Consider the following 57,671-nt stretch of genomic DNA (forward strand, 5'->3'; position numbering starts at 1 on the left):
AGCACGCAGACAACATAAAAAACAAAGAAAATTTTCATGGCGCCCACGGGTGATCCGGTCATCGCCAGTGACGTGCCGAAGGCTTTTGGAATGAAGAAACCGCCAATTGCGCCAATGGCGGAAATAAAGCCCAGTGCGGCGGCGGTGTCGGTGACCGCCTCATGCTGCGCTTGCTCATCGCTGCCACCGCGTTTTTTAACGCTTTCGATGGTGATTTGGCGGAAGATCACCGCAATCATCTGGAAGGTTGAACCGCTGCCCAGCCCGGCGGTGAGGAACAGCCCCATAAACACAGCGTAGAAGGCGATGAAACTGCCGGAGCCGCTGCCAGGTAAGGTCAGGAACAACAGGCCGGTAAACAGCGCCATCAGGATAAAGTTCACCAGCGTGACTTTGACGCCGCCTAAACGGTCAGAGATAACGCCGCCGAACGAGCGGGCCAGCGCGCCGATAAACGGCCCGAAGAAGGCCAGCTTGAGGATGTTAACGTCAGGGAACTGGGTTTTTGCCAGCATCGCAAAGCCTGCCGAGAAGCCGATAAACGACCCGAAGGTCGCGAGATACAGCACGCTCAACAGCCACATATGCGGGCGCTTGAGCACCGGTAACTGGTCACGAATCGAGGCCTTTGAGCTGGCGATGTCGTTCATGCCAAACCAGGCGGCGAGGGTCGCCACCACTAACAGAGGAACCCAGATAATGGCGGCGTTGCTTAATGCCAGCGTAGAACCATCGTCCTGCATGACGCCGTGAACGCCCAGAAAGGTGAACATCGGCAGGAAAATAACCGCCGGAGCCACCATTTGCATCACGCTGACGCCCAGATTACCGAGGCCGCCGTTAACGCCCAGCGCACTGCCTTGCTTTGCTTTAGGGAAGAAGAAACTGATATTGCCCATGCTGGAGGCAAAGTTCGCACCGGCAAAGCCACACAACAGCGCAATGGTGATAAACACCCAGAATGGGGTGGCGGTGTTTTGAATGGCAATCCCGAGCCAGATACAGGGAATGACCAGGATTATCGTGCTTAATACCGTCCAGTAACGCCCGCCGAATATCGGAACCATAAACGAGTAGGGCACACGTAATATTGCGCCGGAAAGTGAAGGTAATGCGGTTAATAAGAAGAGTTGGTCAGTGGTGAAATTAAAACCCACTTTATTCAGGTTGACCGCAACTGCGCTAAATAACATCCAGACGCAGAAGGCGAGCAATAAACAGGCGACGGAAATCCACAGATTCCTCCTTGCGATTGATTTTCCTTTATTTTCCCAAAAGGCGGGATTTTCTGGTTTCCACTCTTTTAAAAGATAATGATTCTCTTTCTCGTTATTTGCCATATTATCCTCAGTATCCGCGTCATTTGTAGAATAAATAAAGAAAAAACAGCGAAGTAGGTGAGGTGGGAGATTATTATTGCCAGGCCGTTTTATCTCTTTATCGTTGAAGAATAGATAAAAAAAACGCGTTGTAAGAAAACGCGCCGTGAATAAAACGTTGTTAATTGTTACTAAATGTAAATCAGGTGGGTTTTAGCTCTAGCGTAATAAAATGCTTTATATAACGAGTAAATACTTCATCGCTTATTTCTGTCATCCCTAACGCGTAAATTCCGTCCAGACCACAGACTAGCGCGATTAATCGCCAGGCAATATTTTCAGCGTTATCAATTGGGTGAAATTCATTGGCTTCGGTTCCTTGCAGGATTATCTCGACGGTTTCTTTGTGCCACATATCCATCGTTAACAAATAGGCCCCTTTGATATCGCTGTCGGTTTCCGCTAACAGTTGCGCTTCACGCCATAAGCGGATGTACGGCTCCAGGCGTCCATCCTCACTGCCCAACACCGAGAACAGACGCTCGTACCAACTGGCGTCATCGGGGACTATCGGCATATCCATCATCTGGCGGATCACCTGCACAAACGCGTGGGCTTTCAGTTCGCCAATAGAGGTGAAGTGATGGTGCACCTGGCCGCTGGAGACACCGGCGACGCTGGCGATTTGGCGCACGGTCATGGCGCTAAAGCCACCGTTGAGCGCCACCTGCATGGCGGCATTGAGGATAACTTCGCGTCTTTCTTCCCGAGTTAAATAGTTCATTTTTCTTTGTTTAGGTGGGGTTTAGCTGAGGATAACAAAAAATTGGACATGCGTTCAACAATCCGGCAGGATCGCGTTCCTGGACGGTTGTCCAACTTTGTATGATGTGAGGAATAACCCAATGTCACGCCAATGGTTAACACTTATGGCAATCCTGATGGTCTATATCCCGGTGGCGATTGATGCCACCGTGCTGCATGTTGCGGCGCCGACGCTGAGCGTGGCGCTAGGGACAAGCGGCAACGAACTGCTGTGGATCATCGATATCTATTCATTAGTCATGGCCGGTATGGTGCTGCCGATGGGCGCGCTCGGCGATAAAATTGGCTTTAAACGTTTGTTGTTGCTCGGCAGCGGCATTTTTGGCGTCGCATCGCTGGCGGCGGCCTTTTCACCAACGGCGGTCACGCTGATTGCTTCCCGCGCGTTGCTGGCGGTAGGCGCGGCGATGATTGTCCCGGCAACGCTTGCCGGTATTCGCACTACCTTTGCCGAAACGCAACAGCGCAATATGGCGCTTGGCCTGTGGGCGGCGGTCGGTTCCGGCGGGGCGGCGTTTGGCCCGCTGGTGGGCGGCATGTTGCTGGAGCATTTCTACTGGGGATCGGTCTTTTTAATCAACGTGCCGATTGTGATAGCGGTGATGGTGGTGAGTGGGCGCGTGGTTCCACGCCAGCCGACACGCCGTGAACAGCCGCTGAATTTGTCTCAGGCGTTGATGCTGATTGCCGCTATTCTGCTGTTGGTGTTTAGCGCGAAATCCGCGTTGAAAGGGCAACTCGCCCTGTGGATTGTTGGCCTGGCGGCGCTGGGTGGTGCGGTAATGCTGGTGACGTTTGTGCGCCAGCAACTGGCGGCGGCGCGGCCAATGATTGATATGCGCCTGTTTACCCATCGCATCATTTTAAGCGGTGTGGTGATGGCGATGACGGCGCTGATAACGCTGGTGGGCTTTGAGCTGCTGATGGCGCAGGAACTCCAGTTTGTGCATCAGAAAACGCCGTTTGAGGCCGGGATGTTTATGCTACCGGTGATGGTGGCGAGCGGTTTTAGCGGGCCGATTGCTGGGGTGTTGGTATCACGTCTGGGGTTGCGTGTGGTAGCAACCGGCGGGATGTTGCTCAGTGCTTTTAGCTTCCTTGGGCTTTCGGTGACCGATTTCAGCACCCAGCAATGGCAAGCGTGGGGGCTGATGGCTTTGCTCGGCTTTAGCGCCGCCAGCGCGCTGTTGGCGTCTACGTCGGCGATTATGGCGGCGGCGCCGAAAGAGAAAGCCTCTGCGGCTGGCGCGATTGAAACGATGGCTTATGAGCTGGGCGCTGGGTTGGGTATTGCGCTGTTTGGCCTGATTTTGACCCGCAGCTACGGCGCGGCGATTATTGTGCCGCAAAGCCTGGACGGTGACGCCGCTACGCGAGCCGCTTCATCGATTGGTGAGGCCATGCAGTTAGCGCAGTCATTACCGGCTATTCCGGCACAGGCGCTGGTGGAGGCGGCGAGAACCGCGTTTATTAGCGCCCACAGTGTTGCGTTAGCCACCGCCGGAGTGTTGCTGCTGTTGCTGGCGGCGGGGATTTGGCGCGGGCTGGCGAAAGTTCCCAATGCGGCGTGATGCCGTTTGTGTTGCCCGGTGGCGCGATGCTTACCGGGCCTACCGCCGTAGGCCGGATAAACGTAGTGCCATCCGACAATAAAACCGCACGATACCCGTAGACCGGATAAACGTAGTGCCATCCGGCAAAGAGATCATGCGGTTATCGTCGGGTTGCATACCAGCAGAGCAGGGAACCGCCGCACACCATGGCCGCCCCCTGCCAAAATGACCATGACAGCGTGGCGCTGAGTAATACCGCCGCCAATGCTGAGGATAATACCGGTGTAAAGTAAGAGGCTGCGGCCAACAAGCTGACGTTGCCGTGCAAAATCCCCACGTTCCACGCCGCGTAGGCAAGCCCCAGCGCCAGTGCGCAGGTCACCAGTTTAATCGTCACCGGCCAGCTAAATATCATTGGCGGTTGTTCGCTGAACACATATTTCAGCCACAGGCTGGCGGCAGTTAAAAGTATGAACAGAGTGATGCCGTTCTTACCTTTGGCATATTTTGCGGTAACCGTACAGTACGTCGCCCAGATAAAAGCACCAACAAATGCCAGAATATAACTCAACGGGCTGGACACCACATTGCTGGTTATTTCATCAATATTCAGACCGTGCTCACCGCCTAATACCCAGGTGACGCCAAACAGAGAGAGTAATAAACCAGGGATAACCAGCCAGTGGCTTTTTTGACCATTAAAGAGGATCGCAAATAAAATCGTCAGGCTGGGCCACAGGTAATTGACCATGCCCACTTCAATCGCCTGCTGGCGTGTACCGGCATAGCCCAGAGAGAGCGCCAGGCAGATTTCATAGCTGACAAATAACACGCTACCGGCAATAAGATAACGTGGCGGAATTTGTCGAAGCTGAGGGAAGCCGACGGTGAATATCAATAAAATGCCGCTGAGGCTGTAGATAGCCGCAGCGCCGCCGACGGGGCCTAATCCTTCGCTAACGCCACGAATCAGTCCGACCATAGTGCTCCATAATATAATGGCGGTTAATCCAATCAGCGTTGCTCTTTTTTTGTCCATGTCCAGCCTGATACTTTTGCCAACGAAGTCAGCGGTTATAGCATTTTTTCTGACGACCCGGTGATATTTTTCCGTTGTCGCTACCCCTAAAGGATTAATGAAAACCGACGCCCTTGACTATTAAGGGGGGCTTAGTTTTCGACATTGATTTGACGCAAATAAATTAGGGGTATTGCTGTTAATTTTTCTCGTTAAGTACATCCATACAATGAGGAAAACAATGGACGTCAGTCGCAGAAAGTTTTTTAAAATCTGCGCGGGCGGTATGGCCGGGACGACTGTCGCAGCGCTGGGGTTTGCCCCTAAAATGGCGCTGGCGCAAGCACGTAATTATAAATTACTGCGCGCCAAAGAAGTTCGTAATACCTGCACATACTGCTCCGTAGGCTGTGGGCTTTTAATGTATAGCCTGGGTGATGGGGCAAAAAATGCCCGCGAAGCGATTTATCACATTGAAGGCGACCCGGATCATCCGGTAAGCCGTGGCGCGCTATGCCCTAAAGGGGCTGGCCTGCTGGACTATGTACACAGTGAAAACCGCCTGCGCTACCCGGAATATCGTGCCCCTGGTTCCAACAAATGGCAGCGTATTTCGTGGAATGAAGCCTTCGATCGCATCGCAAAATTGATGAAGGCTGACCGTGACGCCAACTTTATTGAGAAAAATGAGCAGGGCGTAACGGTTAACCGCTGGCTGTCAACGGGGATGCTGTGTGCTTCCGCCGCGAGTAATGAGACTGGCATGCTGACGCAGAAATTTGTGCGCTCGCTCGGCATGTTGGCGGTAGATAACCAGGCGCGCGTCTGACACGGACCAACGGTAGCAAGTCTTGCTCCAACATTTGGTCGCGGTGCGATGACCAACCACTGGGTTGATATCAAAAATGCTAACGTCGTGATGGTGATGGGCGGTAACGCCGCTGAAGCCCATCCAGTGGGTTTCCGCTGGGCGATGGAAGCGAAAAACAAAAATGATGCGACGCTGATTGTCGTCGATCCGCGCTTTACGCGTACGGCATCGGTGGCGGATATCTATGCGCCAATTCGTTCTGGTACTGACATTACCTTCCTGTCGGGCGTACTGCTGTACCTTATCGAAAATAACAAGATCAACGCCGAGTACGTGAAACATTACACCAACGCCAGCCTGCTGGTGCGTGATGATTTCACCTTCGAAGACGGCTTGTTTAGCGGCTATGACGCCGAGAAACGTCAGTACGATAAAGAGTCCTGGAACTATCAGTTCGATGAAAATGGCTATGCCAAACGCGATGAGACGCTGCAACACCCGCGCTGCGTGTGGAACCTGCTGAAACAGCACGTTTCCCGCTATACGCCGGATGTGGTGGAAAACATCTGTGGTACGCCGAAAGCTGATTTCCTGAAAGTGTGCGAAGTGCTGGCCTCCACCAGTGCCGCAGACCGTACGACTACCTTCCTGTATGCGCTGGGTTGGACGCAGCACACCGTCGGAGCGCAGAACATTCGCACCATGGCGATGATTCAGTTGCTGCTTGGCAATATGGGGATGGCTGGCGGCGGCGTGAACGCCCTGCGTGGTCACTCGAACATTCAGGGGCTGACCGACTTAGGCCTGTTGTCTACCAGCCTGCCGGGTTATCTGACGCTGCCGTCAGATAAACAGACGGATTTGCAAAGCTATCTCAGCGCGAATACGCCAAAAGCGACGCTGGCAGAGCAGGTGAACTACTGGAGTAACTATCCGAAGTTCTACGTCAGCCTGATGAAATCGTTCTATGGCGACGCGGCGCAAAAAGAGAATGACTGGGGCTTTAACTGGCTGCCGAAATGGGACCAGGCTTACGACGTTATCAAGTATTTCAATATGATGGATAACGGAAAAGTGACCGGTTATATCTGCCAGGGCTTTAACCCTGTGGCGTCGTTCCCGGACAAAAACAAAGTGGTGCGCAGCTTAAGTAAGCTGAAGTACATGGTGGTGATTGACCCGCTGGTAACGGAGACGTCTACCTTCTGGCAAAACCACGGCGAGTCTAACGATGTTGACCCGTCCACAATCCAGACTGAAGTTTTCCGTCTGCCGTCAACCTGCTTTGCCGAAGAAGATGGCTCTATCGCCAACTCTGGCCGCTGGTTGCAGTGGCACTGGAAAGGCCAGGATGCACCGGGCGAAGCTCGTAACGACGGCGAGATTCTGGCCGGTATTTACCATCGTCTGCGCGAAATGTATCGCAATGAAGGCGGTAAAGGCGCTGAGCCGCTGCTGAAAATGAGCTGGAACTACAAGCAGCCGGATCACCCAGAGTCCGAAGAGGTGGCGAAAGAGAATAACGGTTATGCGCTTGCCGATATTTATGACGCCAATGGGGTACTGGTAGCGAAAAAAGGCCAACTGCTCAATAGCTTTGCGCTACTGCGTGATGACGGTACGACGTCCTCGTCTTGCTGGATTTACGCCGGTAGCTGGACAGAGCAGGGTAACCAGATGGCGAACCGCGATAACGCCGATCCTTCTGGATTGGGTAATACGCTGGGTTGGTCGTGGGCATGGCCACTGAACCGTCGCGTGCTGTATAACCGCGCCTCGGCGGATATCAACGGCAAACCGTGGGATCCGAAACGGATGCTTATCCAGTGGAACGGCAGTAAATGGGCGGGGAACGATATCCCTGACTTTAATACCGCCGCACCGGGTAGCGCCACCGGGCCGTTTATCATGCAGCCAGAAGGGCTGGGGCGTCTGTTCGCGCTGGATAAACTGGCAGAAGGGCCGTTCCCGGAACACTACGAGCCAATGGAAACGCCGCTGGGGACGAACCCGCTGCATCCGAACGTGATTTCCAGCCCGGTTGTGCGTCTGTATGAAGAAGATGCCATTCGCCTCGGTAAGAAAGACAAGTTCCCGTATGTGGGGACGACGTATCGTTTGACCGAGCATTTCCATACCTGGACCAAGCACGCGCGTCTGAATGCGATTGCGCAGCCGGAACAGTTTGTTGAAATCAGCGAAGGGCTGGCGAAAGCGAAAGGGATTGCCAATGGTGACCGTGTCACGGTGAGCAGTAAGCGTGGCTTTATTCGCGCGGTGGCGGTCGTTACTCGTCGTCTGCAAACGCTCAACGTTAACGGGCAGCAGGTGGAAACCATCGGTATTCCGCTGCACTGGGGCTATGAAGGTGTGGCGCGTAAAGGCTACATCGCGAATACCCTGACGCCTAACGTCGGCGATTCCAACTCGCAAACGCCAGAGTATAAGGCGTTTCTGGTTAACATCGAGAAAGCGTAAGGAGCGTTTAAATGGCGATGGAAACACAAGACATTATTAAACGCTCTGCGACAAACTCCATGACTCCCGCCCCACGTGCGCGGGATTACAAGGAAGAAGTTGCCAAGCTGATTGATGTCTCCTCCTGCGTGGGCTGTAAAGCCTGCCAGGTGGCTTGCTCCGAATGGAATGATATCCGTGACGAGGTTGGGCATTGCGTCGGGGTTTACGATAACCCAGCCGATTTGAGCGCCAAGTCCTGGACGGTCATGCGTTTTAGCGAAACCGAGCAGAACGGCAAGCTGGAATGGCTGATTCGTAAAGATGGCTGTATGCACTGTGAGGATCCGGGTTGCCTGAAGGCGTGCCCGTCTGCCGGGGCGATTATTCAGTACGCCAACGGGATTGTCGATTTCCAGCACGAAAACTGCATCGGCTGCGGCTATTGCATTGCCGGGTGTCCGTTTAATATCCCGCGCCTCAATAAAGAGGATAACCGGGTTTATAAATGCACCCTGTGCGTTGACCGTGTGAGCGTAGGCCAGGAACCGGCGTGTGTGAAAACCTGTCCAACCGGCGCGATTCATTTCGGCACCAAGAAAGAGATGCTGGATGTGGCGCAGGAACGCGTCGATAAACTGAAGCAGCGCGGTTATCCACATGCCGGTATCTATAACCCAGAAGGCGTGGGCGGTACGCACGTGATGTATGTACTGCACCATGCGGATCAACCGGAGCTGTATCATAAGCTGCCGAAAGATCCGGCGATTGATACCAGTATCAATCTGTGGAAAGGGGCGCTGAAACCACTGTCTGCCGCTGGCTTTATCGCCACCTTTGCTGGGCTTATCTATCACTATATTGGTGTAGGCCCGAACAAAGAAGTGGATGATGACGAAGAGGAGGATAGCCATGAGTAAGTCGAAAATGATTGTGCGCACTAAGTTTATCGATCGCGCCTGTCACTGGACGGTGGCTATCTGCTTCTTCCTGGTGGCGGTATCGGGGATTTCGTTCTTCTTCCCGACGCTGCAATGGCTGACCGAAACCTTCGGGACACCGCAAATGGGGCGTATTCTGCATCCTTTTTTCGGTGTGCTGATTTTCGTGGTGCTGATGTTTATGTTCGTGCGCTTCGTGCACCATAACATCCCGGATAAGCAAGATATTCCGTGGGTGCTGGGGATTGTTGAAGTCCTGAAAGGTAACGAGCATAAAGTGGCGCGGGTAGGGAAATATAACGCCGGGCAGAAGATGATGTTCTGGACCATCATGAGCATGATTTTCGTGCTGCTGGTGAGCGGAGTCATTATCTGGCGGCCTTATTTCGCCCAATACTTCCCGATGCAGGTGGTGCGTTATAGTCTGCTGATCCACGCGACTTCGGCCATCATTCTGATCCACGCGATCCTTATCCATATGTATATGGCATTTTGGGTGAAAGGCTCGATTAAAGGGATGATTGAAGGCAAGGTGAGCCGTCGCTGGGCGGCAAAACACCATCCGCGCTGGTATCGTGAAGTTGAGCGGGTAGAGGCGAAAAAAGAGAATCAGGAAGGGCTGAAGTAACCCCTGATTACTGATTCTGATAAGCGGTTTAATCTCTTTCTGCGCAAAGGGGTTAAGCCGCTTTTTTATGTAGGATGGGATATCATCGGGTATTAGTGATTAATGCATTAATGACTGAAATGACCAAGCCTCAATGTTATCCCCCATCCTTGAGGGGAAGGGGATAACGTTCACTGCATAAAAGCGTTTTAATTATTCGTAGATATCAGCGTTACCAAAGTCAGGGTTGTTATTACTGAGGCTGGTGATAACGTAAATGGCAAATTACCTCTCCAGCGCTCCCTGACCTGGCGCTGTTCCGCTGATGCTGCCTATTTTTTTATGGCATTTTTTTCTGAGCAAGTTTGAACAATTCGTCTCTGTGCCCTGTGGTGGCCAGTTTTGACAATGCTGAAGAAGGTTCATGGTCGAAACTTCGGACTGCGGTTCCCGTCACGCCCCATACACCGGAGGAAAAGGGTGTTTCATAGTCTCCTTCAGAAATATTTTTGATGCTGATAACAAACATACCATTATGACGGGTCAGTTTTGCCGTCATAAACTTCGATGCAACCCCGGACTTGAGTTTTCCACTATCTGCCGTAACTTTCGCAAGCTGGTCTGCCGCAGGAGCCCGGAAAAGAGCAATCTGTTCCGTTATGTCTACAGGTTTCCCGTTCTCAGTCATCAGGCCGGTGAGTTTAATCCCCTGTTCTGACGCCGGTGCGAAGAACCAGCCTTCTGACGCAGAGGCGGCATGCATGAAGGCAAAATGCAGATATTGTACGTGATTTTTTTTCGACGGAATGCTGAATGAAACGCTTTTGCCTGGCAGCGTTGCACCCATGACCGTTCCGTCAGGGCTGTTGAATTGCCCGATAATTTCGCCGTAAGAATCTGACGACATGGCGTGCCGGCTGGCTGTCGGCATTTGCGCGCCGGATTTATCGCCGGCAGAGGTCGCTGCAATACCGGAGGATGATAGTAACAGGGCAGACACAACAGCGCTGGTTATAATGGTTTTCTTTAACATATTTCAGTTTCCTTGTGGTGATGACTCGTAAAATAGAACTACAGATAATTATTGTCCGGCCTCATGCCGATACTTAGCCGAACCAATAAATTTGGAAAAACGCTCACACCATATCTGAACGGTGGTAAATTCATTGACGTTAACATTGTCAGGAATACTTTTTCTGAAATTACCAAAGTTTTTTAGCTCCCCAATTAGCACGGCCTCTTTTTTAATTTCCAGAAAAGAACGCTTATCTGTCGCCTGTTTTTTCGTTAGATAGATTTTATAATCCGGCCCCGGAGCCACTTCACCTTTGAACGCGATTTCATTATCGGTAACGTAAATCTCGCCCTCTGCCCAGTGAAAAACATCGCTGCCTTTCTGATTCCGGGTAAACGCGCCCTTATATTTTGCCTGCTTCCGCACATCGTTAATTTCGCTCAGCGAAGCATTCTCCTGAGCCGTCAGTATTGGCAGCAGATAAATCCCCAGGCCAGTACCCGCTCCGAAAACTACCAGGTGTGAAATTAGCAGGGTAATTTTAATTCTGGTCTTCATTTTTTCCTCCATGAATCCGTCAGGCGAAGTATTTTGTCGTAAGTAGACACGGCATTTTCCTGTTATGAATAAAGGGCGTAGTTATAAGTACCTTATCGGTAGATAACGGCGGTTTCGTAAAATTTAGTTTCGTAAAATTTATTTTGGCTTTAAGGTTTTACTGGCAGTAACGGATATTTCGGCGGTTCCGGCGCAGATCCCCTTTATTGATCACGCTATTTTTATGGACAATCCTGTCGCCGGGCGTTTTTGTCTGGTTTGAATTTCATGAATGGTCAATAATGCAGCCCAGGAAACTCAACACAAACAAGTGATTAGAGGGATGAAAAAGACAATCTTTGCGTTGGCGCTGGGCACTTTTGGCCTGGGAATGGCGGAATTTGGCATTATGGGCGTGCTACCGGAACTGGCGCATGACGTGGGGATTTCGATCCCTGCGGCGGGGAATATGATCTCCTGGTATGCCTTTGGCGTGGTGATTGGCGCGCCGATCATTGCGTTGTTCTCTACGCGTTTTTCACTGAAATCGATAATGTTGCTGTTGGCGGTGCTGTGTATTGTCGGTAACGCGATTTTTACGCTCTCTTCGGGTTATGTGATGCTGGCTATTGGGCGGCTGGTGTCTGGCTTTCCGCATGGCGCGTTCTTTGGCGTTGGGGCGATTATTCTGTCTAAAATTGCGCCGCCAGGACGAGTGACGGCGGCGGTTGCCGGCATGATCGCCGGGATGACGGTCGCCAATCTGGTGGGGGTTCCTGCCGGTACGTGGCTGGGTCATCAGTTCAGCTGGCGTTATACCTTTCTGGCGATTGCGCTGTTTGATGTGGCGGTGCTGCTGGCGATTATCGGCTGGGTTCCAACGCTGTTTGATAAATCCGACGCTCGTCTGCGCGAGCAGTTTCATTTCCTCAAAAGCCCTGCGCCGTGGCTGATTTTTGCCGCCACGATGTTTGGTAACGCGGGGGTGTTTGCCTGGTTCAGGTATATCAAGCCGTTTATGATGAATGTCTCTGGTTTTTCCGAAAGCGCGATGATGTTCATTATGATGCTGGTGGGTTTAGGAATGGTGCTGGGTAATATGCTGAGCGGTAAAATTTCCGGCCGCTATAGCCCTCTGCGTATTGCCGCCACTACCGATTTGGTGATTGTGGTGGTTCTGCTGCTGCTTTTCCTGCTCGGCGGTATGAAAATGGCGTCGCTAACGCTGGCGTTTATCTGCTGCGCAGGGCTGTTTGCACTGTCTGCACCGTTGCAAATCCTGCTGTTACAAAACGCGAAGGGCGGTGAAATGCTGGGAGCGGCGGGGGGGCAAATTGCGTTTAACCTGGGCAGCGCGATTGGCGCGTTCTGCGGAGGGATGATGATAACGCACAACTTTGGCTGGAATGCGGTTGCGTTACCGGCGGCAGCGCTGTCGTTTCTCGCGATGTCATCACTGCTGATCTACGCCCGTTATCAACAACGTCATGCGCTGGCTTAAAGCCTGAGAGCTGGTGGTGCAGCCTCTCCCTGGCAGGAGAGGCTGAAAAGATTAATGGCGCAGGTCGATAACCATACGGCCACGAATCTGGCCTTGTTCCATCTCTTTAAAGATAGCGTTGATGTCGCCTAATGGGCGCATTGTCACTTTCGGTACCACTTTACCTTCTGCCGCGAACTGGAAGGCTTCAGTCAGATCCTGACGTGTACCGACCAGAGAACCAACCACTTCGATACCGTCCAGAACCAGACGAGGAATGTCGAGGCTCATCGCTTCTGGCGGCAGGCCAACGGCCACAACGCGGCCACCAGCACGCACAGCATCAACGGCAGAGTTAAATGCCGCTTTAGCAACTGCCGTTACAACCGCAGCATGTGCGCCACCGGTTTTTTCCTGCACGATTTTCGCCGCATCTTCGTTGCGTGAGTTGATGGTCAGGTCTGCACCCATCTCTTCTGCCAGTTTTAGCTGTGCGTCGTTAACGTCCAGCGCGATAACTTTGGCGTTAAACACGTTTTTGGCGTATTGCAGCGCCAGGTTACCCAGGCCGCCGAGGCCGTAGATAGCAATCCATTGGCCTGGTTTAATGTGCGACACTTTTACCGCTTTATAAGTGGTTACGCCCGCGCAGGTGATGCTGCTGGCGGCGGCGGATTCCAGGCCATCCGGCACTTTTACTGAGTAATCGGCGGTGACGATGCACTCTTCTGCCATGCCGCCATCAACGCTATAACCGGCGTTTTTGACCGAGCGACACAGCGTTTCGTTGCCGCTGTTACAGTAGTCGCAGTGACCACAACCCTGGAAGAACCACGCAACGCTTGCACGGTCGCCGGGTTTCAGAGAGGTGACGCCAGGGCCGACTTCTTTAACAATCCCAATCCCTTCATGGCCGAGGATAACCCCGGTCTTATCCCCGAAATCCCCGTTTTTGACGTGCAGATCGGTGTGACAGACCCCACAGCACTCCATTTTTAACAGGGCTTCACCGTGCTGAAGTGGGCGCAGCGTTTTTTCGGCGATGTTTACCTGATGATCGTGAGTGACGACAGCAGCCTTCATATCCTTACTCCTGATTTTGTTTTGTGTGTATTTGATAATAATACTCATTAATGATTGGTTATTAAGGGAATAATTGCAAGGGCAGAAATAGGTGGGCAGAGGCGCTTGTGTATGAAAAGGCCCGGCGGCGCAATGCCTTACCGGGCCTAAGCGTTAGCTCAATTGGCGATTAATGGCTGCAATTTCCTCCTGCCACTGTTGTTGAAGCTGTGGTTTCTGATGTTTTGGTTTACGCGCGAGATCGTCTGCCAGCCGTTGTTCAAGCATAATCAGCCGCTCTAATAGCGCATCGCTACTTTGCGGCTGATCGGTTTCAGGCGCCGAAAGAGCCTCGGTTGTCGGGAGACGTCCGGCGTAGCGTAGCTGTTGGTACACCTCGTCGGCATCCAGCCATTCGCTCAGACCGGTATCATCAATCAACCAAAAACGGTTACAGCACTGGCTGATTAACTGCCGGTCATGGCTGACCAGCAACAGGCCGCCGGGGTAGTCACGCAGGGTTTGCGCCAGCGCTTCTTTGCCGTCGATATCCAGATGGTTTGTCGGTTCATCGAGTAGTAACAGACTGTAGCGCGCCAGAGAAAGGCCGACAAACAACAAGCGTGAGCGCTCGCCGCCGCTGAGCGTGCTGACTTTTTGTCCGTGGCGCAACCAGCCGAAACCCGATGAAATCAGCGCCCGTTTACGTATTTCCGCCGAAGGTTCAAAAGACTCCAGCGCGTCCAGCAGGCTGGATTCGTCCGGCAACTGGTGCAGCGTTTGGTCGTAATAGCCGGGTTTTATTCGTGGATGCAAACGCAGCCCCGCATCGGGCGCGGATTGCTGCATCTGCCGCCACAATAAGCGCATCAGCGACGATTTCCCGCCACCGTTACGGCCCATAATGGCGACCCGATCGCCACTTTGCAGCCGAGCTATCCCGGTGGTGAACAGCGCCGGTTGGCCTGGCGCTGGCGCTACGGGCAGGTTGTCCATTTCCAGCAGGCGGTCAGCTCGCAACGCATCACCATGAAGGGTAAGCTGCCACGGTGTGCCGCTGGTGAGTTCCGTTTGGCTCTCTTTCAAGCGAGTGACCTGTTTTTCCATCTGTTTTGCTTTGCCCGACAGCGATTCGTTGTCGTATACACGCCCCCAAATCGCCAGCCGCCTGGCGCTGGCGGCAACGCGATCTATCTCCTTTTGCTCTGCTTTGTGACGTAGCGCATCGCTGGCGTCTTGCTCCTCTAACGCCTGACGAGCCGCGCTACAGGGCAGGGCAAAGGTGTGCAGGGTTTGATCTCGCAAAATCCAACTGGCGTTGGTGACGGCATCCAACAGCGAATTATCATGCGACACCAGCACAAAACTGCCACTCCAGGCATTCAGGAAACCTTCAAGCCACAGCAGAGTTGGCAAGTCCAGATGATTGCCCGGTTCATCAAGTAGCAGTAAATCCGGCTGGAGAATCAGTGCGCGGGCCAGTAACAGTCGCGTGTGTTGACCACCGCTTAATGTCGCCGCCGGTTGTTCGATTTCCGCAGAGGTAAAACCCATCTCTGCCAGTAATCGTTCCGCCTGCCAGCGCTGAGTCTCTCGCCCGGCAGCGGGAAGTTGCGCCAGTACCGCCAGAATCAGCGGTTGCGACAATAATGTGGTGGGTAAATGTTGCTCTACGCGTGCCATCAGGCAGTGGTTAGCCAGTGCCACATGGCCAGAAGAGGGCGTTAACGTGCCGTCGAGTACCTGTAGCAAGGTGCTTTTCCCGCAGCCGTTATAGCCTATCAAACCAATGCGGTCGCCTTTTTTCAGGGTGAAGGAAAGGTCGCTGAATAAAGGGCCAAACGCCGTTTCAACGTAGAGAGATTGTGCGGTTAGTAATGTGCTCATGTGCTTACTCAAGAGTTACAGGCATGGAAATGCCTCGTCAAACATCGCTGACGATAACTCAGTAAGCCTGAGGGAAGGGATTATTGGTGAGTGTCTTCGCTCAAGCAGAAGTTATCGCAGCACGATACCGATAACGCTTGAGCTGGTGCGATCACCAAATGTATGTGAAACATTGAAAATTTCACAGTACAGCATAATTAGCCTCCTTTTGATGTTGTCGGGTTGAACGATGAACGCAGTGTAGCCTCGGCAAATCTTTTTCGCCAGGAATATACTATTAGTTACAACATACAATTAAAGCGCTTCCATAATCAGCAGACCTGAAGCCTCAGTCTCTCTATTGCTTATCAGCGGAAAAAGCCCGACCGAAGCCGGGCTGCGTTATCAGATAGAGGTACGGCGATAGCTACGGTATTCCGGCAGCCAGAAGTTCTCGTCGATGGCCTCTTGCAGTGCATCGGCAGAGGTATTCGTGGCAACACCTTGCTGCTGCGCCATTCTGGCGACGGCAAATGCAATGGCGCGCGAGACTTTATGAATATCCTTCAGCTCTGGCAGTACTAACCCTTCACCGTGAGTGGCTAGCGGGGAGTGTTTTGCCAACGTTTCACTGGCAGACATCAGCATTTCATCCGTGATGCGTGAAGCGCCTGAGGCAATCACCCCAAGACCAATACCGGGGAAAATGTACGAGTTGTTGCACTGGGCAATCGGGTACTCGGTATTGTTCCAGACCACGGGGGCAAACGGGCTACCAGTAGCAACCAGCGCCTTGCCATCCGTCCAGCTGATAATATCCTGCGGCGTGGCTTCAACGCGCGAAGTCGGGTTAGACAGCGGCATCACAATTGGACGAGGGCAGTGCTTATGCATTTCACGAATAATTTCTTCAGTAAATAGGCCAGACTGTCCGGAAACACCAATCAGAATATCCGGCTTAACGTTGCGCACTACATCCAGCAGTGAGATTTCTTCGTTCTGATGATCCCAACCTTGCAGTTTTTCGCTTTTCTGCGCCAGCTTGCTTTGGAAGGCGAGCAGGTTTGGCATCTGGTCAGTCAACAGGCCGAATCGGTCAACCATAAAGACGCGGCTGCGAGCCTGTTCTTCACTTAACCCTTCGCGCTGTAGCTGCGAAACGATTTGTTCGGCAATCCCACAACCGGCAGAACCCGCACCGAGGAAGACAATCTTCTGCTCGCTAAGCTGGCTACCGGCGGCGCGGCTGGCAGCAATCAGTGTGCCAACGGTTACAGCGGCAGTACCTTGAATATCATCGTTAAAACAGCAGATTTCATCGCGATAGCGGTTCAGCAATGGCATCGCGTTTTTCTGTGCAAAGTCTTCAAATTGCAGCAGCACATTTGGCCAGCGGTGTTTCACGGCCTGGATAAAATCATCAACGAACTGGTAATACTCGTCATCGCTAATGCGTGGGTTGCGGCAGCCCATATACAGTGGGTCATTCAGCAACTGTGGGTTATTCGTACCAACATCCAGCACCACCGGCAGGGTATAAGCCGGGCTGATCCCCCCGCAAGCGGTATACAGCGACAGCTTGCCGATAGGAATACCCATACCGCCAATACCCTGATCGCCTAAGCCGAGAATACGCTCGCCATCGGTAACGACGATGACTTTAATATTGTGGTTTGGCACGTTTTGCAGAATGTCGTCCATGTTGTGACGATTCTGATACGAGATAAAAACACCGCGCGCGCGGCGATAAATCTCAGAAAAACGTTCGCAGGCAGCACCGACGGTTGGGGTGTAGATAACCGGCATCATCTCATCGAGATGATTTTCAACTAAGCGATAGAACAGCGTTTCGTTGGTGTCTTGAATATTGCGCAGGTAGATATGTTTATCGATCTCGGTTTTAAAACCTTGATACTGGATCCAGGCACGTTCGGCCTGTTCCTCAATGCTTTCAACTACTTCGGGCAGTAGCCCAAGCAGGTTGAAGTTGCTGCGTTCTTCCAAACTGAACGCGCTGCCTTTATTCAGCAGCGGAAATTCCAACAGAACCGGCCCCGCGTAGGGGATATACAGGGAACGATTTTTCTTGCCTGGTAACATCTTGCTTCACTCCGTTGTCATCACGCCAGGCCCCGCCAACGGGCCAGCGCGCAGATTATAGAGCAATGCGTAACATGAATGTGTCAATTTGACTTAAACGGCACAAAAAAGCGTTCACCTACCGGTATTCGACCGATCGCTAAATGAAAATTTCTGTTTAGTACGGGATTTTAAGTGACACTGTAACGTCTTAGGGGATGGTGGGACAGGGTTATTTACTTCAGATGATTTATGTAAGAAAAATCCAGGCCGATATTATATAAATAGTCTTCGAACAGGTGCTCATTATGAAATTATCAACAACTATTCTGTCAATGCCGATAGCAATGACGATCGTTTCTGTTACTTTTTCCATTTTTGTACTAAAGGGGAGTTACTCGGCGGTAGAAAATCTTAAATTAAGTTCGGAAATGAGCAGTGCAATTAATCAGATGAATGAAGTCAGATACAATCTGGCAATGATCCGGGGTAATGTTAATACACTGGATACTTTAGTCACGATGCATAAGCCTCTTGATAAAAAGTATGTTGATGATTTCTTTGATAGAGAAAAAAATCTTACTGAGTTAATGAATAGTCCTATCGATCGTCATGATGATACCGTGCCTGATTTTAAGAAAAAGGTTCATGAGATTCTTGAAATCTATAAACACTCAATGGCACAATTGACTAATGGTGAAAATGCTACTATATCGTCGTCAAGTAAGCTAAAGGAAATAACGAATTACATTGAGAGCAAAATTGATGAAAAGAATAATCAAACTTTAGCACGCGTTGAACAACAGGAAAGCGGAAATGTTTTCACATTATTGTTCTCTTTCATTTTCGTTGTGTTATGTGTGCTGATGCTTTTAATTTCACTGGCAACCTCAAGAAATAAAATAACGAAGAAAATTGATAAATTATCTCGATCTATTGAGAAAATCAAAGATGGTAATTTAGCAGATGAAATTAGTGATGATTCAAATAATGAACTGGGGGTTATTTTTTCTCATCTCAATATAATGCGCCTGTCACTTCTTGATGTAATTGACTCTATTCAGTCAAATACTATGGTGATCAGCCGAGGAACCGCCGAAATTGCCCGGGGAAATGATGATCTTTCTACCCGTACTGAACAGCAGGCCAGTGCCCTTCAACAAACGGCTGCAAGTATGGCAGAGATTAAATTGATTGTAAGTAACAATACCGACAACGCAAAGTATGCTAATAGCATTGCCTCCGATGCAAGTCAGGCTGCTTGCAAAGGTGCTGGCGTAATGGAAAAAGCAATCGTATCGATGAAAAAGATCGAAACAAGTTCTGTGCAGATTACCGAGATTACGAAGTTAATTAATGGTATTGCTGCTCAGACGAATATTCTGGCACTCAATGCCGCAGTGGAAGCTGCCCGGGCAGGGGAATTGGGACGCGGGTTTGCGGTCGTGGCGACAGAAGTTCGTAGTCTGGCAGTAAGAAGTGCCGATGCAGCAAAAGAAATTAGCAATATCATCCGTGTCTCAGTCACTGATATTGAAGATGGTACGGAGCTTGTTAATCAAGCTGGCGAAAAAATGAATAATATTGTGCAATCAGTGACGAAAGTGAGTGACCTGATGCAGGAAATTACGCTGGCGTGCGAAGAACAGAAGTCAAGTATCGATCAAGTCGCAATTGGAGTTAACCAGATTGATTCGGTTACACAACAGAATGCGGCACTGGTGGAACAGGCTTCAGTCGCCACGAGCAGCTTAAATGAGCAAGCTGAACAGCTCTCCGCTATGAGCGCTCGTTTTCACACAGGGAATAATAGCTAAGTAAGACAGTCCTATAGGGGTTCCACGCCGGAACCCCAGAAAATCAGGCCGAAAATGAATGAGTTTGCAACATTTGGGCTATCGGACAGCGCAGCTTGAGGTTATGTCGTCTGAAGCCGCGCTCAAATAACCAAAACCAACCTCCCTTGTTATCTGGCGTCAGCCCCATATCCTGATAACCCGCTCGATAAAACGTAGGAAGAGCCTCCGCCAGCGCGCTGTTGAGCCGAACGCGGAGGTAGATAAGTCGGCTGAGCGGAAGATGAGTTATCTCATCGATTACCCTGTGCGTCAGTTGATGGAGGGTGACTTCTATACGATTGCTAATGTCGGTAATGTCCAGTGGTGGCGCTGTCTGTATGGAAGGAGAAGGCCGCGTATTGCCAAAATGAGAACTAAGGAGTGACAGCCAGAGATGCTGGCCTCTCATTACCACTATCCTGGGGACTGGCCGTGGTTGTAACGCCAGAACGCCCAGTATAACGCTTTCACGATCGCCTGATTTAAATGGTGATACGACGTAGTCCCGTAACAGGGCGGTGGCATAAAAACCCAGATTTTTCGCCACCCGTTGTGAATGCGGATGACTGCATACCATTTTTATCGTTAGCGTGGACAACTGCTGTTGACGTGCCACTTGGCAGAGATGCATTCCCAGTTTCGTGGCTATGCCACAGTGCCGGGCCTTTGGATGAGTCGCCATCATCGCCAGTTCGGCACTGGGAGCATTCTCGTGAAACCATAAAGCGGCGTGCCCTATGATGCAGTTATTTTCTACGGCGACCACGCTGCACCAGTCGGACTGTGTGTTGTTCCACTCGATCAACGTTGGGACATAAAGGTCAGAATAGACGTAGCGATCGCCGTACACTTCACGAAACAGTGCGCTAATACCCTCAGCATCTTCCGCCTGGAAATTCCTTATAACGATCATTTTTCCACCCCCGCAGTCATATACGTGCGCCTGTCAGTGACCCGCTGCAATTTTCCCGTGCGAGGGTTGCAGATAAGCTCATCTTGTCGGCACCACTCAATGATCATGCGTAGCTGGCCTGACTCACACAATTTAGCGAGTGAGTTATCCCTTGCCTGAAGGGTATTACGGAGAACCTCCGCATGGTTGTCACTGCCGGAAAAGACAATGCGCAGAGTCAGCCAATCGCAGCCATCGTGATGATCCAGAATCATTTGCCACTGTTGTTTGCCAAACATGTCGGTAATCAGAGTGTCGAACTCATCAGGAAACACAGAAGATAAACCTATGCGAATACGATACCCGAGGCTGCTTCGTCCTTGCAGTATGAACTTACGGGCAGGTTTACCCGCCGGTTCCCGCCAGGCGGCAAGATCGCCAACCGGATAACGAATCAGCGGCATGAGTTTGCGGGTCAGATTAGTGATCACCAGTCTGCCAGTGTGACCCTCATCGAGGATGGATTCACCGGTCACTTCATCAATGATTTCAACAATAGTTTCGGGTTCAAAAACCCGATGTTCTCCGTTAATGCACTCTGGAGTACTGGCGCCAATCAGACCCGCATCAACACTTGCGCATCCGACAGAGGCAACGCGGGCATTCGGGAAGGCTTGTTTAAGCAGTAATAATTGTTCTGAAAATAGACTCTCGCTGCCAAAGAGAAGCCGCGTAATACTCGGTAACTGCTGCTGTTGTGCCACTATTTTTGCTGCAAATTGTAATAACATGGCCGGAACGCCAAGCAGCACATTGATCTTATGCTGATTGAGTTGAGCAAACAGTATCTGCGGCTCCATCGCGCCGCTAAAAGGATATTCACATACCGGTATATCCATATGAGCAAGCGAACCATGAATAAATAAAAAGCTGGAGTAAAGCTCACCGGCGAAAAACAGATTCGCCACGCGATCGCCTGGCTGAAGCTGGCTTGCAAGGCTCTGCCCAAAACGGGTGACGAATGTGCGCCATTCGCTGCGGGTATAAATCGACAGTTTGCCAGTACCGGTAGTCCCCCCGGTTTTAAATACGATGCCATCGGTAAAAGGGGCGGTTAAAACCGGCCAGTTGGACAGTTCACCGCTTCCCTTCCAATAATCGAGAGGGGCGATGAGGGGCAGGTCGCTTATTTGCCAGTTGCTGTGCGGTAAGTGTCGGTAATGCCAGGCATAATAAGGGGAGTGCTGGCGGGCAAATGCCACCAGTTGTTCAAGGGACAGAACCGCAGCGTCGGTGATAATGGGCTTGTGCTTAGTCATATTTATATAGCCTTATAATCAGTAGAAGGCTGTGAATATTTGCGCCGCTTATCGATGACCAGCGGCGTTTTACCACTTTGAGGGAGCCGTTCAAACGAGGTAAACGGACGGCTTGTCATCTCAAGCTCCAGTAAGCCCGCTTCCAGCCCCATCAACAGTTCAGGGTTGTTGCAGACACGACGCCGCACCTCAGTGGCATCACCTTCTGCCAGGATACGGATACGTTCCAGCCCGCTGGATGGGTTATGATCAAGGATGAGTTGTACAGGTACTGCGGCCAGCTGTGCCAGATGTTGTGTTGAGATAAACAGAGTGCCAATACGTACCAGGCTGCTGTGGCGGCCTACTAGTTCAAAACGAGGTGTCAGTGCGCCGCAGGCGCAGCGTCCTTCCACCCAGCGGCCGAGATCGCCAACATCATAGCGAACCACGTTATGACCTTCGCGGGACAGGGATGTAAACAGCAAACGACCGATCTCACCCGGCTTTACCGGTTTATCGCACTTCATATCGACGATCTCCAGCCACTGAATATCCGCCATCAGATGAAATACGCCATCAGGACTCGCGTTACAGGCATGTCCCAATGGCCCGGCGTCTACGGAGCCATACAGCGCAGAACGAATTATCTCAACGCCGAAACGATGGAAAAACGCGCGCTGATCGTCGCCCATATGTTCACCGCCGGTCAGTAATTTACGGATACCTCCGTAGCGGCGCAGCAGTGGCTCTTGCCGTCTGAACAACTGGCTCAGGGTACTGGGCATACCAATCAGTGTGTTGACCTGCTGATTGGCGATGGTTTTCGCAATCTCGCCATAATTATCATCATGCGGCCCCCCCATAGGGAGGTGCGTAACACCCGCTTTGTCGAGCACGGTGAAAAAACTGAGTAAACCGCCGTACAGATTCCCTGCATACATCAGATTCAGTACTTTATCCTTCGCCGGATCGAGACCTGCGGCGAACATGCCGTCTGCGGCAGCTTGCATCTGGCGGTGATAATCGCGATATGTAAAACCGGCCAGTTTAGGCGCGCCACCGCTGCCACCGCTGCGGAAAAAGAGCTTTGCGCTGGGTTGGATCGCGTTTTCAATGAAAGCGGATTTATCCATGATCGGTTGATCGATAGGCACATCTGGCGCCTGGGGCGGGAGATCTAGCGTGGCTAAACCGGGCAATGAATCAGCGGCGAGGGTGACCGTCACCCGCCGCACCAGCTGGGTTAATGCGCACCTACCATCGTGCGGTTCGCCACTATAGCCGGAATGCATTCCTGCGAGTGTCGTAACGCGATTTACCCCAGCGGCCAGTAGAAGCTGGCTGAGGAGGGCGGTGTCGTTCGCTGTCGCCGCCAGGCTACAGGTTTGCAGATAAGTGCGCCAGGGGCGTAAAGCCTGAACCAGCTTATGGCGGGGCATTGGGCGTAACAACAGCGTGCGATAGAGTGGAGAGGGGGCAAGCCCGATCGTATTTTGCAGCAAGATATGCCAGTTTTCACCGCTCCAGCTCCGGTTATCCCCATCGTTAAAAACCGTGTCCAGCTCGCCAAAGACTTGCTGGGTGGTGATATCTGCCGCCGACTTTTCGTCCGGTTGCTGAAAAGACCAGTGGCCGCAACGACGATGCATAGCCTGTGCCAGGCACTCACCCATGTCCGTTAACACCAACTGTGACTCGGTATCGACAAATATCACTTGCGAGCTGGAACATGCCTGCTGATCGAATCGACAAATTTCATCGGCCAGTGCATCCAACTGTTGGTCATTAACCGCATCGGGAATCAACCAGGAAAAGCTGATTTTATGTCCCCACGGGATCCAGCGACAGCCGCCTGGAAGCTGATGACGTATAGCGTTAAGCGCCGCATCTCCGCCCCATGCTGAAACGCCATCCACATGTACCATCAGCAGAGCGAGCTGGTCGGTTGCCACAGGCAGAATAGCAAGGTAGTTCGCCAGCGTAGTGGTCGCGTCGCAGTCAAGAAAGGCCTGCAACAGTTCAAGAGTTAGCCCTTGTTCGCTAGTGCTGGGACGCAGCCAGTTAATATTGCCCACCAACAGGCTTTCTACTATTGCCAGAAAAGGAAGCGACTCCGCATTGGCCGGGGTAATATGCAGCACGACGCCAAGTGGGCGCCAGCTCTCAAAATGCGGCTGTGATAGATTAAAACGGCGTAATGAGAAAGGGATATCACCCAGCTCATGTTCAAGTTTGAAACGCAACGCCTCTGGCTGGCAGAACTGGCGCACATCTTCGCGGGTAACTGCATCAAGCTGAGGTAAAAATGCGCTATCTTCCAGCCGCTTTACAAAACGTTGCGCACAGGCAAACAACGCATCCGTGGGTAGCGGCTGGCTTAGCGTATCGTGCAACGTCTCTGTCAATAAGCTCAACGCCCGTTCCGTAGTGGCGAAGGGGTAACACTGGCCATAAATAAAATACATATCACTTTCCTCGCATTAATTCCGAGGCCGCTAATGCGCAGCTACGGGTTTTATGCTGACTGGCGCGGCCAAGTAGCTCAAACCAGTCTGTCTCTGCTCCACATCCGCATTCGTGGGCGCGATGCAGGATGGCTAAATCGCTCATTACAACGCTATGGGCTGGGCTGGAGGTAATATAAGGTGAGACAAATTGCAAAAATCCCCGCGCTCCGTAGCCTTTAATTTCAAACGTGCGGGTATCGCGGATCCACGCTCTGGCGTATACCGGAATATGAAAGTGGTGATGGGCACATTCAATATAAGGAACGCAGTGTTCAACGGCGCCGTAACCATCCCGGCAACAGGCGTCAGGTAGCCATAGCTGTTCACCAAGCCGTGCATATAACGTCGCCTTTGGTATTTCTTTGTCCGCATGTGTTTTCCAGCCACCGCCGAAAAATATTAATGAACCTGGCGGTAGGGAAAGCGGAGGCAAATTCATATCGCGCATCCTTTCAAGCACGAACCACATAAAGGCGGGGAATCCCAAAATACGCACAGGGGCATCATCTTGTGAGAAAGTTTGTAGCGCCTGGATAACACCAAATGGATCGAACTCATGACCTTTCCCGGTGTTCCGCAGAGCATAAACGGCCTGTTTGACGGGCGCATATTTACATAAAAACTGGTCGGTATAGGCCGTGCCTAAGGTGATGATATCGTTGGGTTCATAACTCAGAAGGAGATAGTTACAGGGGGTATCGGGTGTCACCCAGCCGTAGTGATTAAAGATATGATCGACCATACCTTGCGCGGCCTTTATGCTGCGTTCGTCAAAACGCATTCGGCTTTTTTGTCCGCTGGTTCCTGAGGATGTCAACTCCAGCGCGTCCTGACCGGTGTTACTGAGCAAAAGATGATGCTTAAAATAATTAGCAAATATCGGCGGCAAATCTCCCCATGAGTTCAACTGCGGATTGTCCGGGTTGATATTGTGATGAGTTAACCATTGCGCGTATCCCGGCGTATTCCTTACATGGAAAGAAACAATCTCCAGCATCGCGTTATGAAACAACTGCTCACTAATTGCATTACTCTGATAAGGTCGAGTGAGTGCACACAGCCTATTGACGACAGGGACGGATATCACGTTATATTTCCTTAATAGTTGTTACATCTATTAAATAATCTGACGTTATCCAGCCAAGAAAGAATATTATTATTCCATTTATTTTTTGTTTATTAAGAATAAATAATTAACGGTAGGGTGACATGATGTGAATATATGGTATTTGCTATGTAGCATGAGGAGAATAAGTTTTTTACCTTATCTAAAGATCGGTTCAACCACAGAAAATACCATCAGTTTAATAATGCCATGTACGAGTTCCGATAATTCAGTTAATTCATTGCTCAGTATTTACAGTAGGTATTTAAATTAATAACTTAATTACATTTATCATATTTCGCTAATAACTGGCAATGAATTTAAATACTATCAGTCACTATTGGCTACCAAATAAAATAGCGCTGCTGTGCCGATACCGTATTTTACACAATTTACCGAAGGGCTGGGGGGGAATAAAAACTACCGGAGCCGTGGCGCTCCGGTAGGGGGTTAGAACTCGAAACGCGCGCCGAAATTATAACGACGGCCTTCCAGCATGGCAGTTTTGTTGTATGACGTAGAGTAAATCGGGTTCACATCGAACAGGTTATAAACGCCAGCCATCAGCGTTAGATTTTTGTTCAAATGGTAGCGTGCACCCAAGTCTACCAACGCATAAGCCTCTGTTGACGTCGATTTCCCGACGTTCGGTGACTGACTGCGCCAGCTCGCTTTCGTCCACAGTTCCAGGTCATTAACCGCATTCCAGGTCAGTGACACATTCGCCATATTCGACGGGAAGTCGTTCAGCGCATAACCTTTATACTCACCGCTTTTTTGTTCGCTGTGCGTATAGGTATAGTTGGCATTGGCCTTCAACGCCGCTGTTACTTGCCAGTCGCCGTTCAGTTCCAGGCCGTAGATCTCGGCATCACTAACGTTGAAGTATTGCGACACAGTTTCTGCACTATAGCCGTTATAGACACATTTCTGCGTCGCCGACTCGGTGCAAATGGTGTAATCACTGATTTTGTCTTTAAATTTGGTATGGAATACCGTGGCATCCAGCGCTAATGCCTCTTTCTGCCAGTAGACACCTAGCTCAGTATTGATGCTTTGTTCTGGCTTCAGGTCATCATTACCAATCCCAATGTAGGAATACGGGTAAGCCCCGTAGACACTGGTGAAACCTGAATTGTTTTCACGCAGATCCGGCTTTTTATAGCCTGCGGATACGCCACCTTTCAGCGCCCAGTTTTCGTCGATAGTCCAGTTTCCGTACAGTTTTGGCGTCAGGTGATAGCCAAAATAGCTGTCTTTGTCTAAACGCGCAGAGGTGGTCAGCGTGAAGTCCGGGATAATCATCCAGGCATCTTCGGCAAACAACGCCCAGCCGTGGCGGCTAATTTTGCTTACCGGCGTAACGCCAGGGGCAACTTTGTCTTCAATATCAAAGGTGTCATTCAGTTCATTACGGGTAAAGTTGGCTCCCAGCGTCAGCTTATGATCGCCAAGCGTGAAGGTGTTCGCACTGTTGGCTTCAAAGTTACGCTGCTCGATAAACTGCGGAGCCATTTCCGTTACGCGATACTCGGTACGGGCTTTCTCGTAGCTGATAAAGTTTTTCACTTCCAGCAGGTCGTCACCGTACCAGGCATGTTGAGCTAACGAAGCAGCATCGCGGTCAAAGCCCCAGTACCACGGCTTGCCAGGGTTATGGCTTTTTTCCTGATGCCCGCGAGATGCGTTCAGATCCCACAGTTGCGTTTCCGTTGGCGACAGCGATATCGTGCCATCAAGATTCCCCGACTGGTGTTTCACAAAACGCTGTTTGGTTGGGCTATCGTCGTCACGACGGTCGAGATAATCCGCACCAACGCTCACGCCAAGTTTGTCGGCAATGACCGGCCCCATGAAAAAGGCATTGGTCTGGTTCGTATTACCGTACTCGCTTTTTTGCTGGAGGAAGTAGTTGTCTTCCAGCACGCCGGTCCATTTATCGAGGCTGTACGCTTTCTTGGTGATAACGTTGACGACACCGCCGATTGCGTCGGAACCATAGAGCGAGGACATGGGGCCACGGATCACTTCAACTCGCTCGATGGCGGCCATTGGCGGTAAGAAGGCGGCTTCAGTCCCGATGTGATGCCCATACGGGCGCGATTCACGCGTTGCCTGTTTAATACCGTTGACCATAAATGCGGTATAGGAGGAGTCCATCCCGCGCATTTGTACGTCGCCAGTTGCCAGGCTGCCGTGGCCATTGCCGGTCAGCACGCCGGGCATTTCATGCAACGCCTCGGTAACGTTCTGGTTAGAACGGGTGTTAAGTTCTTTTTCATCAACGACCGAGATAGTCGCTGGCGCTTCTCGCCGTTCCTGACTGAAGCCGGTGGCGGTTACCACCATTTTATCTTCGCTAGTCGATGCTGGCTCAGTTGCGTAAACCAGCGCAGGAAGGTGACCGAGGGCAAGTGTTACCGCCACGGCCATGCGTGTTTTAATGATCACCGCAAAATCCTTAAAATTTAGTCAAATCAATCTTGAGTACGTAGTCAGCCTGATGCGCTTTTTCTTCCTGCTTGATGCTGGCATACAGCGTGTTGGCGTCTGGAGAAAGCACCAGGCTGTTCGGCATAGCGGCGGTTTTTATGCGGTGTTTGAGGGTGTAATGATTTGCATCGATGACACTTATCTGGCGGTCGTTTCGATGGGTGACGTAAAGTTCATCACGGGTGGCGTTATACAGCACCGCAATGGAATTGGGCGTCGGAATGCGGTGAATCAGCTTACCGGAATCTAACTGAACAACCAGGATATCGCGGGTGTTGGTATCAGCAATATAACCCACGCCCTTAGCGGTGTTGAGGGCGATATTCAGGAAGTAATGCTGAGATTCTGCGGGGTCAACTTTGACGCGCGAAAGAACTTTTGCGTTTTTGCCATCCAGCGTTACCAATTCGCCGTTGCCGGTGACGACATAAACTTTATCGGCCTGTTCATCAACGGCGAAGCCCACCGGGTCAATGTCACCCAGGGTTGCGACGAGCTGTTGCTTTTGAGCATCAACCACCCAAAGCAGGCCACCATTTTTGTCACCAATCCCTGAGACATAAAGGCGCTGGTTCTTTTTATCCAATACTACTTCACGAACGTGAGCGGTCTTTTTCGGGTCGCTATTATCACTGAGCTGAATGCTTTTCATCTCCTGGTGAGTTTGCGTATTGAGCAAGGTGACAGAGCCTTCCATCGCATTGCCTAAATAGAGAATATGGTTTTTCTCATCCAACGCGACGGCGAAAGTGCGGCGCTCAGTGGCGATTTTTTCCTTTATCTGGAGTGAATCTGCTGCGAGCTGGTATACCAATCCGGCACGCTTATCTTTATCAAACGAAGGCGCTGATGCTGCATAAAGCGCTTGCTGACCTGGTGAGTAAGCCAGCTCATAAACCCCGTGACCCAGAGGTTGAGACTTGAAATCCTTTTCTGCAAATTCCTGAGAATAAGCAGGGTAGGCGTGGAGAATCAATGAGAGAGAGAACGCAAGTAGACCCTTGTTCTTTAAGGCTTTTATTGTTGACATGTAATTATTCTTTGCAAAAGTTTACGAAAGAGCAAAGATGGTAATGAAAATGCTTATCATTTACAACTTATGTTGAGTGTAGAATACCTACCAATTTTTGGATTGCATATTTAAGTTGAGCGACAAGGTATGTAAGCCGTGGTTTAGTGTGGAGTGTTGACCACGGCATAAAGGTCTGTGCAATGTGTTATCGCAGTCTGATTTCCAGTGCCCACGAATCAGCGAATGTCATGTGAGTGTGAGCGGCTTCGTTGCCGGTCAACGTTATGTGGTGTTGGGAACGTGCGAGCCGAACAAGAACATCCGCAGCATTGCGGTGATGATGCTGATTCCAGATGTAAAGTTTGCGTGGTGAAGAAAGCGTGCTGGCAAGAGAGCCAACCACAGGCGTGTAAAAGCAATGCGCCGGAGAAATACGGCAATCGACAAATCAGTGATAGACCAGGCCACTGGATATGAGAGCAAGCGGCAAAAACACGGCAAAATCGACCAGCATAATCATGACCACAAAACGCCGGATTCTGTCTGACTCCATTCTAGTGCGCATAATGTATATTATGTTAAATTGAATTGAGGGTAATGGACACCCAGCCGTGCTTTTCATCTACTATGTAATTCTCCCCCCGTTACCTGTCAGATTTTGCCCCGCCCGTCACGCACTGTGTAAAATCTGCGATTTCCCGGCAGTATTCCTGCGCCCGGTTTTGCATAGCACACGACGTAAAAAAACCGGCCATCTGACCAGTTTGTCTGTGAGTCTGTTTTCTCAGGCAACACATTTGCCAGCGTGGCCCTAGCCAGGAAGTTTAAGAAACAGCGTCCGCTCCTGCGTTTGTGAGGATTTAAAACCATGGTGCATGTAGAACCCTTTAGCTTCATCGGTCAACGCATGAACCATAATGGCGCGGACACCGATATTCTCTGCCACTCTATAGCATCGCAATACGGCATCGTGAAGCAAGTCAGCGCCAAGCCCTTTTCCTCTGAATGAAAGGTCAACCGCCAGCCGAGCCAGAATGATCACCGGTATAGGGTCTGGCATGTTACGCCGAAGGCTGCCTGTGGCGGCGGTATGATTAACGCTACCCGTTGCCAATGAATAAAAGCCCGCGACTTGTTTCGTGTCTTTCTTACACACGACAAAAGTCCGGGCTGCGCCGAGAGCCTGATTTTTTAACCCTCGCTGCTTTAACCACTCATCCAGAACACTTTCGCCACTCACAAATTCGGCTAACTGATGAGCGCTGGATAAAGGTTCAGGCGCAGTTACATATCCCACTGTGGTTTCCTTGCCAACAGTTTCTCAAGAGCGGGATCATCAGCCACCGGCGCGTCGAGCATATCAATGAAATCAGCGTACTGCGCATCATTAAAATTGAATACACGACGGTCGAGAATCACGTTCTCTGCGGCCTGACAGGCCATTTCCAGGATAAAGTCCGTGCGCGATTTATGAAGGATCTCTGCGGCTGTATCAATAAGTGCTCGCTGGGATTCCTTCGCGCGAAGATTGAGCTGAACATCTGATTTCATCTATAAGCCTCTTTTCTTGTATAGCAATTGCTTTACAAGGATAGCACAACAACGGTGTATATCAAATGCTATACAGTCAGGCCCGAGGTACTAACAGATACCCACCAGCAAAGCAGAGTCAATTACATGATTTAAAACAACTTTATCAATTATGCGTGTTCTACGCGAATTCTGCGATTTTAGCAGTGCTATTGTGCGTCAGAATTCACGTAGCATACAGGGATAAAACGCCGATACCATTGCCGCTCATCGCGCTTTCTTGTACCCTTCCCTTGCCAATCTCATCTATCAGCATAATTTGAACCAACGGACAACGCATGACCGCTCATACCTCGAAAGATCCTTTGCACGGCGTCACTCTTGAAATGCAGGTTAACGCGTTAGTTGCGCGTTATGGCTGGGATAAGTTGGGGCAGCTTATCAATATCAACTGCTTTAAAAATGAACCGAGCGTGAAATCTAGCCTGAAATTCTTGCGTCGTACGCCGTGGGCACGCGCAGAAGTAGAAGCGCTGTATCTCGATACGCTGGAAGGTATTGTAGAAGTAGAGCCAGAAGAACCGGCGCTCGACCCGTGGGCTAATAGCCGTAATAAGAAAAGTTAGTAAGCGCCCACCAGCACATAAGGGAACCCACAGGCGACGGTTTCCCCTCGCCTGCCCTTGGATCCTACGCGGCGCTAAGATCGTATTTCTTGATCTTCCGATACAGTGTCGCAATCCCAATCCCTAACTCATCCGCCGCCTGCTTTTTATTGCTGTAACGGGTTAAGGCATCGCGAATCATCTGCCGTTCCATCTCTTCTAGCCCGGTAACGCCATCATCATCTTTCGCCACCTTAACGTGGGCAACCGCTGTTGCTGGCTCAATGCGTTCATTTAGTTTTCCGCTATTGATCAGGTTTGGTGGTAACAACGAAACGTCAATCACCTCACCAGACGGCACGACATTGACCAAATACTCCATCAAATTACTCAGCTCGCGGATATTCCCTGGCCAGCGATAGCATTTCAGCAGCGCGATAACCTCTGGAGACACGCCCGGATACACCAGCTCAAGCCGCCGGGTATGTAGATGGAGAAAGTAATGAATCAGCAGCTCAATATCATCCTGTCGCTCGCGCAGAGGTGGCAAGCGAAGCGGAATCACGTTCAGACGATAGTAGAGATCCTCACGAAACTTACCATCAGCGATAAACTGCTCAAGATTCTGGTTAGTCGCTGAAATAATACGGATATCCACCGGCACGGGATGGCTTGCGCCTACTGGCTGAATTTCACGAGATTCAATAGCCCGCAGCAGTTTCGCCTGGAGCGTCAACGGCATATCGCCAATTTCATCAAGAAACAGCGTGCCATTATTTGCCGCTTGAATCAGGCCGGTTTTACCGTTAGCCGACGCGCCGGTAAAGGCTCCTTTCACGTAACCAAACAGCTCACTTTCCAGCAGTTGCTCAGGGATCGCCGCGCAGTTAATCGCAATAAACGGTTTATCTTTGCGATCGCTAAGTGTATGTATCGCTCTGGCGACCACCTCTTTACCTGTTCCACTTTCCCCTGCAATCATCACACTTGAAGGGCTTGGCGCAACGCGGCTAATCAGCTTTTTCAACTGGCGCATAGGGCGACATTCCCCCACCATCTGCTCAATCTGTGGCCCGTCCTGTGGCGTTGAGAGATCGGCTGAGGAGTGCGACTGGTGGAACGCCATCAGAAATAGCCATTGATCCTGAATGGCGTGCAGCTGACCAATAATCAGCTCTTTCTTATCATCGATAGAAATAACGTGCTGAACGTGTCCTCGAATAAAGTTTTGTGCAAAAGTCAGAGGCCGAAAATTAATGTTTTTACCGATGATTCCCCCCTGGTTTGCGCCAAGGATTTTTAACGCAGCCTGATTGACGAATTTAATCTTTTGTTCCTGACTGACCACCAGCACGCCCTGATCCATATTGTCAAGCATCGTTAAAAACATTTTCTGCACATTATCGCCGCCGCTTTGATCTTCCAGCAGACGAGACACAAATATAGAGGAGACATGGCGGACGTAATCGGAGAACTCGGTGATGTTATCATTTATTCTTTCTTGCTGATCGCGCGTTAACGCTATCAAACTAATAACACCAACGCACTGCTCTTGATAAATGACGGGGGTTCCGAGGAAGGCTTTTTCTTTACAGGTTTCTTTACTCTCACATCCTTTACACAAGGGGTCATACCGCGAATGGGTGACCACTTTCTCCTTCTTTGTTTCAATAATGTAACGAAGAAGTCGCGAATCTGTATTTAACTTTCGTCCGAGAAACTTCCCGTAAGCTCCCGTACCGGCGACGCGGCACAGCGTATTATCGACAATTTCAACCTCAAGCTGAAGCACGCTGGAAAGCATACGGGCAAAGCGTTGAATAGTAGGTTGAATCTGCATCAAAATGGATGACGTATTCGAAGGCATCATAATATCACTCACTGAAAGCAATGCTGGGTGAACGACCACACTTATGTTTCTTAGATGATACTACCTCAGCCCTTAGCAATAATTGATGCAGGCGCATTCTCTTTTTCGATTCTTAAATGAAATATGGAATTGGTATCACACTTTCATATCAATGTGATAATTGAGAAGGCTATTTTATCAATTTGGCGCATTTCTCATCTGACGCTGAATCTATTAACCACGGCATCAATATATAAATAAATATATAACGAAATAAACTAATAATTTCATAACGGTAAATTCTCGTACAAACCGCTTAATTTAGTGATCTGCCTCCCATAACTCCCGCCATTTAGACCGGCAAAACATCGTGAATACGGAATTGGCACGCTTATTGTTAGTTGATTTACAGCGCTGGCATACACCGCACCGTAACCAGCAATCAATAAGCCGTCATTCACTACCAGGATTGAAAAATGAAAACTGTTAACGAACTGATTAAGGATATCAACAAGCTTAACTCCAACCTGCATGAGAAAGACTTCCTGCTGACGTGGGAGCAATCGCCGGACGAACTGAAACAGGTTCTGGATGTCGCCGAGGCGTTAAAAACCCTACGCGCCGAAAATATTGCGACCAAAGTGTTCAACAGTGGCCTGGGGATCTCGGTATTCCGCGATAACTCTACCCGTACTCGCTTCTCTTATGCTTCCGCGTTGAACCTGCTAGGGCTGGCGCAACAAGATTTAGATGAAGGGAAATCACAGATTGCTCACGGTGAAACGGTTCGTGAAACCGCCAACATGATTTCCTTCTGTGCCGATGCGATTGGTATTCGTGATGATATGTTCCTGGGCGCCGGTAACGCCTATATGCGTGAAGTGGGCGAAGCGCTGGATGACGGCCACAAACAAGGCGTGTTGCCACAGCGCCCGGCGTTGATTAACTTACAGTGTGATATCGACCACCCTACGCAATCAATGGCTGACCTTGCCTGGCTGCGTGAACACTTTGGCTCGCTGGAAAACCTCAAAGGCAAAAACATCGCCATGACCTGGGCGTACTCACCAAGCTACGGCAAGCCGCTCTCTGTGCCGCAAGGCATTATCGGCCTGATGACGCGTTTTGGGATGGACGTCACCCTGGCACACCCGGAAGGCTATGACCTGATCCCAGACGTTATCGAAGTGGCGAAAAACAACGCCAAAGCCTCTGGCGGCAGTTTCCGTCAGGTAACGGATATGGCTGAAGCCTTTAAAGATGCGGATATCGTCTATCCAAAGTCCTGGGCGCCTTATCAGGTGATGGAGAAGCGTACCGAACTGCTGCGCGCTAACGACCATGATGGTCTTAAAGCCCTGGAGAAAGCCTGCCTGGCGCAGAACGCCCAGCATAAAGACTGGCACTGCACCGAAGAGATGATGGCGAAAACGCACGACGGCGAAGCGCTGTATATGCACTGCCTGCCAGCTGATATCACCGGTGTCTCTTGCAAAGAAGGTGAAGTTGCCGACACCGTATTCGAAAAATACCGCATCGCGACCTACAAAGAAGCCAGCTGGAAGCCGTACATCATCGCCGCAATGATCCTCTGTCGCAAATACGCCAAGCCAGGACAACTACTGGAAGAGCTGCTCAGCGACGCACAAAAACGCATCAAATAACCTCTCTGGCTGGCCTGCGGGCCAGCTCTATAGCCTCGTAATGACGAATAAGGACAGAGTATGTCTGCTTTCTCACTGAAAATGGATATTGCCGATAACCGGTTTTTCACTGGCGAAACCTCCCCACTGTTTTCTCGCCAACAGGCGCAACAGGCGCGTCATTTCCATCAAAAAATCGCCGGTTATAAACCGACGCCGCTGTATGCCCTGAACGACCTGGCTGCTCTGTTTGGCGTGCACAAAATTCTGGTCAAAGATGAGTCGCAGCGCTTTGGTCTTAACGCATTCAAAATGCTGGGCGGTTCATACGCTATCGCGCAGCTACTGTGTGAAAAATATCAGCTAAATATCGATGAGTTATCCCTCGACGACCTGAAATCACGTATCACCGAGAAGATGACCTTTGCCACGACCACCGACGGCAACCACGGGCGTGGCGTCGCATGGGCTGCCAAACAGCTTGGGCAAAACGCCGTGGTGTATATGCCAAAAGGCTCGGCGCAAGAGCGCGTTGACGCCATTTTGCGTCTGGGGGCGGAGTGCATCGTCACCGACATGAACTACGACGATACCGTGCGTTTCACGATGCAAACCGCGCAGAAAAACGGTTGGGAAGTGGTACAGGACACCGCCTGGGAAGGCTACACCAAAATCCCCACCTGGATTATGCAAGGCTACGCCACGCTTGCCGATGAAGCTGTCGAACAAATGTCAGCAATGGGCATTGCACGCCCTACCCACGTGTTCTTACAGGCGGGCGTCGGTGCGATGGCGGGCGGCGTGCTGGGCTATTTAGTCGATGTCTACGGCGCGCGGAACCTGCATTCGGTGATTGTGGAGCCAGAACTGGCCGACTGTATTTATCGCTCTGGCGTCAAAGGCCAGATGGTTAACGTCGGCGGCGATATGGCAACCATTATGGCCGGTCTGGCCTGTGGTGAGCCAAACCCACTGGGCTGGGAGGTACTGCGCAACTGCTCTACGCAGTTTATCTCATGTCAGGACGCGGTCGCCGCGCTTGGGATGCGCGTGCTGGGCAACCCGCTCGGTGACGATCCGCGCGTCATTTCCGGTGAATCCGGCGCCGTCGGCCTGGGCACATTGGCCGCCATCTACTACCACCCACAGCGCGAAGCGCTAATGAACAAGCTACAGCTGGACAGCGATTCCGTGGTGCTGGTGATCAGCACCGAAGGCGACACCGACGTGAAGCACTACCGGGAAGTCGTCTGGGCGGGTAAACATCCGGCTGCACTGTAATGCTCAACAAATTCTGAACTGGAGAACACATTCATGGCTAAGCACATTCCGTTTAAATTGATTCTTGAAAAAGCAAACCACTACCAGCAGGACATGACCCGTTTCCTGCGCGATATGATTGCCATCCCAAGCGAAAGCTGCGACGAAAAGCGTGTCGTACACCGTATTAAAGAGGAGATGGAAAAAGTCGGTTTCGATAAAGTAGAAATTGACCCGATGGGCAACGTGCTGGGCTATATCGGTCACGGCCCGCGCCTGGTAGCGATGGATGCGCATATTGATACCGTGGGTATCGGCAACATCAAAAACTGGAGCTTTGACCCGTATCAGGGGATGGAAACAGACGAACTGATCGGCGGGCGCGGCGCGTCTGACCAGGAAGGCGGTATGGCATCGATGGTCTATGCCGGTAAAATTATCAAAGATCTCGGACTGGAAGACGAATATACCCTGCTGGTAACGGGCACGGTGCAAGAAGAAGACTGCGATGGCCTGTGCTGGCAGTACATCATTGAACAGTCCGGCATTCGCCCAGAATTTGTGGTCAGCACCGAACCGACCGACTGCCAAATCTATCGTGGCCACCGTGGGCGTATGGAAATCCGCGTTGACGTACAGGGGGTGAGCTGCCACGGTTCTGCGCCAGAACGCGGTGATAACGCCATCTTCAAAATGGGCCCTATCCTTAATGAATTGCAGGCGCTCTCACATAAACTGGGTAATGACGAGTTCCTGGGCAAAGGTACGCTGACCGTTTCTGAAATCTTCTTCACCTCGCCTAGCCGCTGTGCGGTTGCCGATAGCTGTGCTGTTTCTATCGACCGCCGTCTGACCTGGGGCGAAACCTGGGAAGGCGCGCTGGACGAAATTCGCGCCCTGCCAGCGGTACAAAACGCCGGTGCGGTGGTGTCAATGTACAACTACGACCGCCCATCATGGACAGGCCTGGTCTACCCAACCGAATGCTACTTCCCTACCTGGAAAGTGGAAGAAAGCCACTTTACCGTACGTGCGCTGAGCAATGCCTATGAAGGGTTGTTTGGCAAAGCGCCGGTCGTTGATAAGTGGACGTTCTCCACCAACGGTGTCTCTATCATGGGCCGCCACGGAATTCCTGTTATCGGCTTTGGCCCAGGTAAAGAGCCTGAAGCCCACGCGCCAAACGAGAAAACCTGGAAATCACATCTGGTGACCTGTGCTGCGATGTATGCCGCCATTCCACTGAGCTGGCTGGCAACCGAGTAATTCTGCCCCGTCATTCCTCCCGTCGTTCGCGGCGGGAGTCTGGAGTTTTCTATGCGTCTACTGATCAAAAACGGCATCGTCGTCAATGCGGACGGCCAGGCAAAACAGGACTTGCTCATTGAAAACGGCCTGGTCAGCCAGCTTGCCGACGACATCACCGTAGAGCAGCCCTGCGAAATCATCGATGCTAACGGATGCTATGTGATGCCCGGCGGCGTTGATGTCCACACCCACTTCAATATTGATACCGGCCTTGCCCGTAGCTGTGACGACTTTTTTACCGGTACTCGCGCGGCGGCCTGTGGCGGCACAACCACGATTGTTGACCATATGGGGTTTGGCCCGGCGGGCTGCCGGTTACGTCATCAGCTTGAAACGTACCACGGCTACGCCGCCTATAAAGCGGTTATCGACTACAGCTTTCACGGCGTGATTCAACATATTAACCACGCTATCCTCGATGAAATCCCGATGATGGTCGATGCGGGGATAAGTAGCTTCAAACTCTATCTCACCTACCAGTACAAACTGAACGATGACGACGTGCTCCAGGCGCTGCGCCACCTGCATCGTGCCGGGGCGCTTGCTACCGTTCACCCGGAAAACGACGCCGCCATTGCCCGCAAGCGCTCTGAGTTTTTGGCCGCAGGGAAAACCGCGCCACGCTATCACGCGCTAAGCCGCCCGCTGGAATGTGAGGCGGAAGCCATCGCTCGCATGATCAACCTCGCCCAATTAGCCGGTAATGCGCCGCTGTATATTGTGCATCTCTCTAACGGTCTGGGGCTGGAATACCTGCGCCTTGCCCGTTCACGCCACCAGCCGGTGTGGGTAGAAACCTGCCCGCAGTACCTGCTGTTGGATGACCGCTGCTACGAACGTGATGATGCGTTGAAATATCTGCTTAGCCCGCCGCTGCGCAATGCCAGCAATAACGATGCGCTGTGGTGCGGTATTAGCGAGGGGCAAATAGATGTGCTGGCGACCGACCACTGTGCGTTTTCTATGGCGCAACGGTTGCATCTTTCCGGCGGGGATTTCAGCCGCTGCCCGAATGGCCTGCCGGGGGTGGAAAACCGCCTGCTGCTGCTGTTCTCACACGGTGTCATGACCGGACGAATTACCCCTGAGCATTTTGTCGCGCTCACCAGCGCCAACCCCGCGAAGCTGTTTGGCCTGTGGCCGCAAAAAGGTCGTCTGGCGCCCGGCGCTGACGGCGATGTGGTGATTATCGACCCGCGCCGCACAACCACCATTCGCCACGAAATGCTGCACGACAACGCCGACTATTCACCGTGGGAAGGCTTTATTTGTCAGGGTTCCATTCGCCAGACCGTGTCGCACGGACGGGTGATTTTCAATAATGGCAGTTTCACCGGCGTCGCAGGTCAGGGCCGTTTCCTGCGTCGAGCCCCCTTTTCTACCGCCCATTTATCCATGTGCGGCAATGCATCTTAAAGTGAGGAATTCATGAGTAAAAGAATTGTGCTCGCCCTCGGCGGGAATGCCTTAGGCGACGATCTGGCTGGGCAAATGCAGGCCGTAAAACAAACCTCGCAAGCCATTGTTGACCTGATTGCGCAAGGCCATCAGGTGGTGGTGACTCACGGTAATGGGCCACAGGTCGGGATGATTAACCTTGCCTTTGAAGCCGCCGCCAAAACCGACGCGCACACGCCTATGCTACCGATGTCAGTGTGTGTGGCACTAAGCCAGGGCTATATTGGCTACGATCTGCAAAACGCGCTGCGTGAGGAGTTACTGTCGCGCAATATGCATATCCCGGTCGCCACACTGATTACTCAGGTGGAAGTGGATGCCAACGATCCGGCGTTCAGCCACCCGACCAAACCGATTGGTTCGTTTTTCACTAAAGAAGAAGCCGACCAGCTCGCCCTCAAGGGGTACGTGCTGAAAGAGGACGCCGGTCGAGGCTATCGCCGTGTTGTGGCCTCACCAAAACCGATTGATATCATTGAAAAAGAGACTGTTAAGGCGATGATGGACGCCTGCCATGTGGTCATCACCGCCGGCGGCGGCGGGATCCCGGTGATCCGCGAAGGCAATCATCTGCGGGGCGCCAGCGCGGTGATTGATAAAGACTGGGCCAGTGCCAAACTGGCGGCTATGATCGACGCCGATATGCTGATTATCCTGACGGCGGTGGAAAAAGTGGCCATCAACTTTGGCAAGCCGAACGAACAATGGCTGGATAAGCTGTCGCTAAGCGATGCCGAGCAGTTTATTGCCGAAGGCCATTTTGCCAAAGGCTCAATGTTGCCGAAAGTCGAAGCCGCCGCCTCGTTTGCCCGTTCTCGCCCTAGTCGCAAAGCACTGATCACCGTATTAAGCAAAGCGAAAGAAGGCATTGAAGGTAAAACCGGGACGGTGATCCAGGGTTAAGCATGAACAAGGCCTACACGAGATCTCCCGTGTAGGCCTTATAAGCTAAGCCACGTCTGTTTTATGCGACCGTCAACAGCGCTTTTTTCTCCTTCACGCCCTGATTCATCAAAGTCATCAATGCTTCCAGCACTCCGCCGCCAATTGCACGCGCTTTATCCGACACACTGGTGTAATCCGCTTTTTCGCCGCGCGGGTCGATATCACTAATCTTAAAGCCGATATCCACCACCAGACCATCATTCAGTAAGCCGCGAACCATTCCACTCAGCGGGGCGAGGATCTCCGTATCCCCTACGGTCGCAATCACTTCACCTTCACTGACAATATCGCCAAGTTGTACGCGTGAGCGCATTACGCCTGCGCCCGGTGCGCGAATCACTCGCCGTGAGGTGTGCCCCATAATATTTCCGGGAACGCCGGTATTTTCCTGCGCCCGCCCCTGATAAATAACCTGCCCCAGCCAATGCCCGCGATTGGTTTCAATCACCGCATGGCAATCCTGACCGGCGCTAAACCCTGGCCCAAGTGCGATAACCGCCGGAGCCAGCCCTCGGTGCGTCCCCAGGTTCTCTTTCGCCAGAATGGCGTCAACCACACACCCCGGCTTCAGCTCATGAAGGGATTCACACAGCGGGTCCACCAGTACGGGGATCGCGCCGTTATCGGCAACCCGCAGCGCGTCTTGTACCGTTGAAACACGTTTTGCCCTGATGCCTTCAACCACCATTTCACCGTCAAAGACCGCCTGAGCAAACGCGACGGTACGGCGGATAACGGTCGGCTTTTCCACTTCCAGCATGATGACCTTAAAGCCTGCATTCCACAGCCGAAGCGCGACGCCGGTAGCGATATCCCCCGCGCCGCGAATCGCCACTCGCAGCGGCTGTGACGGCGAATCTGTGCTCATCATCAGCCCGCCGGGCGCTTTGTTTTTAACCTGTAAAATCTCGGCCAGCACGCTAATGGCAATCTCATTCGGCGTTTCTGCGCCAATGTTATAGCCCACAGGCGCATGTAACCTGGCAATATGCTCTTCCGCTACGCCATTTTCGCGCAGTTGGCGCAAAAAGAGCTGCACCTTACGACGGCTCGCCAGCAGCCCCAGCCAGGCACATGGCTGCTCTATCAGTCTGTCCAGGGCTTCACGGTCTTTATTGTTGGTGGCAATCAGCACAAAGTTATCCGGGCGAATCGCCAGCTTCTCGACCGCCGCGCTAAAGTTTCCGGCGTGAAGTAACTGCGTTAGCGGCGGGAAAAATTCGGGGTTAAGGCTTTCCGGGTAGATATCCGCTACTGCAATTTCAAACCCCAGCAGCGCCGCGCTGTGGGCAACCGCGCGGTTAACATGCCCCGCGCCAATCAATACCAGCCGTGGGCGAAGGCCGTGGACGCTGATATACACCGACATCGCGCCGCCGCAGTCCGAGCCGACCGCGTCTGTACCGTTTCGCGCCATACGGCCATGAAACATTCTGGATGCTTTTTCATTAAGCGCTTCCAGCGCTTCGTCAATCACCCGGCGCTCGACCATTCCGCCGCCGATCGTTCCCAGAATAGTGCCATCCTCGCGGATCAGCATTTGGGCCGAATGGCGGGGCGTGGAACCCCGACTGTCTACAATTTGTGCCAACGCAAAGGGGCGGTTCTGTTCTTCGAGTCTTGCAGCTTCTGAGAAAATATTCATAACAACCTCAAATGGATATCCTTTCATTACCCCAGTATGGAGTCACTTTCTCACTCGTCTGCGCGTAATTGCCTGACTCTCCTGTACCGAACCGGCCCAGATAGCGTCTACCGTACCGCGAATCAACAGCTCGCCCTCCTGAACATTCTCATTTTGAGAAAGCTGGTTGAGCAGCCAGATACGCCGACATCCTGGCGGGACGCCTTTAAATGCCCCCTGAGGATGCTGAACGAAACGATGCAGCATGGGCCAATCCAGCCTGTCATCCGGCGTGGCATCGGTTATCCGGGAAAAAAGTGGCCAACGATGGACTGTCGTTGGCCCAAGAGCTTTCCCGAGCATCCCTGCCCCCATTACAGCAACTACGCAACAACAGGATAAAGGGATGCAAGGTTCATGCTCATTTGGCGCTTTGATGGCAAAACCGTGAGCGCCGTCAGCTTCTACCAGCACAACATCGACATTTCCCGCCGCCAGTAAGGCATCAAGTTGAGCGGGCGTGAACCCTTTAACTTTGCCCACATCCGGCAGCCAGGCGGAAAAACAGGCCTGTAGCGGGCGTTGCCATACTCCGGCGGGCAGGCTTAGTGGATCACGGCAAAACGTCACCGGCAGGTGCTCTGGAAGAAACATATGCGTGGTGGTAGTCAGTAACACTCGCCGTCCAGCCTGCTGAAATAACCTCGCCAGCCATAATAATGTGCTGGTTTTCCCGCCAGCGCCCACGGCGGAAATCAGTAACGGGCTGGCAGTGGCGTTTAAATCACAAAATAGCGCTTCGACGTGCGGTATATTTTCCATGGTGTATTGGCGACTCCATCATTCTGAAGGGTATATGAAACAAGCCGACTGTATTATTACCTCCGCAGGACTTTCTTCGCGGATGGGACAATGGAAAATGATGTTACCCTGGCGCAATGGCACAATACTTGATGCAAGTATTAAAAATGCGCAGCAATTTTGTACGCATATTATTTTGGTGACCGGTTATCGACATCAGGAAATTGAGGCGCGCTATTCGCACATGCCTGGTGTGACGCTGGTTCATAATCCCGATTATCGCCAGGGGCTATTTTCCTCAGTATTAACCGGTGTCCAGGCGGCCAGCGCTGATTATTGTTTCATCAGTCACGGCGATTTGCCCTGCCTGCATCGGGAAATATTCCATATCCTGTGGCAACAACGGTTTAACGGCGCTGTATTGCCCCACTATCAAGGTACTCCTGGGCATCCAATTTTGGCGCAGCGCGGTACTCTGCATCAGAATTTACAACATGATGGCGGTTCATCCGTGCGCCGCTGCCTGCTGGCCAATAAGCATAAAATCGTTGCGCTGGATTATCCTGAGATTATTTTTGATGTCGATACGCCGGATGATTTTAAACGTCTTCAGGATTATCAAAATAAGCGAATGCCGGAGTGATATTCTCATATTGATAGATAACCGTTGTTTTTGAGAAATAACAAAAACCACGGCCATTGAGTGATTTTAATTCTCATCTGCATACCCTGCACATATTCACAAACCTGGCTCAACTTTAGATCTCTCTCACAATTCCGTGCATTCTCAGCGCTATTAAAAACACCTGGTGTGATTGTTGCTATTCCTCTCCATATCCGCCGATTTTGCGGTTCATTCGATTTATCAGGTCAGTCTAAGGAGAGGATTATGGGAGATATCATGCGTCCCGTTCCATTTGAGGAATTATTGACGCGCATTTTTGATGAATACCACCATCACCGGTCTATCTTCGGTATTCCAGAACAACAATTCTACTCACCCGCTACCCCACAACGGCTTAGCGTTTTTGGCGAACCCTGCGTAACGCCTGTTGGCCCTGCGGCCGGGCCACACACGCAACTGGCACAAAACATTATTACCTCCTGGCTGACCGGTGGGCGGTTTATTGAGCTGAAAACCGTACAAATTCTCGACCGTCTGGAGCTGGAAAAACCCTGTATCGATGCAGAAGATGAATGCTTTAACACCGAATGGTCTACCGAATTCACCTTGCTGAAAGCATGGGATGAATACCTGAAAGCCTGGTTTATCCTCCACCTGCTGGAACAGGTGCTGCCGTTAACGCCGGTGAAAGACGGTAAATCATTTATTTTCAATATGAGTGTCGGTTACAACCTGGATGGGATTAAACAGCCGCCGATGCAGCAGTTTATCGATAACATGATGAATGCTGCCGACCATCCAAAATTCGCGCAGTACCGTGAAACGCTCGACCGTTGGCTGCACCATGCCGCCTTCCGCGCCCGCTATCCACGCGCTGAACTGGAAACGTTAACTCAGCGCATACCGGCCAATCTGGTGCAGGGCGTTACGCTCTCCACCATGCACGGCTGCCCGCCGGACGAAATCGAAGCGATCTGCCGCTACATGCTGGAAGAAAAACAGCTCAATACCTTTGTGAAGCTCAACCCTACGCTGCTGGGCTACCCGCGCGTGCGGGAAATTCTCGATACCTGCGGTTTTGATTATATCGGCCTGAATGAAGCGTCGTTTGAACATGACCTGAAAATCGACCAGGCGCTGGCGATGCTCAAACGTCTGATGCAATTAGCGAAAACCAAAAATCTGGGCTTCGGCGTGAAGCTGACCAACACCCTGGGCACGGTGAATAACAAAGGCGCGCTGCCGGGCGATGAAATGTATATGTCCGGGCGCGCGCTGTTCCCGTTATCAATCAACGTCGCCGCCCTGCTATCCCGCGAATTTGACGGCAAACTGCCGATCTCCTACTCCGGCGGTGCGAGCCAGCTGAATATCCGCGAAATTTTTGAAACCGGTATTCGCCCTATCACGATGGCTACCGACCTGCTCAAACCGGGGGGGTATCTGCGTTTGAGTGAATGTATGCGCGAGCTGGAACAGGCCGATGGCTGGAACATGACTCAGGTTGACGTTGCGCGCCTGAATGCGCTGGCAGAAAAAGCCGTCAGTATGGCCTATACCCAGAAACAGTGGAAACCGGACGACCGCATTGATGTCGGCGAGAAATTGCCGATGACCGACTGTTATGTCGCGCCATGCGTCACGGCGTGCGCCATTAAGCAAGACATCCCGGAATACATCCGCCTGATGGGTGAACAGCACTATGCCGATGCACTGGAGCTTATCTACCAGCGTAACGCACTGCCTGCGATCACCGGCCATATTTGCGATCACCAGTGCCAGTACAACTGTACCCGTCTGGACTATGACAGTGCGCTGAACATCCGCGAGTTGAAAAAAATCGCCCTCGAAAAAGGCTGGGATGAGTACCAGCAGCGCTGGCACAAACCGGCTGGCTCCGGTGCGTTGCATCCGGTGGCAGTGATTGGCGCAGGTCCTGCGGGGCTGGCGGCGGGTTATTTCCTGGCGCGAGCCGGTTACAGTGTCACGTTATTTGAGCGTGAAGCCAACGCCGGTGGCGTGGTGCGTAATATTATTCCGCAGTTCCGTATCCCCGGCGAACTTATCCAGCAGGATATTGATTTTGTCGTCAGCCACGGCGTTAACATCGTTTACGGCTGCGACCCGCAGTTGACCGTTGAAAAGCTCCAGCAACAGGGGTTCCGCTACGTTCTGGTAGGGACCGGTACGGATAAAAACAGCGGCGTGACGCTGCGCGGTGATAACCCAAACGTGCGTAAGTCGCTGCCATTTCTGCGCGAATTTAATCGTGGGGAGAACCTACAGCTTGGTAAACATGTCGCCATCGTGGGCGCGGGTAATACCGCGATGGACTGCGCGCGCGCTGCCCTTCGCGTACCTGGTGTTGAAAAAGCGACCGTCATCTACCGCCGTTCTCAGCAAGAAATGCCCGCCTGGCGTGAAGAATATGAAGAAGCCGTGCACGATGGCGTCGAGTTCCTGTTCCTGAATAATCCAGAGCAGTTTGATGCCGACGGCACGCTGACGGTGCGCGTAATGACGCTGGGTGACGTTGACGACAAAGGCCGCCGCCGCCCGATAGAAACCGCAGAAACCCGGACTTTGCAGGTAGATACGCTGATTACCGCCATTGGTGAACAGCAGGACGGCGAAGCGCTGGCGGCAATGGGTATTCCACTGGATGAACACGGCTGGCCAGAGGTTAACGCCGACGGTGAAACCCGCCATTGCGGTGTATTCCTGATTGGTGACGTCCAGCGCGGGCCATCTTCGATTGTCTCTGCCATCGGCAACGCACGTCGCGCCACCGATACTATTCTGGCGCGGGAAAACATTCGCAGCCACCACGCGGATAAACGCTGGAACAACGTTGATCCGGCGGAGGTTTACCGCCGCAAAGGGACCATCGTCGTCGCACAGGTGGATAAAGACGACCGCGATGCCTTTGTTGCTCAGGAAGCCTCACGCTGCCTGGAATGTAACTATGTGTGCAGTAAATGCGTTGATGTCTGCCCGAACCGCGCCAACGTATCTATTGCCGTACCTGGCTTCCAGAACCGTTATCAAACCTTGCACCTTGATGCCTACTGCAACGAGTGCGGTAACTGTGCGCAGTTCTGTCCGTGGCAAGGCAAGCCATACCAGGACAAAGTGACCGTCTTTAGCCTGGCGCAGGACTTCAGCAACAGCCGTAATCCTGGGTTCCTGGTTGAAGGCAATCGCGTGCACATTCGCCAGCATGACCAGACCTGGCTATTAACCCTTGATGAACAAGGCCAGTTCGCCCAGATACCGCAAGAGCTGAATGACATGTGCCGCATTATCAGCCATGTCCATCGCCACCATCATTACCTGCTGGGAGCCGTTGAAGCATGAGCCTCTTAATTCTGAAAAACGCGACCGTCGTGCAGCTTTATCCGGCGATGGTGCAAGAAAATGTCGATATCGCCATCGAAAATGATGAAATTATTGCTGTAGGGAGCCATCTTTGCAGCTCCTATCCCCAGGCCAATAGCAAAGATATGCACGGGCGTCTGGTGATGCCAGGCCTGGTCTGCTCTCACAACCACTTTTATTCGGGATTATCGCGCGGCATCCAGGCCCATATCGCCCCTAGCCCGGACTTTATCTCCACGCTGAAAAACCTGTGGTGGCGGCTGGATCGCGCATTAGATGAAGAGTCGTTGTATTACAGCGGGTTGATTTGCGCAATGGAGGCCATTCGCAGTGGCTGTACGGCGGTGATAGACCACCATGCATCGCCGAACTATATCGCGGGGTCACTGAGCCAGTTGCGCAATGCTTTTTTGAAAGTCGGCCTGCGCGGTATGACCTGCTTTGAAACCACCGACCGGAACGGCGGCCAGCAAGAGTTACAGGCCAGCGTCGAGGAGAACATCCGCTTTGCGCGCGAGATTGACCAGGCGCGTAAAGTCGGGCGAGAGGCCTATCTGGTTGAGGCGCATATTGGCGCCCACGCGCCGTTCACCATCACCAATGATGGCCTGGCGATGCTCAGCGAGGCGGTAAGCGCGACGGGGCGCGGGCTGCATATCCACGCGGCAGAAGACAGCTACGACGTTTCTCATAGCCATCACCATTACGGCCAGGATCTGTTAGTGCGACTGGCGGAATATGGCCTGCTTAACAGCAAAACGTTGGTGGCGCACGGTCTGTATCTTTCTGATGCCGACATTGAATTGCTGAATGATTGTGATGGTTTCCTCGTTCATAACGCCCGTTCCAACATGAATAACCATGTGGGCTATAACCATAAACTCACCGCCTATCGCAATCTGGCGCTGGGAACCGACGGTATAGGTTCAGATATGTTTGAGGAGCTGAAATTTGCCTTCTTTAAACATCGTGATGCCGGTGGCCCGCTGTGGCCAGACAGTTTTGCCCGCGCGCTCAGTAACGGCAACACCCTGCTCAGCCGCAACTTTAACGCTAAGTTTGGCCGTATTGAAGCGGGTTACAAGGCCGACCTGACCATTAGCGATTATCTGCCACCGACGCCGCTCATTGCGGAAAACATTGCCGGACATATTGCCTTTGGCATGGGGTCAAACCATGTTCACAGTGTGATGGTCAACGGTGCGATGATTTATGAAGACCGGCAGTTCACCTTTGATTGCGCACCAATTTTTGCCGAAGCACAGAAAGTGGCGGCGAAAATGTGGCAGCGCATGGATAGGCTGCCGTAATGTAACCCTCCGATTCTCTTCCCCCATTGCCGGATGACGGTGCTCTCGCACCTTATCCGGCCTCCGTTTTATCCTGTAGGCCGGATAAGCGCAGCGCCATCCGGCATTTTCCCGCAGATTGAAATAGGGGGGTGAGTTTCGGCAGCATTACCGAAAATATTGACATCTCCACTCAGGAAGGATAATGATGTCAAAAACCAAAAACTCATCAATGAAAATATAATCTCGCTTGTCACTTCTAATCAGAATATTATAGCTGATGCCGCTTGTCTTTTTTCGCACTCTATAAATGATTGGCCACCTTATTACAATACACCTTTTACCTGATATATAAACTCATACCCCTGTTAATGTTCCTGAATGAGGATAAATATATGATTGAATCAGCATCACAAACAAACAGATTCTATGGCTTGCCAGAGAATGAGCCACGATCTCCGTTCAGTAATGAAGAACTTAAAAATATTATCGCACAGTTAGAAGTTGATATAGCGGATGGAACCTGGATCGATAAGCGTTACTCAATTACAGATAAAGAAATCATGCCCGCATTGGTCGCTCAGGCAAACAATAAATATCCAGAGATGAATCTTAATTTTGTTGCATCACCACCAGATCTTTCAATCGCGATAAAAGACACGTTCGAACAAGGGGTTGAGCATTCCAGATTCATCGTTAACATGGGGGAAGATGGAACGCATTTTTGTGTAATTGATTACAGAAACATTAACGGCAAAACATCTCTGATAATGTTTGAGCCAACAAATCTTGTGGGTATAGCGCCAGCGATGCTCGCAATCAGGGTAAAAATGGCTATTGAACATTATCCATTACCTGACAGTCATTTCTCTATGGTGATAATGGATATTCAGCGAAGTCGATCTGAGTGTGGAATTTTCAGCCTATCGCTGGCAAAAAAACTTCATACCGAGAAAGAAGAACTATCGAAAATACATGAAGATAATATCAACGGTACATTGGGCGGTAATGTTGACCCTTTGCCTCACGATAAACTAGATCCCTATCTCCCGGTAACTTTTTACAAACATACTCAGGGAAAAAGACGCCTTGATGAATATTTAAATGTTCACCCGCAGGCCACTGACACGGTCGTTAACAAAAAAAATGAAACCATCCTTAACAGGTTTAATAACAATCAATCTGTTATAGACGGCAAAGAATTATCAGTTTCGGTACATAAGAAGAGAGTAACGGAGTATAAAACGCTGCTCAAATAATGATGTATTATGGAAATCGTCATTCCCCAGGGACTGAGTTGAAAAATAGAAAGGCGCAGGGATATCGACTGTTCATCAACATCATGGTGCGGTAAAAGCCTATCTCGCGCTGGCGAAGGCTCGGTACGGATGCCGTGCCGAGCCTAACGGATTAACGCAGAAAAAGCGCCGCCGTGGCGCGTTCGCGTTGTTTCTGTATCTCGCGCAATTGCTGCTCACTCACCTTGCTTAATGCCGCCGTTGGGCAGACGTCAATACAGGCGGGGCCGCGTTCGCGGCTATGACACAGGTCGCATTTGATGAGGGTTGCCGTCTGCTGTGGGCTAACGTCAATGGTTATGGCCCCGAACGGACACGCCACCACACAGCTTTGGCAACCAATACAGCGCGAGGCGTCAGCCTCGACACGCTCGCTCCCCATGGTTAACGCCGCTACCGGACAGGCGGTCACACAGGGGGCATTTTCACACTGATGGCACATCACCGGCACACTCAAGGTGTCGAGGCGTAGCACTTTCAGACGCGGCTGAAATGCCGCGCCCTCAGCCACGTGCTCCAGTGCACAGGCGACCTCACAGGTTCGACAGCCAATGCAGGATGCCGAATCCGCCAGGATAAAGCTGGTCATACCCCCTCCTTACGCTTGAACATATCGAGCATCTCACTGGCAGCCTGCCGACCGGCGACCATTGCCGTGACCACCAGATCAGCGCCGTGCACCGCATCGCCACCAGCAAAAATTTTGTCATTGCTGGTTTGCGTTGTGCCGCGCCCTTTCCCACCGGTGCAAATTTGCCCCCAACGGTCGAGCTGTACGCTGTGACCGCGCAACCACGGCATATCGTGCGGCTGAAAACCAAACGCCATAATCAGCACGTCAACCGGCAGTTCAAAACCGGAGCCGACGATAGGCCGTGGACGGCGGCGACCATCTGGCCCAGGTTCCCCCATGTCGGTGCGGATCATGCCGATCGCCGTAACCTGCCCTTTGTTGTTGCGCTGAATGTACTGCGGCTGCACGTTAAACTGGAACTCAACGCCTTCTTCCCGGGCGTTAACCACCTCTTTTTTCGAGCCAGGCATACTGAGTTCATCACGGCGATAGGCGCAAGTGACGCTCGCCGCCCCACGGCGCACCGCCGTACGCAGGCAATCCATTGCGGTATCACCGCCGCCCAATACCACCACATGCTTATCTTTTATCTCGACCATCGGGTATTCCGCGCTCTCCTCCAGCCCCATCACCTCGCGGGTGCTGGCAATCAGGAACGGCAATGCCTGAATCACGCCGGGGGCGTCTTCCCCCTCCAGCCCTGCCGCCATCAGGCCGTAAGTGCCGACGCCAAGAAATACGGCATCGTAATTGGCCACCAGCTCGTTAAACGCCACATCGCGGCCCACTTCGTGATTAAGGTGAAAATGAATCCCCATTTCGCTAAAAATGTCCCGCCGGACGCCAAGAAGGCGTTTGTCCAGCTTAAACGGCGGAATGCCGAAGGTCAGCAGCCCGCCAATTTCCGGGTGTTTGTCGAAGACATCAACCTGAACTCCGGCGCGCGCCAGGATATCGGCGCATCCCAGCCCTGCGGGGCCAGCGCCGACAATCGCGACACGCTCTTTGCGCGGTGTGATTTCACCAGTCTGTGGCCGCCAGCCCATCGCCAGCGCGGTATCGGTGATGTAGCGCTCCAGATTACCGATGGCGACCGAACCGCCCTCATTTTTTAACGTGCAAGCACCTTCACACAGGCGATCCTGCGGGCATACACGGCCACAGATTTCCGGCAGCGAACTGCTTTGGTGGCACAATTCGGCGGCTTCAATAATCTTCCCTTCGTTGACCAGGCGGATAAAATCAGGAATGTGGTTATGCAGCGGGCATGTCCAGTTACACCACGCTTTTTGCGCGCAGCTCAGGCAGCGCTCGCTTTCGTACTCGGCATCGCAACGACCCAACCCGTAGTAGATTTCGTCAAAATGCGTTTTGCGCACCTCCGCCTCGACTTTTTTCGCCCCCACGCGCGGCGGTTTACTCAAAAACGCTTCGCGGCGGCTTGGCTGGCGCGTATGTACCGCCTGCCCTTGTACGCTGCGAATTTGTCGCTCCGTGCGCAGTTTTTCTAAACCGGCGTCATCCATCAGACTCAGCGCTTGTGTTGGACATACGCTGACGCAGGCCGGTTTTCCACTGGCATGTTCGCTGCACAGGTCGCATTTTTGCGCCAACTGCGGGGCAGTACCATCGGCAGACACCATCTCAATTGCGCCAAACGGGCAGCTGATGACGCAGTTCTTACAGCCAATGCATTTCTCTTGCGTTAATTGAATGCTGTTATTCGCAAAATAGAGTGCGTCGGTTGGGCAGGACGCCACGCATGGCGCATCGTTACAGTGGTGGCAGGTGGCGGCACTGCTCTCTTTACGGTGGAAAACAACGTGGATTCGCGGTTGGAAATCCCGACGCTGCAATGGCCAGCTATCCTGATGGTGAGCGGTAACACAGGCAACCTCGCAGGCATGGCAGCCAATACAGCTCGTGACATCGGCAACAATAAATCTGTTCATTTGCTTCCCTTTTTTATTATTCAATAAAGTCATCCTGGGGAGCGATGCAATAATCAGACGCATTTGTTGTTTTCTGTCAGAACGGATTTATTTTTGCGACGCACATCAAAAAATTGATTAACAGCACTAAAATCAGTGCATTGAGAATTTCCTCACGCTTTTTGATTATCGTCACGATATTAATCCCGCTACCAAAATGAGAGATATATTCTCTCAATGTGATATCCCATCCTGATCCCACATTTATCTCTCATCTCTGGCCCGGCTTATATCGCCGACAGGCCGTGATTTAATTCACAAATATATTCATTGGCGGCTGAAATGCGCGTTTTTGGCACAGCTTACGCATAGATAACGCTGTGCGCGCAACACGCTGATGGCGACATCAGTCCAGGGAGGCGACCGCCTTCGAATCGTAACTTCCCCTCGCCTTTACAGACGAGAGCTGAAGTCGTACAGGAGATATTAACTTCATGAAAGACTCTGCCATTCCTGCCTCACGCTCCTCGGCATCAACCGCGCCGGTCGATGAGGTTCTACCGATTACGCAAATGATTCTCTACGGTTTGCAGCACGTGTTGGTGATGTATGCGGGCGCGGTAGCCGTGCCATTAGTGGTGGGTAATGCCGTCGGTTTACCCGCCGAGCACATTATTTTATTGATCAGTGCAGATCTGTTTATCTGCGGTGCGGCCACCATTGTGCAATCAATGGGGATTCGCCCCTGGCTGGGCTGTCGATTACCGTTAATTCAAGGTTGTACCTTTGCTGCGCTGATTCCGATGGTGTTGATTGGCAAAGAGTACGGGATCGGCACAATTTCAGGCTCGGTGATTGTCTCCGGGATCTTTATTTTATGTTGCGCCCCGTGGATCAGCCGCTTAATACGCTTCTTCCCCAAAGTGGTGATGGGCGGCATTGTGACCTTAATCGGCCTGTCGATTATGCCCGTTGCGGGCGGCTGGATTGGCGGCGGCAGCAGCGAAATGAGCGGTTTTGGCGATCTTTTCTCTCTGCTGATGGCCGCGATTACGCTGGTTATCATTCTCAACCTCTACACCTTCGCGACTGGGGTCGTCAAAAATACCGCCGTGCTGGTGGGGCTGATTATTGGCACGATCCTGTGGAGCTTTTTTAAACCGCTCGATTTCCACCTGGTTAACGCCACGCCGTGGATTCACTTGCCGCAGGTCATGCAGTTTGCGCGCCCGGAATTTCATATTGTGCCGGTGGCGCTGTTGTCGATGGTCATGGTGGTGGTCATGGTTGAAACCATGTCTTCTATTATGGCAACTGGCGATATCGTCGGTAAAAAAGTGGACTCAGGAATGTTGCGCAACGGCCTGAATACCTGCGGTTTAGCCACCACGATTTGCGGATTCTTTAACCTCTTTCCTTACGCCGCCTTTGCCCAGAACGTTGGGCTTATCGGTTTAACCGGCGTTCGCAGCCGCTTTGTGGTGTCAGTTTCAGGGGCCATTCTCATTTTGATGGGCGTATTTTCCAAAATGGCGGCGCTGGTGGTGTTGATCCCAAAACCGGTGCTCGGCGGTGCGGGGATCGTGATGTTCGGCATGGTCGCGGTATCCGGCATTCGTACCCTCGGCCAGGTGAACTATCGCAATAATAACAACGGGATGGTCGTGGCCTTAACGCTGGGTCTGGGCATGATGCCCGTGCTAGTGCCAAACCTGTTTACCCAGTTCCCGCCGATGATGCAGTTGTTTTTACACAGCGGGATAACCATCGGGACGCTGACCGCGATTGTCGCCAACCTGACGCTCAACGGTAGTGTGCCCTTCCGTGTTTCTCACGAAGCCCCAGAACCGGATCCTGCGCCGCCAAGTGCCGCCGCGCGCAATATGGCAGTCCGAACCGTGCGGATGTGGTTGCTGCTGCGTAAGGTGCAAAAGGGTCAACTGCCGCAGCAAAGCGCGGGGGAATAATGCAAAACCGAATGTTACTTGCCCTGCTGGCGCTGGCGTTGATGACTATCCCCGCTGTTCAGCAGGCTATCGCCTTAGGTATCAGCAGCCGCTTTAATTTTGGGCTGTTGTTTTAGGTTTCACCGTTATCTGGAGGGCAATAATGAAAAAAGTGACCACTGTCTGCCCCTACTGCGCCGCCGGTTGCAAGCTGCAACTGGTTGTGGAGGATGGGAAGATTGTGCGTGCTGAAGCGGCGATGGGCAAAAATAACCAGGGCACGCTGTGCCTGAAAGGCTATTACGGCTGGGATTTTGTCCACGATACCCGCATTCTGACGCCACGCCTGCAAACCCCGATGATCCGCCGCCAGCGCGGTGGCAAGCTGGAGTCCGTCTCTTGGGACGAGGCGCTTGACTACGTTGCCGCTCGCCTCAGCGCCATTAAAGAGAAGTATGGCCCGGATGCTATCCAGACGACCGGTTCCTCACGCGGAACCGGTAATGAAACCAATTATGTGATGCAAAAGTTCGCCCGTGCGGTTATCGGTACCAATAACGTTGATTGCTGCGCACGCGTCTGACACGGCCCTTCGGTTGCAGGTCTGCACCAATCGGTCGGTAACGGCGCTATGAGCAATGCCATTACTGAAATTGATAACAGCGATTTAGTGTTTATCTTCGGCTATAACCCGGCAGATTCACACCCTATCGTCGCCAATCACGTCATTAACGCCAAACGTAACGGCGCGAAGATTATCGTCTGCGATCCCCGGCGAATTGAAACCGCCCGTATCGCCGACCTCCATCTGGCGCTGAAAAATGGCTCTAACATTGCGCTACTGAATGCGCTTGGCCACATCATTATTGCTGAGAACCTGTACGACAAATCGTTTGTCGCCCAGCGTTCTGAAGGTTTTGATGAATACCGTAAAATTGTGGCGGGCTATACGCCGGAATCGGTCGAGGCGATAACCGGCGTCAGCGCGCAAGATATTCGTTCCTGTGCGCGGCTGTATGCCACGGCTAAGACGGCGACGATTTTATGGGGCATGGGCGTCACCCAGTTTTATCAAGGGGTTGAAACCGTGCGCTCACTGACAAGCCTTGCCATTTTAACCGGCAATCTCGGGAAACCGAGCGTGGGGGTTAACCCGGTTCGTGGGCAAAATAACGTTCAGGGAGCCTGTGATATGGGCGCGTTGCCGGATACCTTCCCGGGCTATCAGTTCGTGAAGGTGGCGGAAAACCGCGAGAAGTTTGCCAAAGCGTGGGGGGTGGCAAGCCTGCCTGCGCATACCGGCTATCGCATTAGTGAGCTGCCGCATCGTGCGGAACACGGTGAAGTGCGCGCGGCGTACATTATGGGGGAAGATCCACTACAAACGGATGCCGAGCTCTCCGCCGTGCGTAAGGCTTTCGACACGCTGGAACTGGTGATCGTGCAGGATATTTTCATGACCAAAACAGCGGCGGCTGCCGATGTCATTCTGCCCTCCACCTCGTGGGGCGAGCATGAAGGCGTCTACACCGCAGCAGACCGGGGTTTTCAGCGTTTCTTTAAAGCGGTGGAACCCGAGTGGGATCTCAAAACCGACTGGCAGATTATCAGCGAAATTGCCACCCGCATGGGCTATCCGATGCATTATCACAACACCGAGGAAATCTGGGATGAGTTGCGGCATCTGTGCCCGGATTTCTACGGTGCAACCTACGAGAAAATGGGCGAGCTGGGCAATGTGCAGTGGCCTTGCCGCGATGAATCACAGGCCGATCAAGGGACGTCATATCTGTTTAAAGAGGCGTTTTCAACGCCCAACGGCCTGGCGCAGTTCTTTACCTGTGACTGGGTTGCGCCTATCGATAAGCTCAGCGACGAGTTCCCGATGGTGTTATCTACGGTGCGAGAAGTGGGCCACTACTCCTGCCGTTCGATGACCGGCAACTGCTCTGCGCTATCAACACTTGCCGATGAACCGGGTTATGCGCAAATCAACACTACCGATGCCGCACGGCTGGGTATTGTGGATGAAGCGCTGGTCTGGGTGAACTCCCGCAAGGGGCGCATTATTACCCGTGCGAAAGTCAGTGAACGGCCCAATAAAGGCGCCATTTATATGACCTATCAATGGTGGATTGGCGCGTGTAACGAGCTGGTGACGGAGAATCTCAGCCCGATAACCAAAACACCGGAGTACAAATATTGCGCCGTTCGCGTGGAGCCTATTGCGGATCAACACGCCGCCGAGCAGTACGTGGTGGAGGAATATCGCAAGCTAAAAGCGCGATTGCGGGAAAGCGCGATGGGGTAAGTTTGTTGTGGGATTTGCAGCCGGGCGATGTGATAACGCCCGGCTTTTTTATTATTCCGTTCAGGATTTTAACGCGTGGTGAATCGAGTTGAGAATAGGCTGATAGCCGGTGCAACGGCAGATATTGCCCTCCAGAACGTCTTTAAGCTGTTCGTCGCTCGGCTGAGGCTCTTTCTCCAGCAACGCCGTGGTGCTGACCAGCACGCCAGGGGTACAAAAACCGCACTGCACGCCACCTTTTTCGATAAACGCATTCTGTAATTTCTGCGTGATCGGGTTATCGTTCAGCCCTTCAAGCGTGGTGATCTCTGCTTCATCGCACTGCTCGGCCAGCACCATGCAAGAACAGACGGCGTTACCGTCCATAATGACCGTACACGCGCCGCACTCGCCAATGGCGCAGCCTTCTTTGGTGGCGGTTAGCCGTAGCGTGTTGCGCACCAGATCCAGCAGACGCATATTGCCTTCCACCCTGGCTTCTACCAGTTTGCCGTTGACCTTGACTTTGATTGTGCTCATGGCTCTATCCTTTGCAGGGCGCGCTGGCGCCCTGTCCTCAATGGTTATTTTTCTGATGCTTGCGCCATCATGTCGCGGAACATGCGGATAAACACCGGTTGCTTATAGGCCGCAGACCAACGTTTGCCGATGGCGGCATAAATCAGCTTATCGAGCACCTCACAGGCGCTATCAATGGTTTCCTGGTTTAGCGGTTGGCCCAACAGGCAGCGCTCAACATCCAGCAAACGCTGAGGTTTGCTGAACAGCGCACCATCGACCAACCGGCAGTAGCTAACCGTACCGTCGTCGGCAAATTCCAGCAGCGCGGTCAGGCTTTGACGCGTAATGTTCAGCGCATTACGGCGGCCCAACTGATGGTAAAGACCTTTGGCGCCTGGTTTCGCCGGTGGCGGCAGGATAACCCGGGTTAAGAGTTCATCTGCTTCACGTTGGGTTTTGTAACCTGAGAGCAGAAACTCGCCCAGAGACATCCGGCGAACGCCGCGATGAGATTGCAGTTCAATGCTGGCGTCGTAGAGAATGGCGGGAGGAATTGAGTCACCGCAAGGCGCGGCGTTGACGATATTGCCGCCAATCGTCGCCCGGTTACGAATCTGGTGAGATCCCACCGTGTGGCAAGCCTGAACCAACAGCGGATAACGCTCGCGCAGCAACGGATGGTCGGTAATCCGGTTAAACGTCACCGCCGCACCGATCGACACTTCGTGCGTTTGGGCATCTTCCATCACCTGCGTTAGCTCACTAAGGCGTGAGATATCAACCAGTTTCATGGCGCGGGTTTGCATACGGCCCTGCACAATCACGTCTGTGCCGCCTGCAATAGCCGTGACACCGTCACTTTTTAACAGTTCCAGCGCCTCTGCCAGCGTTTTAGGCCGCGTAACGGTGACATCCGTCAGGCGTAATACCTGTTTTTTATTCTCCGGCTCGATCATCAATTCACTCTGGCGAGCCGGTTTTTTCAGGTTGTAGCCCAAAATCACCTGTTCCAGCGTCAACGGCAGTTTATTAAACCGTGTCCCCAGGGCAAAACTCACTGCGTTGTTGATGGCCGCTGCCACCAGCTCGGTAGCCGGTTCGCCAATCCCTTTTGCGCCCAGCGGCCCGGCGTTATCCGGGTTTTCAACGCCGATAACGGTAATCGGCGGGATATCTTTGATGGTTGGCAACAGGTAGCTGTCAAAGTTCTCGGATTTCACCTGCCCGTTTTCAATGTTGAAATCTTCTAACAGCGCATAGCCGAAGCCTTGCGCCACGCCGCCGCAGACCTGCCCTTCAAACCCAACAGGGTTGATCACCTGGCCAACATCGTGCGCGGCGGTAACGTGCAGTAAATCGGTTTTACCGGTGCTGGTGTTCACCCGCACTTCCGCCACCTGACAGCCATAAACCCAGGTAAAGTACGGGCTGCCGCAGCCTTTTTCTTCATCCCAGTGAATCGGCGGCGGCACAAACCAGCCGTACTCCGTCAAGCTGACGCTGGCCCATTTCGTTTTATTGACCGCCGTTTTGAAGTCAATACGCTGGCGAGTGTCGTGTTTGTTGATAATAAAGCCGTCTTGCCAGAGCGTATCTTCCAGTTGAGTGGCTCCGATGCTCTCGCCAACCACACCGAGAATGCGTTGTTTGATTTTGCGCGCGGCATCCAGGATCGCCCCGCCGCCAACCATCGTTCCACGTGTTGCCGCCGTAGAACCGCCGTCGCCGATAACTGACGTTGGCGGTTCCATGAAGTGAATTTCGCCCATCTCGATGCCAAACGCTTCAGCGGCAATCAACGACATCGTCGTTTGCAGCCCCTGGCCGTTTTCCGACACCGAGGTAGACAGGTTAACGCTGCCGTCTTCGTTGACCTGAATCAGCGCCGTTGAGGTATCAACCCCCTCAGCACCAATCGAGCAACCGCGATAGCTCAACGCCAGGCCGATGCCGTAACGGTAAACGCCGCCCCTTTCGTTAAGCACATGGTAGTGTTTGCGTTTCGCCATAAACTCCGCCGAAGCGGCTGCTTTTTTCAGCACTTCATGCGCAGAAACGGTATGTTGATCAAACACCT

At 52.1% G+C, this 57,671-nt stretch carries 42 protein-coding genes (2 of these 42 cut by a window edge); 19 read left to right on the forward strand and 23 right to left on the reverse strand.

Translation table 11 applies throughout. The features are described 5' to 3' along the window. On the reverse strand, positions 1-1,340 hold the 5' portion of the coding sequence (locus tag AC6I4B_RS12060) for a NarK family nitrate/nitrite MFS transporter (RefSeq protein ID WP_497765383.1). Its footprint begins 46 nt before the window's first position; the window shows 1,340 of its 1,386 coding nt (coding positions 1-1,340); the start codon lies at positions 1,338-1,340; the stop codon falls past the left edge of the window. Between the two features lie 181 nt (positions 1,341-1,521). Then, positions 1,522-2,103 (reverse strand): TetR family transcriptional regulator, encoded by a 582-nt coding sequence (locus AC6I4B_RS12065; RefSeq protein WP_497765384.1) that lies wholly within the window; start codon positions 2,101-2,103, stop codon positions 1,522-1,524. A gap of 121 nt (positions 2,104-2,224) precedes the next feature. Between AC6I4B_RS12065 and AC6I4B_RS12070 the strand changes: the two genes are divergently transcribed. Then, a complete protein-coding gene (locus AC6I4B_RS12070; protein ID WP_497765386.1) occupies positions 2,225-3,715 on the forward strand; it encodes an MFS transporter in 1,491 nt (496 codons plus the stop codon). Between the two features lie 142 nt (positions 3,716-3,857). Here the strand turns inward: AC6I4B_RS12070 and yddG are convergent, their stop codons facing one another. Beyond that, complete coding sequence (yddG, locus tag AC6I4B_RS12075; protein ID WP_497765388.1) at positions 3,858-4,736, reverse strand: aromatic amino acid DMT transporter YddG; 879 nt, start codon at positions 4,734-4,736, stop codon at positions 3,858-3,860. A 220-nt stretch (positions 4,737-4,956) separates the two neighbouring features. On the opposite strand from yddG, the gene fdnG reads away from it, so the two are divergent. The 3 genes from fdnG to fdnI are packed head-to-tail and all read left to right on the forward strand — an operon-like array spanning position 4,957 to position 9,552. Beyond that, positions 4,957-8,004 carry a formate dehydrogenase-N subunit alpha gene (gene fdnG / locus AC6I4B_RS12080; RefSeq protein ID WP_497765390.1) on the forward strand — a complete coding sequence of 1,016 codons (3,048 nt, stop codon included), beginning with the start codon at positions 4,957-4,959 and terminating at the stop codon, positions 8,002-8,004. Positions 8,005-8,015: 11 nt separating this feature from the next. Next, a complete protein-coding gene (gene fdxH, locus AC6I4B_RS12085; protein ID WP_497765392.1) occupies positions 8,016-8,903 on the forward strand; it encodes a formate dehydrogenase subunit beta in 888 nt (295 codons plus the stop codon). Further along, positions 8,896-9,552, forward strand: coding sequence for a formate dehydrogenase-N subunit gamma (gene fdnI / locus AC6I4B_RS12090; RefSeq protein WP_497765394.1), 657 nt, complete (start codon positions 8,896-8,898; stop codon positions 9,550-9,552). Before fdxH ends, fdnI begins: the two co-directional genes overlap by 8 nt. Positions 9,553-9,871: 319 nt before the next feature. Here fdnI and AC6I4B_RS12095 read toward each other — a convergent pair whose 3' ends face one another. Together AC6I4B_RS12095 and AC6I4B_RS12100 are read right to left on the reverse strand one after the other, a co-directional pair. After that, positions 9,872-10,564: a DUF1471 domain-containing protein gene (locus AC6I4B_RS12095; protein ID WP_497765396.1), complete on the reverse strand. Its 693-nt coding sequence runs from the start codon at positions 10,562-10,564 to the stop codon at positions 9,872-9,874. Between the two features lie 48 nt (positions 10,565-10,612). Further along, positions 10,613-11,104: a DM13 domain-containing protein gene (locus tag AC6I4B_RS12100; protein ID WP_497772129.1), complete on the reverse strand. Its 492-nt coding sequence runs from the start codon at positions 11,102-11,104 to the stop codon at positions 10,613-10,615. Positions 11,105-11,426: 322 nt separating this feature from the next. Here AC6I4B_RS12100 and araJ point away from each other — a divergent pair, with 322 nt between their 5' ends. Next, positions 11,427-12,584 carry an MFS transporter AraJ gene (gene araJ, locus AC6I4B_RS12105; RefSeq protein ID WP_497765398.1) on the forward strand — a complete coding sequence of 386 codons (1,158 nt, stop codon included), beginning with the start codon at positions 11,427-11,429 and terminating at the stop codon, positions 12,582-12,584. Between the two features lie 51 nt (positions 12,585-12,635). Here the strand turns inward: araJ and adhP are convergent, their stop codons facing one another. The 3 genes from adhP to AC6I4B_RS12120 all read right to left on the reverse strand — a co-directional run bounded on the left by adhP (position 12,636) and on the right by AC6I4B_RS12120 (position 17,591). Next, positions 12,636-13,646: an alcohol dehydrogenase AdhP gene (gene adhP, locus AC6I4B_RS12110; RefSeq protein WP_497765399.1), complete on the reverse strand. Its 1,011-nt coding sequence runs from the start codon at positions 13,644-13,646 to the stop codon at positions 12,636-12,638. Positions 13,647-13,799: 153 nt separating this feature from the next. Next, entirely contained in the window at positions 13,800-15,512 is a 1,713-nt protein-coding gene (locus tag AC6I4B_RS12115; protein ID WP_497765401.1) for an ABC-F family ATP-binding cassette domain-containing protein, read from the reverse strand. A 384-nt stretch (positions 15,513-15,896) separates the two neighbouring features. Beyond that, complete coding sequence (locus AC6I4B_RS12120; RefSeq protein WP_497765403.1) at positions 15,897-17,591, reverse strand: NAD-dependent malic enzyme; 1,695 nt, start codon at positions 17,589-17,591, stop codon at positions 15,897-15,899. Positions 17,592-17,878: 287 nt separating this feature from the next. Here AC6I4B_RS12120 and AC6I4B_RS12125 point away from each other — a divergent pair, with 287 nt between their 5' ends. Continuing rightward, a complete protein-coding gene (locus AC6I4B_RS12125) occupies positions 17,879-19,387 on the forward strand; it encodes a methyl-accepting chemotaxis protein (RefSeq protein WP_497765405.1) in 1,509 nt (502 codons plus the stop codon). A 43-nt stretch (positions 19,388-19,430) separates the two neighbouring features. Here AC6I4B_RS12125 and AC6I4B_RS12130 read toward each other — a convergent pair whose 3' ends face one another. The 6 genes from AC6I4B_RS12130 to yncE form a co-directional block, all read right to left on the reverse strand. Then, the gene (locus AC6I4B_RS12130) at positions 19,431-20,321 is read right to left on the reverse strand and encodes a GNAT family N-acetyltransferase (RefSeq protein ID WP_497765407.1); all 891 of its coding nucleotides are present in this window, start codon (positions 20,319-20,321) and stop codon (positions 19,431-19,433) included. Beyond that, complete coding sequence (locus tag AC6I4B_RS12135) at positions 20,318-21,619, reverse strand: phenylacetate--CoA ligase family protein (protein WP_497765409.1); 1,302 nt, start codon at positions 21,617-21,619, stop codon at positions 20,318-20,320. The genes AC6I4B_RS12130 and AC6I4B_RS12135 overlap by 4 nt, the downstream gene beginning before the upstream one ends. Positions 21,620-21,621: 2 nt before the next feature. Continuing rightward, on the reverse strand, positions 21,622-24,015 hold the full coding sequence (locus AC6I4B_RS12140; protein WP_497765411.1) for an acyl-CoA reductase: 2,394 nt from the start codon (positions 24,013-24,015) through the stop codon (positions 21,622-21,624). Between the two features lie 52 nt (positions 24,016-24,067). Continuing rightward, positions 24,068-25,195: a LuxE/PaaK family acyltransferase gene (locus AC6I4B_RS12145; protein WP_497765413.1), complete on the reverse strand. Its 1,128-nt coding sequence runs from the start codon at positions 25,193-25,195 to the stop codon at positions 24,068-24,070. Positions 25,196-25,663: 468 nt separating this feature from the next. After that, positions 25,664-27,664, reverse strand: coding sequence for a TonB-dependent receptor domain-containing protein (locus AC6I4B_RS12150; RefSeq protein WP_497765415.1), 2,001 nt, complete (start codon positions 27,662-27,664; stop codon positions 25,664-25,666). Positions 27,665-27,674: 10 nt separating this feature from the next. After that, positions 27,675-28,736, reverse strand: a complete 1,062-nt coding sequence (yncE, locus tag AC6I4B_RS12155; RefSeq protein ID WP_497765417.1) for a 7-bladed beta-propeller protein YncE — start codon at positions 28,734-28,736, stop codon at positions 27,675-27,677. Positions 28,737-28,920: 184 nt separating this feature from the next. Between yncE and AC6I4B_RS12160 the strand changes: the two genes are divergently transcribed. Beyond that, positions 28,921-29,091 carry a hypothetical protein gene (locus tag AC6I4B_RS12160; protein ID WP_497765419.1) on the forward strand — a complete coding sequence of 57 codons (171 nt, stop codon included), beginning with the start codon at positions 28,921-28,923 and terminating at the stop codon, positions 29,089-29,091. Positions 29,092-29,529: 438 nt separating this feature from the next. Here AC6I4B_RS12160 and AC6I4B_RS12165 read toward each other — a convergent pair whose 3' ends face one another. Beyond that, positions 29,530-30,015 (reverse strand): GNAT family N-acetyltransferase, encoded by a 486-nt coding sequence (locus AC6I4B_RS12165; RefSeq protein ID WP_497765421.1) that lies wholly within the window; start codon positions 30,013-30,015, stop codon positions 29,530-29,532. Then, positions 30,003-30,269, reverse strand: a complete 267-nt coding sequence (locus tag AC6I4B_RS12170; RefSeq protein WP_497765423.1) for a type II toxin-antitoxin system TacA family antitoxin — start codon at positions 30,267-30,269, stop codon at positions 30,003-30,005. Before AC6I4B_RS12170 ends, AC6I4B_RS12165 begins: the two co-directional genes overlap by 13 nt. A 317-nt stretch (positions 30,270-30,586) precedes the next feature. Between AC6I4B_RS12170 and AC6I4B_RS12175 the strand changes: the two genes are divergently transcribed. After that, entirely contained in the window at positions 30,587-30,874 is a 288-nt protein-coding gene (locus AC6I4B_RS12175) for a VF530 family protein (RefSeq protein WP_497765425.1), read from the forward strand. A gap of 64 nt (positions 30,875-30,938) precedes the next feature. Here the strand turns inward: AC6I4B_RS12175 and AC6I4B_RS12180 are convergent, their stop codons facing one another. Then, positions 30,939-32,723, reverse strand: coding sequence for a sigma 54-interacting transcriptional regulator (locus AC6I4B_RS12180; RefSeq protein WP_497765427.1), 1,785 nt, complete (start codon positions 32,721-32,723; stop codon positions 30,939-30,941). 455 nt (positions 32,724-33,178) lie between these two features. Between AC6I4B_RS12180 and ygeW the strand changes: the two genes are divergently transcribed. Genes ygeW through arcC form a run of 5 tightly spaced genes read left to right on the forward strand, consistent with a single transcriptional unit; the run spans position 33,179 to position 39,274 of the window. Then, entirely contained in the window at positions 33,179-34,366 is a 1,188-nt protein-coding gene (ygeW, locus tag AC6I4B_RS12185; RefSeq protein WP_497765429.1) for a knotted carbamoyltransferase YgeW, read from the forward strand. A gap of 60 nt (positions 34,367-34,426) precedes the next feature. Beyond that, positions 34,427-35,626, forward strand: a complete 1,200-nt coding sequence (gene dpaL, locus AC6I4B_RS12190; RefSeq protein ID WP_497765431.1) for a diaminopropionate ammonia-lyase — start codon at positions 34,427-34,429, stop codon at positions 35,624-35,626. A 33-nt stretch (positions 35,627-35,659) separates the two neighbouring features. Further along, positions 35,660-36,871 (forward strand): YgeY family selenium metabolism-linked hydrolase, encoded by a 1,212-nt coding sequence (locus tag AC6I4B_RS12195; RefSeq protein WP_497765432.1) that lies wholly within the window; start codon positions 35,660-35,662, stop codon positions 36,869-36,871. Between the two features lie 51 nt (positions 36,872-36,922). Next, positions 36,923-38,329: a dihydropyrimidinase gene (hydA, locus tag AC6I4B_RS12200; protein WP_497765433.1), complete on the forward strand. Its 1,407-nt coding sequence runs from the start codon at positions 36,923-36,925 to the stop codon at positions 38,327-38,329. A 12-nt stretch (positions 38,330-38,341) separates the two neighbouring features. Further along, entirely contained in the window at positions 38,342-39,274 is a 933-nt protein-coding gene (arcC, locus tag AC6I4B_RS12205) for a carbamate kinase (protein WP_497765435.1), read from the forward strand. Positions 39,275-39,335: 61 nt separating this feature from the next. On the opposite strand, the gene yqeB is transcribed toward arcC, so the two are convergent. Both yqeB and yqeC read right to left on the reverse strand, forming a co-directional pair. Beyond that, positions 39,336-40,961, reverse strand: a complete 1,626-nt coding sequence (yqeB, locus tag AC6I4B_RS12210) for a selenium-dependent molybdenum cofactor biosynthesis protein YqeB (RefSeq protein WP_497765436.1) — start codon at positions 40,959-40,961, stop codon at positions 39,336-39,338. A 42-nt stretch (positions 40,962-41,003) separates the two neighbouring features. Then, complete coding sequence (gene yqeC, locus AC6I4B_RS12215) at positions 41,004-41,762, reverse strand: selenium cofactor biosynthesis protein YqeC (protein ID WP_497765438.1); 759 nt, start codon at positions 41,760-41,762, stop codon at positions 41,004-41,006. Positions 41,763-41,796: 34 nt separating this feature from the next. Here yqeC and AC6I4B_RS12220 point away from each other — a divergent pair, with 34 nt between their 5' ends. The 4 genes from AC6I4B_RS12220 (at position 41,797) to AC6I4B_RS12235 (ending at position 48,292) form a co-directional block, all read left to right on the forward strand. Then, positions 41,797-42,384: an NTP transferase domain-containing protein gene (locus AC6I4B_RS12220; RefSeq protein WP_497772131.1), complete on the forward strand. Its 588-nt coding sequence runs from the start codon at positions 41,797-41,799 to the stop codon at positions 42,382-42,384. Positions 42,385-42,630: 246 nt separating this feature from the next. Beyond that, entirely contained in the window at positions 42,631-45,723 is a 3,093-nt protein-coding gene (ygfK, locus tag AC6I4B_RS12225) for a putative selenate reductase subunit YgfK (RefSeq protein ID WP_497765439.1), read from the forward strand. After that, positions 45,720-47,054 carry a putative aminohydrolase SsnA gene (ssnA, locus tag AC6I4B_RS12230; protein WP_497765441.1) on the forward strand — a complete coding sequence of 445 codons (1,335 nt, stop codon included), beginning with the start codon at positions 45,720-45,722 and terminating at the stop codon, positions 47,052-47,054. Before ygfK ends, ssnA begins: the two co-directional genes overlap by 4 nt. A 374-nt stretch (positions 47,055-47,428) precedes the next feature. Further along, positions 47,429-48,292: a YopJ/AvrA family T3SS effector serine/threonine acetyltransferase gene (locus AC6I4B_RS12235; RefSeq protein WP_497765442.1), complete on the forward strand. Its 864-nt coding sequence runs from the start codon at positions 47,429-47,431 to the stop codon at positions 48,290-48,292. Positions 48,293-48,443: 151 nt separating this feature from the next. On the opposite strand, the gene AC6I4B_RS12240 is transcribed toward AC6I4B_RS12235, so the two are convergent. Further along, positions 48,444-48,920 carry a 4Fe-4S dicluster domain-containing protein gene (locus AC6I4B_RS12240; RefSeq protein ID WP_497765444.1) on the reverse strand — a complete coding sequence of 159 codons (477 nt, stop codon included), beginning with the start codon at positions 48,918-48,920 and terminating at the stop codon, positions 48,444-48,446. Further along, positions 48,917-50,857: a formate-dependent uric acid utilization protein YgfT gene (gene ygfT, locus AC6I4B_RS12245; protein ID WP_497765445.1), complete on the reverse strand. Its 1,941-nt coding sequence runs from the start codon at positions 50,855-50,857 to the stop codon at positions 48,917-48,919. Before ygfT ends, AC6I4B_RS12240 begins: the two co-directional genes overlap by 4 nt. 473 nt (positions 50,858-51,330) lie before the next feature. Here ygfT and AC6I4B_RS12250 point away from each other — a divergent pair, with 473 nt between their 5' ends. Together AC6I4B_RS12250 and fdhF are read left to right on the forward strand one after the other, a co-directional pair. Beyond that, the gene (locus AC6I4B_RS12250; protein WP_497765447.1) at positions 51,331-52,803 is read left to right on the forward strand and encodes a nucleobase:cation symporter-2 family protein; all 1,473 of its coding nucleotides are present in this window, start codon (positions 51,331-51,333) and stop codon (positions 52,801-52,803) included. Positions 52,804-52,945: 142 nt separating this feature from the next. Further along, positions 52,946-55,093 (forward strand): formate dehydrogenase subunit alpha, encoded by a 2,148-nt coding sequence (gene fdhF, locus AC6I4B_RS12255; RefSeq protein WP_497765448.1) that lies wholly within the window; start codon positions 52,946-52,948, stop codon positions 55,091-55,093. 60 nt (positions 55,094-55,153) lie between these two features. On the opposite strand, the gene AC6I4B_RS12260 is transcribed toward fdhF, so the two are convergent. Both AC6I4B_RS12260 and AC6I4B_RS12265 read right to left on the reverse strand, forming a co-directional pair. Further along, on the reverse strand, positions 55,154-55,612 hold the full coding sequence (locus AC6I4B_RS12260) for a (2Fe-2S)-binding protein (protein ID WP_497765450.1): 459 nt from the start codon (positions 55,610-55,612) through the stop codon (positions 55,154-55,156). A 44-nt stretch (positions 55,613-55,656) separates the two neighbouring features. Next, a protein-coding gene (locus AC6I4B_RS12265) for a molybdopterin cofactor-binding domain-containing protein (RefSeq protein ID WP_497765451.1) crosses the window boundary here: on the reverse strand, positions 55,657-57,671 show its 3' portion. Its footprint extends 1,192 nt past the window's final position; only the last 2,015 of its 3,207 coding nucleotides appear in the window; its start codon lies beyond the right edge, outside the window — the gene reads right to left on this strand; it ends in the stop codon at positions 55,657-55,659.

Source organism: Kluyvera fluvialis (assembly GCF_059725275.1).

Coding starts and splice junctions, on each gene's coding strand:
- AC6I4B_RS12065 (WP_497765384.1), bottom strand. CDS start 2,103: ATGAACTATTTAACTCGGGAAGAAAGACGCGAAGTTATCCTCAATGCC.
- AC6I4B_RS12070 (WP_497765386.1), top strand. CDS start 2,225: ATGTCACGCCAATGGTTAACACTTATGGCAATCCTGATGGTCTATATC.
- yddG (WP_497765388.1), bottom strand. CDS start 4,736: ATGGACAAAAAAAGAGCAACGCTGATTGGATTAACCGCCATTATATTA.
- fdxH (WP_497765392.1), top strand. CDS start 8,016: ATGGCGATGGAAACACAAGACATTATTAAACGCTCTGCGACAAACTCC.
- fdnI (WP_497765394.1), top strand. CDS start 8,896: ATGAGTAAGTCGAAAATGATTGTGCGCACTAAGTTTATCGATCGCGCC.
- AC6I4B_RS12095 (WP_497765396.1), bottom strand. CDS start 10,564: ATGTTAAAGAAAACCATTATAACCAGCGCTGTTGTGTCTGCCCTGTTA.
- AC6I4B_RS12100 (WP_497772129.1), bottom strand. CDS start 11,104: ATGAAGACCAGAATTAAAATTACCCTGCTAATTTCACACCTGGTAGTT.
- araJ (WP_497765398.1), top strand. CDS start 11,427: ATGAAAAAGACAATCTTTGCGTTGGCGCTGGGCACTTTTGGCCTGGGA.
- adhP (WP_497765399.1), bottom strand. CDS start 13,646: ATGAAGGCTGCTGTCGTCACTCACGATCATCAGGTAAACATCGCCGAA.
- AC6I4B_RS12115 (WP_497765401.1), bottom strand. CDS start 15,512: ATGAGCACATTACTAACCGCACAATCTCTCTACGTTGAAACGGCGTTT.
- AC6I4B_RS12120 (WP_497765403.1), bottom strand. CDS start 17,591: ATGTTACCAGGCAAGAAAAATCGTTCCCTGTATATCCCCTACGCGGGG.
- AC6I4B_RS12125 (WP_497765405.1), top strand. CDS start 17,879: ATGAAATTATCAACAACTATTCTGTCAATGCCGATAGCAATGACGATC.
- AC6I4B_RS12130 (WP_497765407.1), bottom strand. CDS start 20,321: ATGATCGTTATAAGGAATTTCCAGGCGGAAGATGCTGAGGGTATTAGC.
- AC6I4B_RS12135 (WP_497765409.1), bottom strand. CDS start 21,619: ATGACTAAGCACAAGCCCATTATCACCGACGCTGCGGTTCTGTCCCTT.
- yncE (WP_497765417.1), bottom strand. CDS start 28,736: ATGTCAACAATAAAAGCCTTAAAGAACAAGGGTCTACTTGCGTTCTCT.
- AC6I4B_RS12170 (WP_497765423.1), bottom strand. CDS start 30,269: ATGAAATCAGATGTTCAGCTCAATCTTCGCGCGAAGGAATCCCAGCGA.
- AC6I4B_RS12175 (WP_497765425.1), top strand. CDS start 30,587: ATGACCGCTCATACCTCGAAAGATCCTTTGCACGGCGTCACTCTTGAA.
- AC6I4B_RS12180 (WP_497765427.1), bottom strand. CDS start 32,723: ATGATGCCTTCGAATACGTCATCCATTTTGATGCAGATTCAACCTACT.
- ygeW (WP_497765429.1), top strand. CDS start 33,179: ATGAAAACTGTTAACGAACTGATTAAGGATATCAACAAGCTTAACTCC.
- dpaL (WP_497765431.1), top strand. CDS start 34,427: ATGTCTGCTTTCTCACTGAAAATGGATATTGCCGATAACCGGTTTTTC.
- AC6I4B_RS12195 (WP_497765432.1), top strand. CDS start 35,660: ATGGCTAAGCACATTCCGTTTAAATTGATTCTTGAAAAAGCAAACCAC.
- hydA (WP_497765433.1), top strand. CDS start 36,923: ATGCGTCTACTGATCAAAAACGGCATCGTCGTCAATGCGGACGGCCAG.
- arcC (WP_497765435.1), top strand. CDS start 38,342: ATGAGTAAAAGAATTGTGCTCGCCCTCGGCGGGAATGCCTTAGGCGAC.
- yqeB (WP_497765436.1), bottom strand. CDS start 40,961: ATGAATATTTTCTCAGAAGCTGCAAGACTCGAAGAACAGAACCGCCCC.
- yqeC (WP_497765438.1), bottom strand. CDS start 41,762: ATGGAAAATATACCGCACGTCGAAGCGCTATTTTGTGATTTAAACGCC.
- AC6I4B_RS12220 (WP_497772131.1), top strand. CDS start 41,797: ATGAAACAAGCCGACTGTATTATTACCTCCGCAGGACTTTCTTCGCGG.
- ygfK (WP_497765439.1), top strand. CDS start 42,631: ATGGGAGATATCATGCGTCCCGTTCCATTTGAGGAATTATTGACGCGC.
- ssnA (WP_497765441.1), top strand. CDS start 45,720: ATGAGCCTCTTAATTCTGAAAAACGCGACCGTCGTGCAGCTTTATCCG.
- AC6I4B_RS12235 (WP_497765442.1), top strand. CDS start 47,429: ATGATTGAATCAGCATCACAAACAAACAGATTCTATGGCTTGCCAGAG.
- AC6I4B_RS12240 (WP_497765444.1), bottom strand. CDS start 48,920: ATGACCAGCTTTATCCTGGCGGATTCGGCATCCTGCATTGGCTGTCGA.
- ygfT (WP_497765445.1), bottom strand. CDS start 50,857: ATGAACAGATTTATTGTTGCCGATGTCACGAGCTGTATTGGCTGCCAT.
- AC6I4B_RS12250 (WP_497765447.1), top strand. CDS start 51,331: ATGAAAGACTCTGCCATTCCTGCCTCACGCTCCTCGGCATCAACCGCG.
- AC6I4B_RS12260 (WP_497765450.1), bottom strand. CDS start 55,612: ATGAGCACAATCAAAGTCAAGGTCAACGGCAAACTGGTAGAAGCCAGG.